The 55,355-nt window shown below is 73.4% G+C and carries 55 protein-coding genes (1 of these 55 only partly in view); 33 read left to right on the forward strand and 22 right to left on the reverse strand.

The genetic code is table 11. The annotated features are described in order from the left end of the window. Positions 1-171: 171 nt before the first annotated feature. Together ACF08F_RS02990 and ACF08F_RS02995 are read right to left on the reverse strand one after the other, a co-directional pair. Positions 172-1,863 (reverse strand): bifunctional 3'-5' exonuclease/DNA polymerase, encoded by a 1,692-nt coding sequence (locus tag ACF08F_RS02990; RefSeq protein ID WP_392296723.1) that lies wholly within the window; start codon positions 1,861-1,863, stop codon positions 172-174. A gap of 84 nt (positions 1,864-1,947) precedes the next feature. Next, positions 1,948-3,192: a LuxR C-terminal-related transcriptional regulator gene (locus tag ACF08F_RS02995; RefSeq protein ID WP_392296724.1), complete on the reverse strand. Its 1,245-nt coding sequence runs from the start codon at positions 3,190-3,192 to the stop codon at positions 1,948-1,950. A 164-nt stretch (positions 3,193-3,356) separates the two neighbouring features. On the opposite strand from ACF08F_RS02995, the gene ACF08F_RS03000 reads away from it, so the two are divergent. Further along, entirely contained in the window at positions 3,357-4,307 is a 951-nt protein-coding gene (locus ACF08F_RS03000) for an NADP-dependent oxidoreductase (protein ID WP_392296725.1), read from the forward strand. A gap of 81 nt (positions 4,308-4,388) precedes the next feature. Continuing rightward, entirely contained in the window at positions 4,389-4,961 is a 573-nt protein-coding gene (locus ACF08F_RS03005; RefSeq protein WP_392296726.1) for a GNAT family N-acetyltransferase, read from the forward strand. Between the two features lie 267 nt (positions 4,962-5,228). On the opposite strand, the gene ACF08F_RS03010 is transcribed toward ACF08F_RS03005, so the two are convergent. Both ACF08F_RS03010 and ACF08F_RS03015 read right to left on the reverse strand, forming a co-directional pair. Continuing rightward, positions 5,229-7,385 (reverse strand): FtsX-like permease family protein, encoded by a 2,157-nt coding sequence (locus ACF08F_RS03010; RefSeq protein WP_392296727.1) that lies wholly within the window; start codon positions 7,383-7,385, stop codon positions 5,229-5,231. Further along, on the reverse strand, positions 7,379-8,158 hold the full coding sequence (locus ACF08F_RS03015; RefSeq protein ID WP_392296728.1) for an ABC transporter ATP-binding protein: 780 nt from the start codon (positions 8,156-8,158) through the stop codon (positions 7,379-7,381). The genes ACF08F_RS03010 and ACF08F_RS03015 overlap by 7 nt, the downstream gene beginning before the upstream one ends. Before the next feature lie 115 nt (positions 8,159-8,273). Here ACF08F_RS03015 and ACF08F_RS03020 point away from each other — a divergent pair, with 115 nt between their 5' ends. From ACF08F_RS03020 to ACF08F_RS03040, 5 genes are all read left to right on the forward strand, one after another. Then, positions 8,274-9,431 carry a DUF2786 domain-containing protein gene (locus ACF08F_RS03020; protein ID WP_392296729.1) on the forward strand — a complete coding sequence of 386 codons (1,158 nt, stop codon included), beginning with the start codon at positions 8,274-8,276 and terminating at the stop codon, positions 9,429-9,431. 662 nt (positions 9,432-10,093) lie between these two features. Further along, positions 10,094-12,142 carry an FUSC family protein gene (locus ACF08F_RS03025; RefSeq protein WP_392296730.1) on the forward strand — a complete coding sequence of 683 codons (2,049 nt, stop codon included), beginning with the start codon at positions 10,094-10,096 and terminating at the stop codon, positions 12,140-12,142. Between the two features lie 119 nt (positions 12,143-12,261). Further along, complete coding sequence (locus ACF08F_RS03030) at positions 12,262-12,852, forward strand: hypothetical protein (protein WP_392296731.1); 591 nt, start codon at positions 12,262-12,264, stop codon at positions 12,850-12,852. 86 nt (positions 12,853-12,938) lie between these two features. Next, positions 12,939-13,553 (forward strand): SigE family RNA polymerase sigma factor, encoded by a 615-nt coding sequence (locus ACF08F_RS03035; RefSeq protein ID WP_392296732.1) that lies wholly within the window; start codon positions 12,939-12,941, stop codon positions 13,551-13,553. Next, positions 13,550-14,335 carry a hypothetical protein gene (locus ACF08F_RS03040; protein ID WP_392296733.1) on the forward strand — a complete coding sequence of 262 codons (786 nt, stop codon included), beginning with the start codon at positions 13,550-13,552 and terminating at the stop codon, positions 14,333-14,335. Before ACF08F_RS03035 ends, ACF08F_RS03040 begins: the two co-directional genes overlap by 4 nt. Positions 14,336-14,367: 32 nt before the next feature. Here ACF08F_RS03040 and rpsN read toward each other — a convergent pair whose 3' ends face one another. Beyond that, positions 14,368-14,673 carry a 30S ribosomal protein S14 gene (gene rpsN / locus ACF08F_RS03045; protein ID WP_392296734.1) on the reverse strand — a complete coding sequence of 102 codons (306 nt, stop codon included), beginning with the start codon at positions 14,671-14,673 and terminating at the stop codon, positions 14,368-14,370. Continuing rightward, positions 14,673-14,909: a 50S ribosomal protein L28 gene (gene rpmB, locus ACF08F_RS03050; protein ID WP_392296735.1), complete on the reverse strand. Its 237-nt coding sequence runs from the start codon at positions 14,907-14,909 to the stop codon at positions 14,673-14,675. Before rpmB ends, rpsN begins: the two co-directional genes overlap by 1 nt. An 85-nt stretch (positions 14,910-14,994) precedes the next feature. On the opposite strand from rpmB, the gene rpmG reads away from it, so the two are divergent. The 4 genes from rpmG (at position 14,995) to ACF08F_RS03070 (ending at position 17,007) form a co-directional block, all read left to right on the forward strand. After that, complete coding sequence (gene rpmG, locus ACF08F_RS03055; protein ID WP_003991959.1) at positions 14,995-15,159, forward strand: 50S ribosomal protein L33; 165 nt, start codon at positions 14,995-14,997, stop codon at positions 15,157-15,159. Positions 15,160-15,166: 7 nt separating this feature from the next. Next, positions 15,167-15,436: a type B 50S ribosomal protein L31 gene (locus tag ACF08F_RS03060; RefSeq protein WP_392296736.1), complete on the forward strand. Its 270-nt coding sequence runs from the start codon at positions 15,167-15,169 to the stop codon at positions 15,434-15,436. Further along, on the forward strand, positions 15,436-16,563 hold the full coding sequence (locus ACF08F_RS03065) for a CobW family GTP-binding protein (RefSeq protein ID WP_392296737.1): 1,128 nt from the start codon (positions 15,436-15,438) through the stop codon (positions 16,561-16,563). Before ACF08F_RS03060 ends, ACF08F_RS03065 begins: the two co-directional genes overlap by 1 nt. Before the next feature lie 231 nt (positions 16,564-16,794). Further along, positions 16,795-17,007: a DUF397 domain-containing protein gene (locus ACF08F_RS03070; RefSeq protein WP_030219358.1), complete on the forward strand. Its 213-nt coding sequence runs from the start codon at positions 16,795-16,797 to the stop codon at positions 17,005-17,007. A 97-nt stretch (positions 17,008-17,104) separates the two neighbouring features. Here ACF08F_RS03070 and ACF08F_RS03075 read toward each other — a convergent pair whose 3' ends face one another. Continuing rightward, positions 17,105-17,611: an ATP-binding protein gene (locus ACF08F_RS03075; protein WP_392296738.1), complete on the reverse strand. Its 507-nt coding sequence runs from the start codon at positions 17,609-17,611 to the stop codon at positions 17,105-17,107. Between the two features lie 341 nt (positions 17,612-17,952). Between ACF08F_RS03075 and ACF08F_RS03080 the strand changes: the two genes are divergently transcribed. The 7 genes from ACF08F_RS03080 (at position 17,953) to ACF08F_RS03110 (ending at position 24,915) form a co-directional block, all read left to right on the forward strand. After that, positions 17,953-18,825, forward strand: a complete 873-nt coding sequence (locus tag ACF08F_RS03080; protein WP_063619384.1) for a helix-turn-helix transcriptional regulator — start codon at positions 17,953-17,955, stop codon at positions 18,823-18,825. A gap of 63 nt (positions 18,826-18,888) precedes the next feature. Then, positions 18,889-20,346: an aldehyde dehydrogenase family protein gene (locus tag ACF08F_RS03085; protein WP_392296739.1), complete on the forward strand. Its 1,458-nt coding sequence runs from the start codon at positions 18,889-18,891 to the stop codon at positions 20,344-20,346. Positions 20,347-20,446: 100 nt separating this feature from the next. Continuing rightward, positions 20,447-21,013, forward strand: a complete 567-nt coding sequence (locus tag ACF08F_RS03090; RefSeq protein ID WP_392296740.1) for a DinB family protein — start codon at positions 20,447-20,449, stop codon at positions 21,011-21,013. Positions 21,014-21,058: 45 nt separating this feature from the next. After that, positions 21,059-21,706: a PadR family transcriptional regulator gene (locus tag ACF08F_RS03095; protein WP_392296741.1), complete on the forward strand. Its 648-nt coding sequence runs from the start codon at positions 21,059-21,061 to the stop codon at positions 21,704-21,706. 128 nt (positions 21,707-21,834) lie between these two features. Next, positions 21,835-22,809: an ATP-binding cassette domain-containing protein gene (locus ACF08F_RS03100; protein WP_392296742.1), complete on the forward strand. Its 975-nt coding sequence runs from the start codon at positions 21,835-21,837 to the stop codon at positions 22,807-22,809. Beyond that, complete coding sequence (locus tag ACF08F_RS03105; protein WP_392296743.1) at positions 22,806-23,570, forward strand: ABC transporter permease; 765 nt, start codon at positions 22,806-22,808, stop codon at positions 23,568-23,570. Before ACF08F_RS03100 ends, ACF08F_RS03105 begins: the two co-directional genes overlap by 4 nt. Before the next feature lie 262 nt (positions 23,571-23,832). Next, the gene (locus tag ACF08F_RS03110; protein ID WP_392296744.1) at positions 23,833-24,915 is read left to right on the forward strand and encodes a WD40/YVTN/BNR-like repeat-containing protein; all 1,083 of its coding nucleotides are present in this window, start codon (positions 23,833-23,835) and stop codon (positions 24,913-24,915) included. Positions 24,916-24,954: 39 nt separating this feature from the next. Here ACF08F_RS03110 and ACF08F_RS03115 read toward each other — a convergent pair whose 3' ends face one another. The 3 genes from ACF08F_RS03115 to ACF08F_RS03125 form a co-directional block, all read right to left on the reverse strand. Beyond that, positions 24,955-26,373 carry a glutamate decarboxylase gene (locus ACF08F_RS03115; RefSeq protein ID WP_392296745.1) on the reverse strand — a complete coding sequence of 473 codons (1,419 nt, stop codon included), beginning with the start codon at positions 26,371-26,373 and terminating at the stop codon, positions 24,955-24,957. A 66-nt stretch (positions 26,374-26,439) separates the two neighbouring features. After that, complete coding sequence (locus tag ACF08F_RS03120) at positions 26,440-27,732, reverse strand: ion channel protein (protein WP_392296746.1); 1,293 nt, start codon at positions 27,730-27,732, stop codon at positions 26,440-26,442. Between the two features lie 140 nt (positions 27,733-27,872). Then, the gene (locus ACF08F_RS03125) at positions 27,873-28,241 is read right to left on the reverse strand and encodes a YbjQ family protein (RefSeq protein ID WP_392296747.1); all 369 of its coding nucleotides are present in this window, start codon (positions 28,239-28,241) and stop codon (positions 27,873-27,875) included. A gap of 151 nt (positions 28,242-28,392) precedes the next feature. Here ACF08F_RS03125 and ACF08F_RS03130 point away from each other — a divergent pair, with 151 nt between their 5' ends. Further along, the gene (locus ACF08F_RS03130; RefSeq protein WP_392296748.1) at positions 28,393-29,130 is read left to right on the forward strand and encodes a DedA family protein; all 738 of its coding nucleotides are present in this window, start codon (positions 28,393-28,395) and stop codon (positions 29,128-29,130) included. A 132-nt stretch (positions 29,131-29,262) separates the two neighbouring features. Here ACF08F_RS03130 and ACF08F_RS03135 read toward each other — a convergent pair whose 3' ends face one another. Beyond that, the gene (locus tag ACF08F_RS03135) at positions 29,263-30,921 is read right to left on the reverse strand and encodes a threonine/serine exporter ThrE family protein (protein ID WP_392296749.1); all 1,659 of its coding nucleotides are present in this window, start codon (positions 30,919-30,921) and stop codon (positions 29,263-29,265) included. A 157-nt stretch (positions 30,922-31,078) separates the two neighbouring features. Then, a complete protein-coding gene (locus ACF08F_RS03140) occupies positions 31,079-31,570 on the reverse strand; it encodes an inorganic diphosphatase (protein ID WP_024758444.1) in 492 nt (163 codons plus the stop codon). Positions 31,571-31,672: 102 nt separating this feature from the next. On the opposite strand from ACF08F_RS03140, the gene dacB reads away from it, so the two are divergent. The 6 genes from dacB to folE all read left to right on the forward strand — a co-directional run bounded on the left by dacB (position 31,673) and on the right by folE (position 39,185). Next, a complete protein-coding gene (dacB, locus tag ACF08F_RS03145) occupies positions 31,673-33,271 on the forward strand; it encodes a D-alanyl-D-alanine carboxypeptidase/D-alanyl-D-alanine-endopeptidase (protein WP_392296750.1) in 1,599 nt (532 codons plus the stop codon). Positions 33,272-33,352: 81 nt separating this feature from the next. Further along, positions 33,353-34,492 carry a zinc-dependent metalloprotease gene (locus tag ACF08F_RS03150; RefSeq protein WP_392296751.1) on the forward strand — a complete coding sequence of 380 codons (1,140 nt, stop codon included), beginning with the start codon at positions 33,353-33,355 and terminating at the stop codon, positions 34,490-34,492. A gap of 207 nt (positions 34,493-34,699) precedes the next feature. Further along, the gene (gene tilS, locus ACF08F_RS03155; RefSeq protein WP_392296752.1) at positions 34,700-35,710 is read left to right on the forward strand and encodes a tRNA lysidine(34) synthetase TilS; all 1,011 of its coding nucleotides are present in this window, start codon (positions 34,700-34,702) and stop codon (positions 35,708-35,710) included. Positions 35,711-35,751: 41 nt separating this feature from the next. Continuing rightward, entirely contained in the window at positions 35,752-36,291 is a 540-nt protein-coding gene (hpt, locus tag ACF08F_RS03160) for a hypoxanthine phosphoribosyltransferase (protein WP_030219931.1), read from the forward strand. A 171-nt stretch (positions 36,292-36,462) separates the two neighbouring features. After that, complete coding sequence (gene ftsH, locus ACF08F_RS03165) at positions 36,463-38,481, forward strand: ATP-dependent zinc metalloprotease FtsH (protein ID WP_392296753.1); 2,019 nt, start codon at positions 36,463-36,465, stop codon at positions 38,479-38,481. Between the two features lie 98 nt (positions 38,482-38,579). After that, complete coding sequence (folE, locus tag ACF08F_RS03170) at positions 38,580-39,185, forward strand: GTP cyclohydrolase I FolE (RefSeq protein ID WP_055642772.1); 606 nt, start codon at positions 38,580-38,582, stop codon at positions 39,183-39,185. Positions 39,186-39,207: 22 nt separating this feature from the next. Here the strand turns inward: folE and ACF08F_RS03175 are convergent, their stop codons facing one another. The 6 genes from ACF08F_RS03175 to ACF08F_RS03200 all read right to left on the reverse strand — a co-directional run bounded on the left by ACF08F_RS03175 (position 39,208) and on the right by ACF08F_RS03200 (position 44,097). Next, entirely contained in the window at positions 39,208-39,693 is a 486-nt protein-coding gene (locus tag ACF08F_RS03175) for a DUF3180 domain-containing protein (protein ID WP_392296754.1), read from the reverse strand. Positions 39,694-39,741: 48 nt separating this feature from the next. After that, positions 39,742-40,341, reverse strand: a complete 600-nt coding sequence (folK, locus tag ACF08F_RS03180) for a 2-amino-4-hydroxy-6-hydroxymethyldihydropteridine diphosphokinase (RefSeq protein WP_392296755.1) — start codon at positions 40,339-40,341, stop codon at positions 39,742-39,744. Further along, the gene (folB, locus tag ACF08F_RS03185; protein ID WP_017240053.1) at positions 40,338-40,697 is read right to left on the reverse strand and encodes a dihydroneopterin aldolase; all 360 of its coding nucleotides are present in this window, start codon (positions 40,695-40,697) and stop codon (positions 40,338-40,340) included. Before folB ends, folK begins: the two co-directional genes overlap by 4 nt. Positions 40,698-40,818: 121 nt before the next feature. After that, a complete protein-coding gene (locus ACF08F_RS03190; RefSeq protein ID WP_392296756.1) occupies positions 40,819-41,325 on the reverse strand; it encodes a nuclear transport factor 2 family protein in 507 nt (168 codons plus the stop codon). After that, positions 41,322-42,182: a dihydropteroate synthase gene (gene folP / locus ACF08F_RS03195; RefSeq protein ID WP_392296757.1), complete on the reverse strand. Its 861-nt coding sequence runs from the start codon at positions 42,180-42,182 to the stop codon at positions 41,322-41,324. The genes ACF08F_RS03190 and folP overlap by 4 nt, the downstream gene beginning before the upstream one ends. A gap of 37 nt (positions 42,183-42,219) precedes the next feature. After that, entirely contained in the window at positions 42,220-44,097 is a 1,878-nt protein-coding gene (locus ACF08F_RS03200) for a phosphatidylglycerol lysyltransferase domain-containing protein (protein ID WP_392296758.1), read from the reverse strand. Between the two features lie 165 nt (positions 44,098-44,262). Here ACF08F_RS03200 and ACF08F_RS03205 point away from each other — a divergent pair, with 165 nt between their 5' ends. Further along, positions 44,263-45,375 (forward strand): alpha/beta hydrolase, encoded by a 1,113-nt coding sequence (locus ACF08F_RS03205; protein WP_392296759.1) that lies wholly within the window; start codon positions 44,263-44,265, stop codon positions 45,373-45,375. A gap of 120 nt (positions 45,376-45,495) precedes the next feature. Here the strand turns inward: ACF08F_RS03205 and ACF08F_RS03210 are convergent, their stop codons facing one another. Further along, positions 45,496-46,473 (reverse strand): ABC transporter ATP-binding protein, encoded by a 978-nt coding sequence (locus ACF08F_RS03210; RefSeq protein WP_392296760.1) that lies wholly within the window; start codon positions 46,471-46,473, stop codon positions 45,496-45,498. Positions 46,474-46,618: 145 nt separating this feature from the next. On the opposite strand from ACF08F_RS03210, the gene ACF08F_RS03215 reads away from it, so the two are divergent. The 5 genes from ACF08F_RS03215 to ACF08F_RS03235 all read left to right on the forward strand — a co-directional run bounded on the left by ACF08F_RS03215 (position 46,619) and on the right by ACF08F_RS03235 (position 50,886). Then, a complete protein-coding gene (locus tag ACF08F_RS03215; protein ID WP_382700927.1) occupies positions 46,619-47,305 on the forward strand; it encodes an ABC transporter permease in 687 nt (228 codons plus the stop codon). A 1-nt stretch (position 47,306) separates the two neighbouring features. After that, positions 47,307-47,996, forward strand: coding sequence for an ABC transporter permease (locus tag ACF08F_RS03220; protein ID WP_392296761.1), 690 nt, complete (start codon positions 47,307-47,309; stop codon positions 47,994-47,996). 25 nt (positions 47,997-48,021) lie between these two features. Next, positions 48,022-49,017, forward strand: coding sequence for an ABC transporter substrate-binding protein (locus ACF08F_RS03225; protein ID WP_392296762.1), 996 nt, complete (start codon positions 48,022-48,024; stop codon positions 49,015-49,017). 130 nt (positions 49,018-49,147) lie between these two features. After that, complete coding sequence (locus ACF08F_RS03230; RefSeq protein WP_392296763.1) at positions 49,148-50,386, forward strand: hypothetical protein; 1,239 nt, start codon at positions 49,148-49,150, stop codon at positions 50,384-50,386. Beyond that, positions 50,383-50,886: a GNAT family N-acetyltransferase gene (locus tag ACF08F_RS03235; RefSeq protein ID WP_392296764.1), complete on the forward strand. Its 504-nt coding sequence runs from the start codon at positions 50,383-50,385 to the stop codon at positions 50,884-50,886. The genes ACF08F_RS03230 and ACF08F_RS03235 overlap by 4 nt, the downstream gene beginning before the upstream one ends. A 43-nt stretch (positions 50,887-50,929) precedes the next feature. On the opposite strand, the gene ACF08F_RS03240 is transcribed toward ACF08F_RS03235, so the two are convergent. Together ACF08F_RS03240 and ACF08F_RS03245 are read right to left on the reverse strand one after the other, a co-directional pair. Then, on the reverse strand, positions 50,930-52,072 hold the full coding sequence (locus tag ACF08F_RS03240; RefSeq protein ID WP_392296765.1) for an NADH-quinone oxidoreductase subunit D: 1,143 nt from the start codon (positions 52,070-52,072) through the stop codon (positions 50,930-50,932). 40 nt (positions 52,073-52,112) lie between these two features. Continuing rightward, positions 52,113-53,168, reverse strand: a complete 1,056-nt coding sequence (locus ACF08F_RS03245) for an SAM-dependent methyltransferase (protein ID WP_392296766.1) — start codon at positions 53,166-53,168, stop codon at positions 52,113-52,115. Between the two features lie 97 nt (positions 53,169-53,265). Between ACF08F_RS03245 and ACF08F_RS03250 the strand changes: the two genes are divergently transcribed. Continuing rightward, on the forward strand, positions 53,266-54,468 hold the full coding sequence (locus ACF08F_RS03250) for a sensor histidine kinase (protein WP_392296767.1): 1,203 nt from the start codon (positions 53,266-53,268) through the stop codon (positions 54,466-54,468). Positions 54,469-54,485: 17 nt separating this feature from the next. Beyond that, positions 54,486-55,166: a response regulator gene (locus ACF08F_RS03255; RefSeq protein WP_392296768.1), complete on the forward strand. Its 681-nt coding sequence runs from the start codon at positions 54,486-54,488 to the stop codon at positions 55,164-55,166. A 46-nt stretch (positions 55,167-55,212) separates the two neighbouring features. On the opposite strand, the gene ACF08F_RS03260 is transcribed toward ACF08F_RS03255, so the two are convergent. Then, positions 55,213-55,355, reverse strand: partial view of a DUF5937 family protein gene (locus tag ACF08F_RS03260; RefSeq protein WP_392296809.1) — the end only. Its footprint extends 940 nt past the window's final position; the window shows 143 of its 1,083 coding nt (coding positions 941-1,083); its start codon lies off the right edge, out of view; it ends in the stop codon at positions 55,213-55,215.

The following is a 55,355-nucleotide window of genomic DNA, read 5'->3' on the forward strand; positions in this document are numbered from 1 at the left end:
CCCGCCGGGGGGGGGGGGGGGGGGGGGGTGGGGGGGGGGGGGGGGGGTGGGGTGGGGGGGGGGGGTTGGGGGGGGGGGGGGGGGGGGGGGCCGGGGGGGGGGGGGGGGGGGGGGGGGGGGGGGGGGGGGGGGGGGGGCCGCGGGGCCCCCCCCCCACCCCTCCCCGTACGTCTACTTGGCGTCCGCGTACCGCTCGACCGTCGCCGTCGTGAACGGGAACCGCACCGGTGTCTCCCCGAACGCGATCCGCCCCGCCTCGTCCCCGGCCGCCCTGATCGCGGCCGTGACCGCCTCCGCCTCCTCCGCCGGGCAGTGCACGATCACCTCGTCGTGCTGGAAGAAGACCAGCTCCGCCCGCATCCCCCCGAGGGCGCGCCGCAGCGCCGCCAGCATCAGCAGGGCCCAGTCGGCCGCACTGCCCTGCACGACGAAGTTACGGGTGAACCGGCCCCGCGCCCGGGCGTTCCCGGAGGCGTACCCCGGGACGAACTCCCCTTCCACGACCGCCGGCTCCCCGCCCTCCTGGGGCAGGCCGGCCTCGTCGTCCTCGCCCGCGCCGACCGCCCGCGGGCTCGTCCTGCCGAGCCAGGTCCGGACGAGCCGCCCCTCCTCGCCCGCCTTCGCCGCGTCGTCGACATAGGCCACCGCGCGCGGGAAGCGCCGCCGCAGCGCCGCCAGGTTCTTCAGGCCGTCGCCGCTGGTCTGGCCGTAGATCGCGCCGAGCAGCGCGAGCTTGGCGTGGTCGCGGTCGCCGGAGAAGGCCCGGTCCGACAGGCGTGTGTACAGGTCGTCGGGGTGCCCCGCGACCTCCATCAGGCCCGGGTCCCGGGAGATCGCGGCGAGGACCCGCGGCTCCATCTGGTCGGCGTCCGCGACGACGAGCCGCCAGCCCTCGTCGGCGACGACGGCCCGCCGGATCACCTTCGGGATCTGCAGCGCCCCGCCGCCGTTGGTCGTCCAGCGCCCGCTGACCGTGCCGCCCGGCAGGTACTCCGGCCGGAAACGGCCGTCCCGCACCCAGTCGGCCAGCCACGACCAGCCGTGCGCCGTCCAGATCCGGTAGAGCTTCTTGTACGCGATCAGCGGCCGCACCGCCGGGTGGTCGACCTCCTCCAGCTCCCACCGGCGAGTCGACTTCAGCCGGATGCCGGCCTGCTGGAAGGCCTTCACGACGTCGGCCGGCAGATCCGGGCGGACCCGGCGCCCGAAGGCCGCGGACACCTCGTCCGCGAGCTCCGCGAGCCGGCGCGGCTCGCCCCCGCCCGCGTACCGCTCGCCGAGCAGCTCGTGCAGCAGCTCCCGGTGCACGTCGGCCCGCCACGGCAGCCCGGCCCGGTGCATCTCGGCGGCGACCAGCATCCCCGCCGACTCGGCCGCCGTGAGCAGCCGCATCCGGCCCGGGTGCTCGGCCCGCCCGTGCCGGCGCAGCTGCTCCGCGTAGACCGCGAGGAGGCCGTCGAAGGGCACGGAGACGACCGGGCGCGGCTCGAAGAGCGAGTCCTGCGAACCGGGCTCGGCGCTGCGCTGCGGCGGGTCGGGCGGCACCGGCGCGTTCCGCAGACGCGCCCAGGCCGCCGCCGCCGAGCGGGGCTCCCCGAGCCGCCCCTCGTGCCCGAGGAGGAGCTGCTCGGCGTCCTCCACGTCGTAGCACCGCTCGACCCGGACGCCGGCGGCGAGCAGCCGCGGATACACCTCGGCCGTCGACCGCCACACCCAGCGGGCCACCTCGGGCCGGGCGCGCACGGCGGCCACCAGGTCCGGCTCGCGCACCACCTCCCCGGCGGGCAGCCCGTCCTGGCCGAGGGGCACGAGCAGCGCCCCGTCGCCCTCGGCCTCGGCGGCCAGCGCCCACCTCTCGCTCATGGGTGCGAGTCTGGCACCCGCCACTGACAGAGCCGGGTCACGACATCGGCCGGACGGGCTCCCGCACCGAGGGGCGCGAGCCCGTCACGCCGCCGCGTGGAAGAGCGCGGCGGCCTCGCCGCGCGAGCCGACGCCCAGCTTGTTCAGGATGTTCGCCACGTGGAACTTCACCGTCGACTCGCTGATGTGCAGCTCCTCCGCGATCCGCCGGTTCCGGTGGCCGAGCGCCAGGTGCCGCAGCACCTCCACCTCCCGCTCGCCGAGCCCGGTCAGCGGGTGGGCCGCCTCGGCCGGCGCCTCCGGGGTCGCCAGCGGGACCACCGCCGTGATCGTGGTGCCCCAGCCCGGCACCGCGTCCATGTCGAGCCGTCCGCCGAGCACGTCGAGCCGGTCCCGGACGCTGCCCGCGCCCAGGTCGCACGGGGCCAGGGCGCCCGCCCCGTCGTCCCGCACCGAGGCCCTCAGCTCGTGCTCGGTCAGCTGCCAGCCGACGTGGACCCGGCTGACGGAGTCCTGCTCCAGGACCACCAGGAGCAGCGCGCGGACGATCGCCCGCGCGCTGTGCGCCACGTCCGCGGCGAGCGAGCGGTCCGAGTCGGGCGCGCCCAGGTCGAGCCGGACCGTGCTGTGCCGCAGCATCGGCCGCAGCTCGCCGGCGAGCCGCTCGAAGGCGTCCCGCGCGGGCTCCTCCGCGAGCTCCCGGTCCCGCCGCTGCTCGGCCCGCATCTCGATCAGCGCCGTGGCGGCCAGGTCGGTCGCGGTCGCCCGGGCCGTCGTGTCGTCGAGGGCGCGGCTGCGCAGCACCCCGAGGACCCCGGAGAGCGCCGCCGCGTGGGCGGTCGACAGCTCCGCGATGACCCGGGCCCGGGTGTCGGCCGCCGCGCGCGAACGGGCCAGGGCCCCCGGCATCGCCTCCGTGGCGAACCGGTCGAAGTGGCTGGTCACCAGGTTCCACAGGGCCTGCGCCACGGCCAGCTCGGCGGCGCCCGCCGGGGCGGCGCCGTCCTCCCGTACGAGCACGAGGACCGCCCCGCGCAGGGTCGCGTCGCTCTTCACGGCGACGACCGCGCGCTCCCGGCCGCCGATCGTGGCGACGCCCTGCCAGGGGTTCCCGGGGACGCCCGCCATGAGCAGCGGTGCCAGTTCGGCGCCGGTCAGCAGCTCCGTACCGCCGAGGGCCTTGAAGGGGGAGTGCGCGCAGTGCGTCGAGAGTTCGGCGGCGTCCACGTGCGGGACCAGGGGCGCGAGGGCGGCCGAGACGCGGGGCAGGATCTCGCCGAGCGGCTGCCGGAGGATCTCGTACGCGGTGGTCAGGGTGAGCGCGTCCATGCGGTTCAGCGTACGGGGGGAGGGGCCGGGTCCGGCCCGTCTTTCGGACAGGTGGGACTGGCCGTTGGGAGGGCGGGGGGAGCGGGGCCCGGGCCGCAGGCTGGAGCACGTCGGAGAACGCAACGAGCACCGCAGGGTGTGAACAGGCAGCGCTGGAGGCTGAGATGGAAGCGATCGTGTACGAGGAGTTCGGCGGCCCCGAGGTGCTGCGCCACGCGACCGGCGTCGCCGTGCCGGAGCCCGGACCCGGCGAGGTCCGGGTCAGGGTGGCGGCCGTGGGCGTCAACCCGGTGGACTGGAAGCGGCGTTACGGCTGGGTCGAGGAGTTCTACCCGACGACCTTCCCCGCCGTGCCCGGCCTGGAGTTCGCCGGCACGGTCGACGCGATCGGCGAGGACGTCGAAGGCTCCGGCGAGGGCTTCTCCGGCCTGGCCGTCGGCGACGAGGTCCTCGGCTGGACGAAGACCGGCGCCTACGCCGAGTACGCCATCGCCGGCATCGTCGCGCCCAAGCCGGCCGGGCTCTCCTGGGAGGCCGCCGCGAGCCTGCCGGTGGCCGGCGAGACCGCCCAGCGGGTCCTGGACCTGATCGGCGTACGGGAGGGCGAGACGCTCTTCCTGCACGGCGCGGCCGGCGTCGTCGGCTCGGTGGCCGTCCAGCTCGCCGTCGCGGCCGGGATCACGGTCGTCGGCAGTGCCTCGGAGTCCAACCACGCCTACCTGCGGGAGCTCGGTGCGATCCCGGTGGCGTACGGGGACGGGCTCGCCGAGCGGGTCGGGGCCGCGGCGCCGGACGGCGTCGACGCGGTCTTCGACGCGGCCGGCCACGGTGTGCTGCCCGTCGCGATCGAGCTCCTCGGCGGGGAGGGGACCGCGGACAGGCGGCGGATCGCGACGATCGCGGCGACGGACGCGGCGGAGTACGGGATCACCTTCTCCGGCGTCGTCGGCGACCCCGACGCCGTGCGCGCCGCGCTCACGGCCCAGGCCCGGCAGGCGGTGGAGGGCACCCTCGCGGTCAGGATCGCCGAGACCCTCCCCCTCAAGGAGGCGGCCCGCGCGCAGGAGCTGAGCGAATCGGGCCACGTGCGGGGGAAGTTGGTCCTGCTTCCGTAGGGTCCACGGCCGCCGGAGGGTGAGAAGATCCACCTCTTGTGCGGCTGGGGCCGACGACCGTGACAGTGGAAGGCGACGACGATGTACGCGATGTCCCTGGGTGACGACGGCGCGGAGCTGCGCCCGCTCGAACCGTGGCAGGCCGACGAGTTCCTGGCGCACATGGACCGGGGACGGGAGTTCATCGGAGCCCGCAACGGCCTCCCCGACGTCGTGACCGACCTGGAGTCGAGCCGGGCCTTCCTCCGCGCGTACGCGGAGAAGGCGGCGGCCGACACGGGCCGGATCCACGGCATCTGGCTGGCCGACGGCACGCTCGTCGGCGCCGTGATCCTCCGGACGCTGGACACGAGGGCGGGCACGGCAGAGGCGGGCTGCTGGCTGGAGCCCGCGGGGGCCGGCAAGGGCCTGGTGACCCGGGCGGCGCGGGCGCTGATCGACTGGGCGATCGAGGTGCGGGGGATCCGCCGGGTGGAGTGGGTGGTCTCCTCCGGCAACGCACCGAGCATCGCCGTGGCCCGACGCCTCGGCATGACGCGGGACGGCGTCCTGCGGGAGAGCTACGCCTACCGGGGCGAGCTGCACGACCAGGAGGTCTGGTCGGTCCTCGCCCGGGAGTGGCGGGAGGCGAAGCCGGTCGACTCCGCCTCCTAGGGCGTGTTGCGAAAGTCCCGCCTGCCCGACGGCGCCTGGCACGCACGCTCGCCGCGTTGTCGGGATCACCCCGATACATCCAGTACCGGGGCGACCCTCCGCCTTGCGATCGCACGCACCAGACGCCGTCGGGCCCGCCCTTCGGGCGGCCGGCGCTACTTTCGCAACACGCCCTAGGGTCTGCCCGGAAAGGGCCTCCACGCCTGCGTGGAGGGGCGGTGACCCGGCTCCGACCCTTGTCACCGCCCCGTGTCCCACCATCGCCGCTCAGCGCGTGAGGCGCCACGCGGGGAGGGCCGACGCGGCGACCGCGACCGCCGCGCAGACCGCCGCCGCGGCACCGGCCGTGGCCCACGGCAGGACCAGGGCCACCGGGGCCGAGAGCGCGGCGAGGCCCGCGCCCAGGGTGCCGAGGACGGCCGCCGTCACCGCCAGACCGAGCAGCGCCCCGATCGCGGTGGCGAGCAGCGCCTCGCCCGTCACCACCCGCAGGATCTGGGCCCGGGTGGCTCCGGCCAGCCGGAGGGAGGCCAGCTCCCCGCCCCGTGCGGAGGTCGCCATGAGGAGCGTGTTGGCGAGCCCGATCACCGTGTAGACGAGGGCGATGCCGAGGACCAGGACCATGCCGAGCCGGGTCTGCGGGCTGCTCGCCGGATGCCCGGCCGCGGCCCACGCGTCGGCGCTCCTGACGGTCCCGCCGCTCGCCTCCAGGGCCCGCGCCGTGGCCTCGCCGCCGCCGCGCGCCTCGATCCGGTCGAGGAGGGCGCCGGGCGCGTTCGCGCGGGTGACGTAGGGGCCGTTGTCGCCGGTCCCGAGGGCGAGGACGGCCACGACCCGGAGCCGTACGGGACCGCTCCCGTCCGCGCGCCAGATCTCGACGGTCTCCCCGACCCGGCGCCGCTCGAACTCCTCGTTGACGACGATCGACCGGTCGTCGAGGTCCCGCGGGTCGCCCGCGACGACCGGCAGCCGGGCCAGCTCCGCGAACGCCGCCGGGTCGGCCACCGCCCGCGCCCCGTACTTGACGACGGCCTCGGCCCCGTCCCGTACGAAGAGGGAGGTCGACGCGGTGGGGGAGACGACGGCCCCGTCGGGGAGGGCGGCCGCCGCGACCGGCTCCAAGTCCTCGCCGCTCACCACGTACTGAGCGGTCGTCTGCTCCCGTGCCTCGACGCCACGCGCGCGCGTGACGCTCGCCGCCGAGCCGAACAGCGTCCCGGCGAGCGCGACGGTGACGAGGACGGGCGCGGCGACGGCGGCGGTACGGCGCACGGAGGCGGCGCTGTTCTCCCGTACGAGCGTCCCCACGGCCCCGCGCAGCCGCAGCAGCCGCGCCACGGGCCGCACCAGCAGCGGGGAGAGGAGGGCGACGCCGCCGACGAGGAGCATCGGGAGGGTGGTGTACGTCTTCCGCTTGAGCAGCTCCGACGGTTCGGTGGCGTACGTCCACACGAGCAGTCCGAGCCCCGCGAGGAGCAGCCCCGCGCCGAAGAGGGCCCGGCCCGCCGGCAGGACGTCGGTGTCGACGTCCGCCTCGCGCAGCGCGGCCGTGGGGTCGACCTTCCCGGCCCGGCGGGACGCGGCGACGGCCCCGGCGAGGGCGACGGTCAGGCCCGTCCAGAAGGCGAGGTGGAAGGGCCAGACGGCGTCGCCGACCGTGAACCACCCGGGCGCGAGCCCGCCGTCGACCAGGGCCCGGGCCAGCACCGGGGCACCGGCGGCGCCGAGCGCGCACCCGGCGGCGGAGGCGAGCACGCCGAGCGCCGTGGCCTCCGCGAGGAGCATCCGGCGGACCTGGCCGGGGGTGGCTCCGGCGGTGCGGAGCAGGCCGAACTCCCGGCGCCGCAGGGCGACCGCGAAGGCGAAGGTGGAGGCGACGACGAAGACGGAGACGAAGGCCGTGACGCCGCCGGTGGTGCCGAGGAGGGCGTTGAGGCCGACGAGGGCCCGGGCGTCCCGCTCGGGGTCGGGGTCGGGGTTCCGCCGGGCGTCGCCGGTGAGGACCTGGGCGCGGTCGCCGACCAGGGCCCGGACCTCGGCGGCGGGGGCGTCGAGCCCGACGGCGTCGGGGCCGCCGGACGGGGTGCGGCCGCCGTCGGTGGCGGGACCGCCGTGGACGGTGAGGGGCCAGCGGGCGCGGAGTTCGCGCAGGAGTTCTCTGTCCACAGGCTGTGGACGGTCGAGCCGCTGTGCCACGGGGACGGTGTCGGGCCCGCGCCGCACGTCGAGCGTCAGCCGGTCCTGGCCCTGGACGACGACGGGCGAGGAGGCGAACCGCTGGGGAGAACGCTCGGGCGCGTGGAAGGTGGCGGAGAGGCCGAGGCCCATGGTGGTGAGCAGCCCGACGCCGAGGGCGAGGGCGAGGAAACCGCCGAGGAAGGAGGCCCAGCGGGCCCGCAGCCCGCAGAGGACGACGGTCAGCACGCGAGGCTCCCGACGACGTCCCCGAAACCGGCCGGCGCACCCCCGGGTGCTTCGAGCCCCGCCATCCGGGCGGCGACCGACTCGACCGTCGGTGCGGTCAGCTCGCCCGCCAGGCGCCCGTCGACCAGGAACACCACGCGGTCCGCGCGGGCCGCGGCCACCGGGTCGTGGGTGACCATGACGAGCGTCTGGCCGTCCTCGTCCACGAGCCGGCGCAGCATGGCCAGCACCTCGCGGCTCGTCGTCGAGTCGAGCGCGCCCGTCGGCTCGTCGCCGAAGAGGACGGCGGGCCGCGTGATCAACGCCCGGGCGATGGCCACCCGCTGCTGCTGCCCGCCGGAGAGCTCCCCCGGCCGGTGCCGCTCCCGCCCGGCCAGCCCGACGCGTGCGAGGGCCTCCCTCACCTCCGTACGGGAGGGGCGGCGGCCGGCGAGACGGAGCGGCAGGGCGACGTTCTGCGCGGCCGTCAGGCTGGGCAGCAGGTTGAACGACTGGAAGACGAAGCCGATCCGGTCCCGCCGCAGCAGGGTCAGGCGCCGCTCGCTCAGCCCCTCCAGCGCGGTCCCGCCGACCTCCACGCTCCCGGCGGTGGGCCGGTCGAGCCCGGCCGCGCACCGGAGCAGCGTGGACTTGCCGGAGCCGGAGGGGCCCATGACGGCGGTGAAGGTCCCGGCGGCGAGGTCGAGGTCGACGCCGTCGAGGGCGCGGACCTCGCGGTGGTGGCGGGTGAGCCCCCGGAGCCGTACGGCCATGGCGGTGGGTGTCTTCGTCATGGCTCCAGCGAACCGTCTCCGCCGCCGCCGATCACGACCACTGCCGGGCGTCCGGAGGGTATGCCTGGCCCTACCTCCCGCGTGGGGCCCGCGGGGGCGGGGAGACAATCGGAGGATGGGACACGAGGACGGCGCGGGCGGCGCGGGCGGCAGCGGCACCGGCATCATCGACAAGGCCTTCGAGGCGCTGTACGCGAGCGACGACGTCTCGCTCGACACGGCGGCCTCGCTGCTCGCCGCCGCCGGCCGGGCCGCCGACGCGGAACTGTCCCGGCGCGGCGAGGAGTTCGTACGGACGCTGTGGGGGCGGGGCTGGCAGCCGGCGGACCTGGCGCGCACGGTCCGCCGCGAGCTCGCGGACGAGCACGTCCGGCTCCTCGCGGCGCTGGTCAGGACGGAGACGGCGGGGTACGAGCGCCTGCCGCACCGCTGGCAGGCCCAGCTGGACGAGCTGGACCCCGGCGCCGTCCGGCCGACGGACCGCTTCTCGTACGCGACGGCCGTCCTGGAGCTGTACCGGGTCCTGGTAAGGCTGCCGAGGCTCGACGCGGTCGGCCCGGTGCCGGGCGAGGCGCTACCGCCGGCCGCCGCCGGGGAGCCCCGCATGCTCACCCGGATCCGGGCGCTCCTCGCGAAGGCGGAGGCGACGGGTTACCCGGAGGAGGCGGAGGCGCTCACGGCGAAGGCCCAGGAGCTGATGGCGCGGCACAGCCTGGACGAGGCGACGCTCGCGGCGGGTGCGCCGTCGCCGGAGACGCCGGGGGCGATCCGGATCGGGGTGGAGCCGCCGTACGAGCAGGCGAAGGCGATCCTGCTGGACGCGGTGGCGACGGCCAACCACTGCCGGGCGGTGTGGAACGAGGCGTACGGCTTCTCGACGGTGGTCGGCTTCGAGGCGGACCTGGACCCGGTGGAGCTGCTGTACACCTCGCTGCTGGTCCAGGGGACGGCGGCGATGACACGGGCGGAGGCGGAGCAGCGGGCGGGCGGCCGCAAGCGTACGAAGTCGTTCCGGCAGTCGTTCCTCCTCGCCTACGCCAACCGCCTGGGCGCCCGCCTGTCGGCGACGTCCCGCCGGGTCGCCGCGGAGACCCCGACGCTCCTCCCGGCCCTGGCCTCCCGCGACCTAGCGGTCACGAACCGCACGGACGAACTCTTCCCGGAGACCAGGTCGACGAGGGTCCGGGCGGCCTGGGACGAGGACGGCTGGACCCACGGCGCCACAGCCGCCGAAAAAGCCACCCTCCACCCCAACCGCCCCCACCTCCCCTGACCCCGGAACACGCCCACCCCCGAAGCCGTCACCCACCCAGCCCACCCCGTGCCTCGCCCCCGCCCGGCGCCGCCCCCGCCCGGCGCTGACGCCGCCCACCCCGTGCCTCGCCCCCGCCCGGCGCTGACGCCGCCCACCCCGTGCCTCGCCCCCGCCCGGCGCTGACCCCGCCCACCCCGTGCCTCGCCCCGCCCGGCGCTGACGCCGCCCACCCCGTGCCTCGCCCCGCCCGGCGCCGACCCCGCCCACCCCGTTCCCCGACCCCGCCCGGCGCCGACCCCGCCCACCCCGTGCCCCGACCCCGCCCGGCGCCGGAGACACCGGGCCCCGCCCGGCGGGCCAACGCCGCCCCCCCCGTGCCCTGACCCCGCCCGGCGGGCCGACCCCGCCCCCCCGTGCCCTGACCCCGCCCGGTGCCCCCCGCTTGCCAGGGGCCCCGCCCTCGGGGGCGCCGGGCTCCGCCAGGGCCGGCTCCGCCGGGGCCCTGGACCATTCCCCGTACCTCCCCCGCCCCGCGGCGCGCAGCTGCCGCGCCCCCCTGGGGGCCCGGGGGACTTCGTCCCCCGGAGCAGCACGCCCCACCAGCCCCCGGCAGGGTTTCGGGAAGGGGCGGGGTGGGGGGAAATGCCCGTTTCGTAGGCGTTCGCGGATACGCTCACGCCATGAGTTGGCTCCGGGCCCTGAAGGAGACCGCCCGCTCCGGGCTCAGCGTCGAGCGCCCGCGGCTCGAACCCGCCATCGCCGCCCGAGGCGCCCTCGGACTCGCCCTCGTCGTCGGACTCTCCCTCGCCCTCTTCGGCCCCACCGTCGCCGCCTCCTCCGCCTTCGGCGCCTTCCAGGCGGCCATCGCCACCTTCCAGCGCTCCTGGCGCCCCCGCCCCACCCTCGCCCTCGCCTCCGGCGCCAGCCTCGCCGTCTCGACCTTCCTCGGCTACGTCACCGGCGCCGGCTCCCACCCGTTCCTCTTCCTCGGCCTGCTGGTCCTCTGGACGTTCCTCTCGGGGCTCGCCTGGGCCGCCGGCCCCACCGCCGGCATCATCGCCTCCTCCAACGTGGCGATCATGCTGGTGACGGTCACCCTCCCCACCTCCGTCGCCACCGCCGCCGGCCACGCCGCCATGATCTTCGCCGGCGGCGTCGTCCAGGCCGCCCTCGTCGTCCTCCTCCCGGTCCGCCGCTGGGGCGCCCAGCGCGACGCCCTCGCCGACGCGCTCGCCGCCGAGGCCGACTACGCCCGCCGCCTCCGCCACGACCCGGTCGCCTCCTTCGACCCCGTACCGCTCATGACGGCCCGCAGCGCCGCCGCCGTCACCCCCCGCCAGGCCCGCAGCCGCCCGGCGGAGCTGCACGGCGCGCGCGGCCTCGCCGAGCGGATCCGCCCGGTCCTCGCCTCGCTCGCGGACCCGGCCGTCGGCGTCCCGGAGGAGGGGCCGCAGCGGGACCGCGTGCGCGAGCTGCTCGCCGCCGCGGGCGCCGTCCTCGACGCCGCCGCGCACGCGATCCGGCACGGCGAGCCCGTCACGCTCCCGCCGCCCGCCGTCGCCGTCCTCCGCACCCCCGACACCGGCGCGATCCTCTCCGGCCCGCCCCACCGCGCCGCCCTCCGTCTCGCCGCGCTGCTCGGCGACGTCGTCGAGACGGCGGAGCCCCGTACCGAGACGAGCACGGGGGAGCCCCGCAGCCGCCCGACCATGGTCGGGCTCGGGCCGATCGTCCTCGCGAAGATGCGCGCCGAGCTGCGCCCGGACTCCCCGATCCTGCGGCACGCCGTCCGCGTCTCGGCGGTCACGGCCGCGGGCTACCTCCTCGGCACCGCGCTCCCCTTCGGCCACGGCTACTGGGCGCCGATGGCCTCCGTCATGGTGATGCGGCCGGACTTCACGCAGACGTACGCCCGCTCCGTGGCCCGTCTCGGCGGCACGCTCGTCGGCGTGGGGCTCGCGACGGCGGTCGTCCAGGCGGCCCATCCGGGCGTGTACGGGTCCGCCGCCCTCGCCGTCCTGTGCGCCTTCGGCATGTACCTGCTGATGCGCACGGGGTACGCCGTCGCCCAGGCCTGCGTCGCCGCGTACGTCGTCTTCCTCCTCGGCATGGACGGCGCCGGCCTCACCCAGACGGTCCGGGAGCGCGTGCTGCTCACCCTCCTCGGCGGGCTGCTCGCCATGCTCGGCTACGCCGTCTACCCGGCCTGGGAGACGCCCCGGCTGCGCGGTCGCCTCGCGGACTGGCTGTCGGCGTCCGGCCGGTACGCCGCCGCCGTCGCCGCCCGGTACGCCGAACCCGCCGGCCAGTCCTGCCCCGACGTCCGCGAGGCCCTCCTCGCCGCCCGGGCCGCCCGCGTGGCCTGGCAGGAGGCGGTGGACCGGGCGACCCACGAGCCGGTGCGCCACCGGGGTCTTTCGCACGCGACGGCGGAGGAGGCCGGGTACGCCGTGGCGGAGTTCGGCCGGGCGGCCATGCTCCTGGAGGCGCACCTGCCGGACCGCGGCGCCGCGCCGCTGCCCGCCGCCGCGGCCCTCGCGGAGGCCCTGCGCAGGTCGACGGAGCGGGGCGCGAAGGACGTGCGCGAGCGCAAGGAGCCGCGCTGGGACGACCTCCGGGAGACCGTCGCCGCCTGGTCGGCGGACCCGCCGGACCACTTCCTCCTCGAAAAGGGCGCCCGGCTGCAACTCGAAGCCCTGGACGGGCTCACCGAGGCACTGACTCCCTGAATCCCTGAATCCCTTCCCCCGGTTGCCCTGACGGATCCCGGCCCGATTTCCGTATCCGTGTCATCCGGGTCGGCCCCGAACGGAGTTGGAAGGAGTGAGGACCCAGAAGGAGCCAACGGATGATGAAGAAGAAGTACCTGTCGGCCGTGGTCGCCGTGACGGCCGCGGCGACCCTCGCGGCCCCGGCGTCGGCGACGGCGGAGACGAAGTCCACCGCGACGACCGTCACGACCGCCACCGCTCTCGCCCCGGCCCAGGAGGCGAGGACGACCCCCTCCCGGGCCGCCGTCGAGAACACCCCCGTCCGCACCGTCCGCCCGGGGGAGCGCGTCGACGCCGGGCAGGGCTGGACGGTGTGGCTGACGCGGAAGGGCAAGCACTGGTCCGGGCCGGACGGTTACGAGAACTTCCGCAGCGTCGTCGACGGCAACATCGACCGCACGCAGCCGGGCGTCAGTCACCAGAGCGAGGGCGGCGAGAACGGCGTCTTCCACTCCGGCCTCTACTACGGGACCCGAGACGCGGGACGCGTCGAACTGACCGGCTCCGACGGCCGCAAGACCCTCGCCACCCTCGTCGCGCTGCCGGGCCGCCCCGACTGGGGCGTCTGGTACGTCCACACCGCGCCGACCCAGGGCGGCAGCCCGGCCGTCGCGCTGTACGACCGCTCCGGCAAGCTGCTGGCCGACCTGCCGGCCTGGGACTTCTGACCGGCCGCACCCATGAACGCGGCGGGGCCCGGCACGGGGCTGGCCCCGCCGCTCTCCACCACCGAACGATCGCGAGGTCCGACACCGTGCCGCACGAGCCCGCCGCCGAGGCCGCCGAAGACGCCGCCGAAGACGTCGCCGAGGCCGCCGGGGACGGCGCCGACGACGGCGCCGACGACGACGGCTTCGCCGCCTTCGCCGTCACCGCCTGGCCCCGGCTGGTACGCACGGCCCAGCTGCTCACCGGCGACTTCCACGAGGCGGAGGACCTGGTCCAGACGACGCTCGCCAAGGTGTACGGGCGCTGGCGGCGCGTCCCCCGGAGCGAGATCGACCTCTACGTGCGCCGGGCGCTCGTGAACAACAACCTCAGCCGCATCCGCCGCAAGCGGGTCGCGCTGCTCCTCACGCCCGTGCTCCCCGAGTCGCTGCGGCACACGTACGCGGGACACGCCGAGGCCGTGGAGCAGCGCACCGCGCTCCAGGAGGCGTTAGCGGACCTGACGGCCCGCCAGCGCGCGGTGATGGTGCTCCGCTACTGGGAGGACCTGACCGAGCAGGAGATCGCGAGCGTGCTCAACTGCTCGATCGGCACGGTCAAGACGCACGCCAGACGCGGCCTGGCGGCGCTGCGCGCCCACCCCCGGCTCGTCGCCGCCCCCGTCCCGTACGCCCTTGCCCCGCCCGGAGCCCGCCGATGACCACCCCCGAAACCACCCCCGATCCGGCGAGCGTCGCCGAGGCCGCTCCCGGCCCGGCGACGCCGGCCGAGGCCGAGCGGATCCGTGAGGCGTTCGCGCGTGAGGCTCTCGGCGTCACGCCGAGCCCGGTGCCGCTGGCGGCCGTGCGGAGCGCCGGGCGGGCGTTCCGGCGACGCCGCGCCGTGACCCTGTCGGCGCTGTCGGTCCTCGGCGCGGTGACGGTCGTGGCGGGGGTGGCGGCCGGTGTGGCGGCCACGCGCTCGTCCCCGTCGGCCGCCGCCCCGGTGGCCGCGCCGCCGGCCACCGTCAGCCCCCGGGTCCCGTCGCCCACGTCCTCGCCGAGGCCCAGCTCCACGCCGGTGCGGACGCCGACGCCGGTGCGGGTCGTGGCCTCCGGCGAGCGCGTCGACGCGGGGAAGGGCTGGAAGGTCTGGCTGACGGCCGAGGGCAAGCACTGGGTGGGGCCGGACGGGCTGGAGAACAGCCGCAGCGTCACCGACGGCAACGTCGACACGGCCGAGCCCGGCGTGAGCCACCAGAGCTCGTCGTCCCCGGCGGGCGGCTTCCACTCGGGGCTGTACTACGGGACCCGCGCGGTGGGCAGGGTCGAGCTCACGGGCTCCAAGGGCGACGCGATCGCCGCGACCCTGCTCGAACTGCCGGGCCGGCCCGGCTGGGGCGTCTGGTACGCGCACACGGGGCCGACGGGCAACGACGCCTCCGTCGCCCTGTACGACCGCGCGGGCAAGCTCCTCTCGAAGCTCCCCGGCTGGCCCGGCTGACCGAGCCGACCGAGTGGCCCGGTCGGCCGCCGTCACCAGGAGGCCTTCCGCACCCCCGGCAGGAACCCCGCGTGGGCCTGGGCCCGTACCCGTACCCGGGACAGTCCGAACTTCCGCAGGTGCCCCCGGGGCCGGCCGTCCACCGCGTCCCGGTTCCGGACCCGGGACGCGCCGGCGTCCCGGGGCTGGCGGGCGAGTTCCCGTACCGCCGCCGCGCGGTCGGCGGCCGGGGTGGCGGGGCGGCGGACGAGCTCCTTCAGCTCGGCCCGCCGGACGGCGTACCGCGCGACGAGCTCCTTCCGCCGTTCGTTGCGTGCGATCACGGCGCGTCCGGCCATCAGACCTTCTCCCCGCGCGCCCGGATGCGGGCCACGGCGGCCTCGACGCCGATCACGTCGACGGTCTTGACCGCGCGGGCGCTGAGCGTGAGCCGGACGTACCGGCCCTCGCCGGCCAGCCAGTACCGCTTGCGCTGGATGTTGGGGTCGAAGCGCCGCGGGGTGCGCCGGTGGGAGTGCGAGATCCGGTTGCCGAATCCGGGCCGGGCGCCGGTCAGCTGGCAGTGGGCGGACAAGGGTGACCTACCTCTCCGTGGGCTCTCCGTGGTCTCCCCGAGGAGACATTGGAAATGGGAACCGTTTTCATTTACTCTACACACCATGGCCCGCAACGAACTCCGTCCCGTCATCAAGCTCCGGTCCACCGCAGGCACCGGATTCACCTACGTCACCCGCAAGAACCGCCGCAACGACCCCGACCGCCTCACCCTGCGCAAGTTCGACCCGGTCGCCGGCCGGCACGTCGACTTCCGAGAGGAGCGCTGAACCACCCATGAAGCCCGGAATCCACCCCCCGTACGAGCCCGTCGTCTTCCGTGACAAGGCGGGCGGCTTCGCCTTCCTCACCCGCTCCACGCTCACCAGCGACAAGAGCGTCGAGTGGGAGGACGGGCGCACCTACCCCGTCGTGGACGTCGAGATCTCCTCGGCGAGCCACCCCTTCTACACGGGCACCGCGCGCGTGCTGGACACCGCCGGCCGTGTGGAGCGCTTCGAGAAGCGGTACGGAGCGCGTCCCGACGCCGCCGGGGCAGCTCGCTGATGTTCTCCGTCGCCCTCGTCGGAGGCCTGCACTCCGACGCCCGCCGCGCTGCCGTGGACCGGCTCCTGGCCGACGTCCCCGGCAGCGTGGCGCTCCACCACGACCTCGCGACGGCCCCGGAGACCGGGACCGTCGCCCGGACCGTCCGGGACGCCACGGGCGTCCTGTCCGCGGGGGAGACCCCGCTGGTGAACGACTGCGCCTGCTGCGCCCTGCGCGAGGACCTCGTCCCCGAGCTGGAGCGGCTGCGCGCCTCCGGCCTCACCCGGCTCGCCGTCGTCGAGCTCTGGGACTCCGTCGAGCCGCGGGCGATGGCCGAGGTCGTCGCCGCCGCCGGGTTCCGTATCGGCGCCGTCGTCACCGCCGTCGACCCGGCGCTCCTCCTGCCGTACCTCGGCAACGGCGACGACCTCGCCGACGTCGGGCTCGCCGCGGCCTCCACCGACCGGCGCACCGTCGCCGACACCTGGGCGCGCCAGCTGGAGTACGCGCCCGTCCTCGCCGTCGCCGAGAGTCCCGGGACCGACTCCGAGGACCGGGCGCTGCTCGACCAGCTGCACCCCACCGCCCGCCGGATCGCCGTCGGGGGAGGCGGGCTCGCCGAGGCCGTCTTCGCCGGGTTCGACGTGGAGGCCGCGGCCGCCGCCCAGCACCCGGCCTGCGCGCTGCTGCCGCAGGAGGCGGACGCCCACGGCGTCGCCACCTACGTCTGGCGCCACCACCGGCCCTTCCACCCCGAGCGGCTCTACGCCGCGCTGGAGGGCCTGACCTGCGCCGCGGCCCGCAGCCGTGGCCGCTTCTACCTGGCCGACCGGCCCGACACCCTGCTCGCGTGGGAGGCGGCGGGCGGAGCGCTCAGCGTCGAGAGCGCCGGCCCCTGGCTGGCCTCGCTGCCCGACGCGGCCTGGGAGCTGGTCCCGCCGGTGCGGCGGGCCGCCGCGGCCCTCGACTGGCACCCGGAGCACGGCGACCGCTGCCAGCACCTGGTCTTCACCTCGCCCGGCCTGGACCGCGACGGTCTGGCCGAGCTCCTCGGCTCCTGTGTGCTCACGGACGCCGAGTACGCCGGGGGGCGCGACTCCTGGCGGGGGTGCGGCTCCGCGTTCGACGCGTTCCTGGAGGTCTGACGAGCCCGTGTCCGACCGGAGGGCGGGCGGGGCCGTAGGGTGAACCGGAGGGCGCTTCCGCCGTACTCGCGGGTAGAACGCTGAGTCGCGTAGCCGCTACGCCACCCCCCGTGCACGTGCATCTGCTCATGCATGGGCATATGAACACAGCTATGATCCGAGGAAGTTGACACCTGCACCAAGCAACTCGGGGAGCTACCAGTGCATCATGCGCATCGCGCGTACAACGGCATGGCGGCCACAGAGCTGCGAGGCGTCGTGTGGCAGAAGAGCAGGCACAGCAACTCCCAGGGATCCTGCGTGGAGTTCGCCAAACTGCCGGGGGGAAACGTTGCCGTACGCAATTCGCGCCACCCCGACGGGCCCGCACTCGTCTACACGCCGGCGGAGATAGAGGCGCTCCTGCTCGGCGTCAAGGACGGGGAGTTCGACCACCTGGTGTGAGCCGAGGGCGTGGAACGCGCCACGGGGGCATGAGGGCAGTACATGGGGAAGGGCCCCGGCGGTATCCGCCGGGGCCCTTCCCCATGCTGTACGAGAACTACTGCTGCTGTTCCGGGCCGACCCGGAACAGCGCCCACACGACCTTGCCCCGGAGCGTCCCGGCGAGCGGGTGCCAGCCCCAGCTGTCGCTGAACGCCTCGACCAGGAACAGGCCGCGCCCCGACTCCGCGGCGAAGTCCTCCTCGCCGCAGCGTGCCTCCGGGCTCTCCCCGCTCGGGTCGCGCACGGCGCACACGAGGCGCGAGGCCCAGCGCATGAGGTGCAGCCGCACCGGCGGGTTCTGGCCGTCTTCCTGGGGCGCGTCCGACGGCACCGCGTGCCGCAGCGCGTTGGTGACGAGCTCGGAGACGACCAGGGCCACATCGTCGAAGCGGTCGGTCATGTCCCAGCGGTCGAGCGTCGCGCTGGTGAACTTCCGAGCCCCGCGCACGGCTTCGTACCGGGCGGGCAGGGCGCAGGAGGCGGAGGTGGAGACGGCGCCGGGATCGATCGGCGGAAGGCCCTGCCGTAACGGCTCGAGCACGGTCGATCCATTCGTCCCCATGCGAGGCACTCCCGGGAATCGCGACTGTGGTGCGACAACACGACAACACGAACGAGTACGCGGCTGCGCGGGGTCCATGGTTCCGAATGCGCCCACTGGATGCAAGGGCAGATGCACGTGCACGCGCCGGACCTGTCCTTCCCTGTGGCGAATCTGTGCATATCTTCTGCGGGTTGCCGGGGGAATCGGCGCCCCTACGCCCCCTCGTGCGCCCCCGTTCATCGAGCAGGTGCCCGGAAGTCGCCCTCTTTCCGTAATCGAATGTGTACGCGCTGAAGCGTTTGGTGGCAGAATCCGGGGCTCGACGGGGGCTCGACACCGTAAAGGGGAGGCTGAGAGCCGTGACCGCAGGCGAATCCGGTGGAGCGAGCGGGAGTGTGGTCCGGCGCATCCTGCTGGGCTCCCAGCTGAGGAGGTTGCGCGAGTCGCGCGGGATCACCCGCGAGGCGGCCGGCTACTCGATCCGCGCGTCCGAATCCAAGATCAGCCGCATGGAGTTGGGACGGGTGAGCTTCAAGGCCAGGGACATAGAGGATCTGCTCACTCTCTACGGCGTCGGCGACGAGACCGAGCGCGGCGCGCTCCTCGGGCTCGCCCGCGAGGCCAACGTCACCGGCTGGTGGCACAGTTACGGCGACGTCCTGCCCGGCTGGTTCCCCACCTACATCGGCCTGGAGGGCGCGGCGTCCCTCATCCGCGTCTACGAAGTCCAGTTCGTGCACGGCCTGTTGCAGACCGAGGCGTACGCCCAGGCGGTCGTCACCCGCGGCATGCCCGAGGCACCGAGTGCCGAGATCGACCGCCGTGTCGCCCTGCGCCTGGAGCGCCAGAAGGTCCTCGTCTCCGAGCGGGCCCCGCAGTTCCACGCCGTCCTCGACGAGGCGGCGCTGCGCCGCCCCTACGGCGACCGCGCCGTCATGCGGGGGCAGTTGAAGCATCTGATCGAGATCTCCGAGCACCCCGGGGTCACCCTCCAGGTCATGCCCTTCAGCTTCGGCGGCCACGCCGGAGAGAGCGGCGCCTTCACGATGCTGAGCTTCCCCGAGTCCGACCTCTCCGACATCGTCTACCTGGAGCAGCTGACCAGCGCCCTCTACGTCGACAAGCGCGAGGAGGTCGCCCAGTACCAGCGCGTGATGGAGCGCCTCCAGAAGGACAGTCCGGATCCGGCCGAAAGCCGGGACCTTCTCCGTGGCCTTCTTCAACTCTCGTGACACATCAGTACGATGACGCCACATCAGTCTGATCACGGGTAGCGGTTAGAGGGGTCCTCCACCATGTCGCACTTCACCGACCTGGCCCACCAGTACATCGACGGCGAGTGGAAGCCGGGCAGCGGCTCGTGGGACATCATCGACTTCAACCCGTACACCGGGGAGAAGCTCGCGTCGATCACCGTGGCCACCGCCGACGAGGTCGACCAGGCCTACCGGGCCGCCGAGCGCGCACAGGCCGAGTGGGCCGCGACCAACCCGTACACGCGCCGGCTCGTCTTCGAGCGGGCGCTGCGGATAGTCGAGGACCGCGAGGCGGAGATCGCCGAGACGATCGTCGCCGAGCTCGGCGGCACCCGCCTCAAGGCCGGCTTCGAGCTGCACCTCGCCAAGGAGTTCCTGCGCGAGGCCGTGCAGCTGGCGCTGCGTCCCGAGGGCCGCATCCTGCCGTCCCCGGTCGACGGCAAGGAGAACCGCGTCTACCGCCTCCCGGTCGGTGTCGTCGGCGTCATCTCCCCGTTCAACTTCCCCTTCCTGCTCTCCATCAAGTCCGTGGCGCCCGCGCTCGCCCTCGGCAACGCGGTCGTCCTCAAGCCGCACCAGAACACCCCGATCTGCGGCGGCACCCTCGTCGCCAAGGTCCTGGAGGAGGCCGGTCTCCCGGCCGGTCTGCTGAACGTCGTCGTCACCGACATCGCCGAGATCGGCGACGCGCTCCTCACCCACCCCGTTCCGAAGGTCATCTCCTTCACCGGCTCGGACCGGGTCGGCCGGCACGTCGCCACGGTCTGCGCGCAGAACTTCAAGCACGCCGTCCTCGAACTCGGCGGCAACAGCGCCCTGATCGTCCTGGACGACGCCGACGTCGACTACGCCGTCGACGCGGCCGTCTTCAGCCGCTTCGTGCACCAGGGCCAGGTCTGCATGGCCGCCAACCGCATCCTGGTGGACCGCACGCTGGAGGAGGAGTTCACCGAGAAGTTCGTGGCGAAGGTGAAGACCCTGCGCGTCGGCGATCCCGCGGACCCCGCCACCCACATCGGCCCGCTGATCAACTCCCAGCAGGCGGAGGCCGTCTCCTCGCTCGTCGACCAGACGGTCGCGGCCGGTGCGACCGCGCTGCTGCACGGCTCGGCCGAGGGGAACGTGGTCTCCCCGTCCGTCCTGGCCGGCATCCCGGCGGACTCGCCCGTGCTGACCCAGGAGATCTTCGGCCCGGTCGCTCTCATCGTCCCCTTCGACGGCGAGGAGGAGGCCGTGCGGATCGCCAACGACACCCCGTACGGGCTCAGCGGCGCCGTCCACACCGGGGACGTCGAGCGGGGCGTACGGGTCGCCCAGCGCATCCACACCGGCATGATCCACATCAACGACGGCACCGTGCACGACGAGCCGATCGTGCCCTTCGGCGGCGAGAAGCGCTCGGGCATCGGGCGGCTCAACGGCGACGCGATGGTGGACGCCTTCACCACCCAGAAGTGGATCTCCATCCAGCACGGCCGGAGCCGCTTCCCCTTCTGACCGGATCGAGGACCGTAGCTGTCCGCAAGGGTCCGTAGCGTGAGTGGTGTCGGAAACGCTCACCAACGCTCACCAACGCTCACCACGGAAGGCGGACATCATGGTCGCTCTCGTTCCCATCGAGGCCCACGGCGACGAGCGCGGCGCGCTCCTCAACTTCATCGAGGCCCAGCGCGCCGCGATCCGCCGCTCCCTCCTCGGCCTCACCGAGGAGCAGGCGGCGAGCCGCCCCAGCGCCAGCGGGCTGAGCCTGTCCGGCCTGCTCAAGCATGTCGCGGAGGTGGAGCTGAACTGGCTCCGCCTCGCACAGCAACGGCCTGGGGGCACCCCCAGGCGCAGCTCTGGGGGAGAGAAGGAGCGGACCCAGGAGACCTGGGGAGACGGCTTCGTGCTCGTCGGGGACGAGACGGTCCCGGAGATCGTGGAGTTCTGGGCGGGCGTGGCCAAGGAGACCGAGGACTTCGCCCGCTCGGTGCCGAGCCTGGACGACACCTTCCCGCTGCCGGAGGCGCCCTGGTTCCCGAAGGACGGCCGGGTGTCGGTGCGCTGGATGCTGCTCCACCTCGTGCAGGAGGCGGGGCGGCACGCGGGGCACGCGGACGTCATCCGCGAGTCCCTGGACGGCAAGGTCTCCTTCGCGCTGATCGCGGAGGAGCAGGGGCGGTGATCCCCGCGCGCGTACCCTGGTCAGAATTGACCAGGAGGTACGGCGATGTCGGCGATCCGGCTGCTCGTCCTGGGTGCGGTGAAGATGCACGGCCGCGCCCACGGCTACCAGGTGCGCAACGACCTGGAGTTCTGGGGCGCGCACGAATGGTCCAACGCCAAGCCCGGCTCGATCTACCACGCGCTCAAGCAGATGGCGAAGCAGGGACTGCTGCACGCCCACGAGATCGCACCGAGCGCGGTCGGCGGGCCGCCGCGCGTCGAGTACGAGCTGACGCAGCAGGGCGCCGAGGAGTACTTCGCGCTGCTCCGCGAGTCCCTGACCACGTACGACCAGAAGATGGACGTCCTGTCGGCGGCCATCGGCTTCATCGTGGACCTCCCGAGGGAGGAGGCGGCCGAGCTGCTGCGGCGGCGGGTGCGGGCGCTCGACGAGTGGCGGGCCGCGGTCACCGATTACTACACGCCGGAGGGTGGCCCGGGGCAGCTCGGGCACATCGGCGAGATCATGCACATGTGGATCCACTCGGCGGACGCGGGCAAGGAGTGGACGCTCGGCCTGATCGAGCGGATCGAGGGCGGGGCGTACGTGTTCGCGGGGGAGGGCGAGCCCTTCGTGGGCGTGCTCGCCGAGGGCGAGGAGAACCCGTTCGCGACGGGTCCGGGCCCCGCCGGCCCGGAAGCCGTCGACTGAATCACTCCGACTCTCCATCGCCACATCCCTTCGCTAATCAAGCTTGACTAGGCGCCCGTGAGGGCATACCTTCCACCGTCGGCGGCAAGTGGTCAAATTTGATTACGGCTTTTTCGGGAGGAATCGAAATGGACAGGGAAGCGATCCTCGTGGAGGGCGCACGGAAGCGGTACGGCGAGAAGGACGCCCTCGCCGGCCTCGACCTGACGGTCGGCCGCGGCACCGTCCACGGCCTGCTGGGCCCCAACGGCGCGGGAAAGACCACGACCGTACGGATCCTGGCCACGCTCCTGCGCCACGACGAGGGCCTGGTGCGGGTCGCGGGCCACGACGTGCGGACCGAGGCGCGGGAGGTGCGCCGGCGCATCGGGCTGCTCGGGCAGCACGCCGCCCTCGACGAGGAGCTGGGCGGCCGGCAGAACCTGGAGATGTTCGGCAGGCTCCACCACCTGGGCGCGCGGGGCGCCGGGGCACGGGCGGACGAGCTCCTGGAGCGCTTCGGCCTCGACGACACCGGCCGCAAGCCCGTCAAGCAGTACAGCGGCGGCATGCGACGCCGGCTCGACCTGGCCGCCTCGCTGATCGTCGAACCCGAGGTGCTCTTCCTGGACGAGCCGACGACCGGGCTCGACCCGCGCGGCCGGGGCGAGGTGTGGGAATCGGTGCGCTCCCTGGTCGGCGGGGGCACGACGGTCCTGCTCACGACGCAGTACCTGGAGGAGGCCGACCGGCTCGCCGACCGGATCTCGGTCGTCGACCGCGGGCGGGTCGTCGCCGACGGCACGGCCGACGAGCTCAAGGCACGGGTCGGTGCCGACCGCATCGACGTGGTCGTACGGGACGCGGCACGGCTCGACGAGGCGGCCGGGCTGCTGCCGGCGGCGCGGGCGGAGGTGACCGTGGACGCCGACCGGCGGCTGCTCAGCGCGCCGGTGGCGGACCGGATGGCCTCGCTCACCGAGACCGTCCGGGTGCTCGGGGAGGCGGGGATCGAGGCGGAGGACATCGCGCTGCGGAGGCCGACGCTGGACGAGGCCTTCCTGCGGCTGACGGACGGGGAGACCGGGCGGGACGCCCTGTTCGAGACGGAGGCCGTGGCATGAGCGCCGCGTACGTGGTGAGCGACTGCTGGACGATGACCCGCCGCGAGCTGGCCCACTGGGCGCGGCAGCCCGTGCAGGTCCTGGTCGGGCTCGTGTTCCCGGTGATGATGCTGCTGATGTTCGGCTATCTCGTCGGCGGCGGACGGACCGTCGACGGCGACTACGTCGACTACCTGGTGCCCGGGATGCTCACGCTGACCATGGTCTTCGGGCTCGAAGGCACCATGACGGCGGTGACGCAGGACCTCAACAAGGGCGTGATCGACCGGTTCCGGGCGATGCCGATGACCGACGGGGCCGTCCTGGTCGGTCGGGCCGCCGCCGACATGCTCCAGTCGACCGCCGGACTGCTCGTGATGGTGAGCGTGGGGTACGCGATCGGCTGGCGGGCGAACGGCGGGGCCGGGAGCTTCCTGGGGGCGCTGGGGCTGCTGCTCCTGCTGCGTTTCGCGATGCTGTGGATCGGGATCTTCCTCGCCCTGGTCGCGGGCCGGGCGGAGCTGGTGCAGGCGGTGCAGATCCTGGTCTGGCCCGTCGGCTTCCTCTCCAACGCCTTCGCCTCGCCGGAGTCGATGCCGGGCTGGCTCGGCACGGTCGTGGAGTGGAACCCGATGTCGGCGACCGCGACGGCGGCGCGCGAGCTCTTCGGCAATCCGGGCGGCGAACCGGGGCACGTCATGGCGGCGGTGGTGTGGCCGCTGGTGCTGCTCGCGGTCTTCTTCCCGCTGGCGGTGCGGAGGTTCGGGCGGCTCGGGAAGTAGTCGCGCGGAGGTGGGAACCCGAAGGCGGTGAGCGGTGTATTGAAAGCAGTGGTTCACCGCGAACCGCCCGAGGGGCAAGGGGGATCGAGCGATGCGCAGGCCCGTGGGAGCGGCCGGCGCCGTCGTGGCGCTGGTGTTGGTGGTGTTGACGGGGTGTACGGCCCCGGGCGGATCGGGAGGTCCGGGAGGTCCGGGCGGTGGTCAGGGAAGTCCGGGCGGCGGTCCGGGTGGCTCGGGGGCGTCCTCCCCGGGCCCGGCGGGGGTGTTCGGGGCGGCGCCCCGGCTGCCCTCGTCGCCGGGGCTGCCCGGCTGGCCGTACGGCCTGGGGTTCGCGCGGGACGGCAGCGGGTTCGTCCTGCTCTCCGAGTGCGACGGCGACCGGGGGACGCCGGAGGGAGGGTCCTGCCGGCAGCACGTGGCGGTGCGGGACGCGGGGGCGAAGGAGTGGGTGCTGCGGCCGTCGCCGCTGCCCGAGACACCGGCGACGGCGGGGGTCTCGGCGAATCTGCTGGTCCTCGGGCCGGGCCGGGCGCTGGTCGAGGACGGCGGGGCCGGGCCGGAGTCCAGGACCTGGTTCACGAGGGACGGGGGCAGGAGCTGGCGGGCGGGCGACCGGCGGGCGGTCGGCACGACCCCGGAGATACCGGCCGGAGCGGTGCTGACCACCGACTGCCCGCCGCCGGCCGGGACCTCGCCGGACGACTGCGAGCGGACGCGGGTCGTCGTGGTCTCCCCGCAGGACGGGCGGCGCAGGGCGCTGGCCCGGGCGCCGCTGCTCGGGGCGCACCCGCGGCCGGCGGAGCAGCCGGAGCCCGACGGGTCCTGGTGGATCTCGGGGACGGATCCGCTCTCGGGGCGGGCGGCGGTCGCCGTCTCCCGGGACGCGGGCCGGAGCTGGTCGGTGAGCCGGCTGCCGAGCCCCGCCACGGGGCCCGGGTGGTTCACGGCGGTGGCGGTCGGCCAGGACGCGGTGTACGCCGCGGAGATGGGCGAACTGACGGGCGGTGAGCCCGTCAAGAACCCGATGCGGGCCCTGCACCGCTCCGTGGACGGCGGCCGGACGTGGCAGCGGATGTGGACGACGGGGCCGGAGCGGGAGCCCCGGACGCTGCTGGGGCTGCCGGTCCCCGGCCCCGGTGGCCGGGTGGAGCTCGGCGGGGAGATGTCGGGGTACGGGAGCCGGGACGGCGGGCGTACCTTCGCCCGGCTCGACGACGGTGCGCACTTCACCCGCCACACCCCGCTGGGACTGCTGCGGGAGTCGGCCCCCTGTCAGTACGCGCTGACGGCGGACGGGGTGCGGTGGTCGGAGTTCCGGCTGGCCTGCGAGGGCGAGGGGTCCTGAGGGTGAGGAGCCCTGAGGGGGCGGGGTTTCGTGGCCGGGTCAGTGGTGGAAGGAGGTGGCCGCGCCCTTGTCGTGGGTGAACGGGCCGGACTGGCGCCGCAGTTCGGGCAGCAACCGGCCCAGGTCCTCGATGAGCAGCTCCGCGAGGTCGGCCGAGAAGCCGTTGCGGCAGACCACGCGCAGGACGGACAGGTCCTCGCGGTTGGCGGGGAAGGTGTAGGCGGGGACCAGCCAGCCCTGTTCGCGCAGCCGCCGGGAGACGTCGAAGACGTCGAAGGAGGTGACGTCGGGCGCGGTGGTGAAGGCGAAGACGGGCAGCTGGTTGCCGCGGGTGAGGAGCCGGAAGTCGCCCATGGCCTCGACGCGTTCGGCGAGGCCCCGGGCGACGTCCCGGGAGGTCTGCTGCACCGCCCGGTAGCCCTCCCGGCCGAGCCTCAGGAAGGTGTAGTACTGCGCGACGACCTGGGCGCCCGGCCGGGAGAAGTTGAGGGCGAAGGTGGGCATGTCGCCGCCCAGGTAGTTGACCCGGAAGACGAGTTCCTCGGGGAGTTCGGCGGGCGAGCGCCACAGCGCCCAGCCGACGCCCGGGTAGACCAGTCCGTACTTGTGACCGGAGGTGTTGATCGAGGAGACGCGGGGGAGACGGAAGTCCCAGACGACGTCCTCGTCGAGGAAGGGGGCGACCATGGCGCCTGAGGCGCCGTCGACGTGGACGGGGATGTCGAGGCCGGTGCGTTCCTGGAGGGCGTCCAGGGCGGCGCAGATCTCGGCGACCGGCTCGTAGGAGCCGTCGAAGGTGGAGCCGAGGACGGCGACGACGCCGATGGTGTTCTCGTCGCAGAGCGCGGCGGCGGTCTCGGCATCGAGGTGGAAGCGGTCGCCCTCCATGGGGACCAGCCGGGGCTCGACCTCCCAGAACTCGCAGAACTTCTCCCAGCAGACCTGGACGTTGACGCCCATCACCAGGTTGGGGCGGGCGCTCGCCGGGTAGCGGTCGGCGTTCCGCTTCGCCCAGCGGCGCTTGAGGGCCAGGCCGGCGAGCATGCAGGCCTCGCTGGAGCCGGTGGTGGAGCAGCCGACGGCCGCGCCCGGGTCCGGGGCGTTCCACAGGTGGGCGAGCATGGCGACGCAGCGGCGCTCCAGTTCGGCGGTGCGCGGGTACTCGTCCTTGTCGATCATGTTCTTGTCGCGGCACTCGCTCATCAGGACACCGGCCTGGGGCTCCATCCAGGTGGTGACGAAGGTGGCGAGGTTGAGCCGGGAGTTGCCGTCGAGCATCAGCTCGTCGTGGACGAGCTGGTAGGCGCTCATCGGGGGCAGCGGCCCGTCGGGCATGTGGTGGCGCGGTGGGGCCTCGGCCATTCCGCCGATCGGGTCGGCCTCCCCGTAGAAGGGGTTGAGGGCGAGCCGGCGCTCGTGCTCGTGCGAGGAGGCGTCGGGACCCTTGTGCAGCGGCATGGGGGACTCCTTCTGTCCGGTGGGGGCACGCGTGGGTGGGGTGCGGGGGCCTGGGGGTTCAGTGGTTCAGTGCAGGGACTTGCCCTCGTGGTCGAGTTCGAGCTGGGGGCGGCCGGTGACGATCAGCCAGGCCGGGAGGGAGGCGACGCAGAGGAGGGCGATGACCGGTGGGGAAGAGGCGAGGGCGGCGCCGACGAAGAGGCTGATCCAGCCCTGCCGGGTGGTGGCGAGCAGGACGCCGAGTACGGCGCAGGAGACCGCGACGGCGGGTTGGACCTCGGGGACCAGCGCCTGGGCGAGCAGCCCGAAGGCGGAGCCGATGAAGACGGCGGGGAAGATGCGGCCGCCCCGGAAGCCGCAGGAGGCGGCGACGAGGAGGGCGACGAGTTTGACGACGGCGAGCTTGGCGAGTTCGCCGGAGGACCAGCTGCCGACGTCGGCGGCGAGCTCCTTGGTCTCGGACAGCCCCTTGAAGAGGGTCAGCTCCCCGCCGAGGGCGCCCAGGAGGCCGAGCAGCAGCCCGCCCAGCGGCAGCATCACCATGGGGTGCCGCAGCCGCCGGAAGGCCGCGTGGACGTAGGGGAAGAGGTAGCAGGCGGCGAGGCCGAAGAGCGCGCCGGCGGGGGCGATGACCAGGGCGGCCAGGAGGTCGGTCCAGCCGGGGTCGGTCAGCGGCGGCAGCCCGATCGCGAAGCTGGGCTCGGCGAGCAGCTCGGTGGTCAGCGCCCCGGCTCCGGCGGCGACGAGCGGGGCGAAGATGCGGTCCCAGAGGGAGCCGCGGCCCGGCTGCTGCGAGGCCAGGGCCTCGGAGAGGACGAGGGCGGCGGCCACCGGCGTGCCGAAGAGGGCGCCGATGGTGGCGGACGAGGCCAGGACGACCCAGGCCGCCCCCGGAAGCGCGGGCGCGAGCCTGTGGCCGATCCAGTAGGTGAGGGCGATGTTGGCGGCGATGATCGGGTTCTCGGGGCCGAGGCTGACACCGCCGGCCAGCCCGAGCGCGCTCGCGAGCAGCAGGCCGGGCACCACGGCCGGGGCGAGCGGCGCGCCCCCGAGGCCCTCGGAGGCCGGGTCGGGTCCGGCGTGTCCCGGCACCTTCCACACGACGAGGCCCACGGCGATGCCGGTCGCCGTGAGCATGGTGATGATCCAGAGGGAGGAGTACCGGCCGATGCCGAGCGCGTCCGGCAGGTCGCCCCAGAGCACGTCCTGGAACTCCTCGGAGACGTACTCGATCCCCAGGAACATGAGGCTCGCCACCACACCGACCACGAGCGCGGGCAGGATCTGGGGCAGCAGCACGTGAAGCTGCGTCTCCGCGGGGGAGGGTGACGGCGCGGGCGGAGAATGATCAGAGGCCACCGGCCCACCATAAGTGAGCAAATGCCGCACAACATCCCGAAATCGGGGCGAGGCGGATCCGTACGAACGTGCTGCCCGGGCCCACGGACGGCCGTGGACCCGGGCAGCACCCGGCCTCGTACTCCCGTCGCGTACGGGAGTCAGACGCGTGGGGCGATCACCACGGCCGTCCCGTAGGCGCACACTTCCGTGCCCACGTCGGCCGCCTCCGTCACGTCGAAGCGGAACATCAGCACGGCGTTCGCGCCGCGCGCCTTCGCCTGCTCCACCAGGCGTTCCATCGCCTGGTTCCGGGTCTGCACCAGGGTCTTCGTCAGACCCTTCAGCTCACCGCCGATCATCGACTTCAGCCCCGCGCCGATCTGGCTGCCCAGATGGCGCGAGCGCACGGTGAGCCCGAAGACCTCACCGATGACCTGTCTGATCTCGAAGCCCGGCACGTCGTTCGTCGTCACGACCAGCACGTCCGGCTGCGGACCCTGGCCGCCTCCGTACTCCTCGATGCCCATCGGCATACACCTCCTGGCCCCCCACCCTCGGGCCCGGTGCCCCGCTCCGCATCCCGTGGGGGCCGGGTGGAACCGGGCGGGTCCCGTCGGCGTTGATAGCTTGGGGCCAGCCGTCCCCCACGCCCCCACCGACCGCAGGAGCCCGGAACCCGTGAACACGCTTGCCCTCGGACCGAGCTGGCTGGACCCGGACTATCTGATTCAGACCTTTGGTCCGATCGGTGTCCTGGCCATCGTCTTCGCCGAGTCCGGACTCCTCATCGGGTTCTTCCTGCCCGGTGACTCGCTCCTCTTCACCACCGGCCTGCTGATCACCACCGGCAAGCTCGACATGCCGCTGTGGCTGATGTGCACGCTGATCGTGGCCGCGGCCGTCATCGGCGACCAGGTCGGATACCTCTTCGGGCGCAAGGTCGGACCGGCCCTCTTCAAGCGCCCGGACTCGAAGCTCTTCAAGCAGGAGAACGTCGAGAAGGCGCACGAGTTCTTCGAGAAGCACGGCCCGAAGTCGCTGATCCTGGCCCGCTTCGTCCCCATCGTCCGGACGTTCACGCCGATCATCGCCGGTGTCAGCCGGATGAACTACCGCCTGTTCATCACGTTCAACATCATCGGCGGCGTGCTCTGGGGCGCGGGCGTGACCATCCTCGGCGCCTCCCTCGGCAAGATCGACTTCGTGCACCAGCACATCGAGGCGATCCTCGTCGGCATCGTGCTGCTCTCCGTGATCCCGATCGTGATCGAGTACCTCAAGGCCCGCTCCCAGTCGAAGAAGGCCAAGGCCGCGGCCGAGCACGGCGACCACGGCGACCACGGGACCCACGGCGGGCACGACGCCCCCGGCACCCCGAACCCCCCGGGCTCCCGCGGCCGCCACGCCAAGCGCTGACCCCCGCGCACAGCCCCCGAGTCCGTCCCGAGGCCCCCTCGGGACGGACTCGGTCTTTCCAGGGCGTGTTGCGAAAGTCCCGCCTGCCCGACGGGTCCCTTCGGGCGGCCGGCGCTACTTTCGCAACACGCTTTAGAAGCCCCTGGTGCGCTTCGCGGCCCTGCGGGCCGCCGCCGCGCCGGGAGCCTGCATGAAGAGGCGCGCCAGCTCGCTTCCCAGGTTCACCCCGATCGCGATCGCCAGGGCCAGGGCCGCCGCCTTCGCCAGCGAGGCGAAGCCCTGGTCCAGGTTGTTCTGGGCGATCGCGAGCACCCCGAAGTACGTCGCCGAACCGGGCAGCAGCGGACCGATCGCCGCCGTCACGTACGGCAGCGACGAGGTGTGGTGGTACCGGGCGATCAGCTGCCCGAAGAGCCCCACCAGACCGGCCGCCACGGCCGTCGCCATGACCGTCGAGCCTTCCGCCGTCACCGCGATCGACGCGTAGATCACCCACGCCACCCCGCCGTTCAGCGTCGCGAAGAGCACCGTCGACCGCGACTGCTGCAGCAGGATCGCGAAGGTCGCGCACAGCACCATCGACGCCAGGATCTGCGTCACCGGCCGCTCCACCGCCCGCAGCGCCCCCTCGGGGTTCAGCTGAGCGTCGAACTGCACGGCGACGTACAGCACGGACAGCACGCCCACCACGATCGCGACGAAGAAGTACGCGACCTCCAGGAGCCGGGCCGAGGCCGTGATGTAGAAACCGGTCAGACCGTCCTGCACGGCCGCCACCAGGGCCCGCCCCGGAATCAGCGCGAACAGGCCACCGGTGATCACCGCCGAGGGGCGCAGGTCCGCGTGGAGCAGCGTCAGGAGCACCCCCATCGCCGCCGGCGGCATCGCCGCCATCAGGAACTGGTAGAACTCCGGCAGCCCGCGGCCCGCGCACAGCCAGGCCAGCCGGTCGCCGAGCACCGCGCCCAGCGCCGCCACGAAGAAGACCGTCGGACCGCCGCCGAGCAGCACCGAGGCCGCGCCCGCCAGCACCCCCGCCGCCGCGGTGAGGACCCACCCCGGATACGGGTGCCGGTTGCGACGGATCTCCGCGAGCCTGCGGTACGCCTCCTCGGGCGTCACCTCGTGCGCCTGCGCGTTGATGTCCGCGAGCAGCGTGTACACCGCCGCGAGCCGCGTGTAGTCCGTGCCCCGCCGCCGCACCGTCCGGTTCGCCGTGACCGGGTCGTCCACGAGCGAGGGCTGGTACGTGACGGAGAGCAGGGTGAAGGTGACCGTCGGCTCGACGCGGTCCAGACCGTACGAGCGGCAGATCGCGAACATGGCCGCCTCGACGTCCTCCGCGCCCTCCCCGCCCGCGAGCAGCAGCTCGCCGATGCGCAGGGTCAGGTCGAGGACGCGCGGCACCGAAGGACCGGACTCGTCCTCCTTCGTGGGCGCCTCCGGCACCGGTCGCTCGTGCACCGGCAGCCGCAGCATGGTCCGCATCCGGTCCTGCCAGGGCGCGTCCTGCGAGAGCCGCACCAGGGGCACCCCGTACGCCGGGGTGAACACCGGCGGCGAGGTCTTCGCCGAGTAGGTGGCGGGTGTCGCGAAGGCCGAACCCTCCTGCTCCGGCGGCGGCTCCGGGGCCAGTCCGGGCGGCAGGGAGAACTCGGAGGTCGGATGCTCCTCCTCGGGAGGTGCGGGCTGCTCCACCCCGGCCGGCGGGACGAACGCGCTCCGTGCCTCGTCCGACTGAGGCTTCCGGTCCTCCGGAGCCTCCTCGGGGCCCTCCGGCTCCGCCACCACTCTCTCCGCCTCATCCCCAGGGAATCGTGGATTCCAGTATGAAGGTCCGAAGGTACGACGGTGCGACGGACGTGCGAAAGGCGGCACACCCGGAGGGGTGCACCGCCTGTCGCACGATCAGAAGATCAGCCCGTCGGGGCCGTCGGGGCGAGGGGGCTCAGTGGCCGCCCTGCTCCTTGGCGCGCGCGTAGGACTTCTCGATCTCTTCCTCGGCCTCGGCGCGACCGACCCAGTCGGCGCCCTCGACCGACTTGCCCGGCTCCAGGTCCTTGTAGACCTCGAAGAAGTGCTGGATCTCCAGGCGGTCGAACTCCGCCACGTGGTGGATGTCCCGCAGGTGCTCCATGCGCGGGTCGGTGGCCGGGACGCACAGCAGCTTGTCGTCGCCGCCCGCCTCGTCCGTCATGCGGAACATGCCGATGGCGCGGCACTTGATCAGGCAGCCCGGGAACGTCGGCTCGTCGAGGATGACGAGCGCGTCCAGCGGGTCGCCGTCCTCACCGAGGGTGTTCTCGACGTAGCCGTAGTCGGTCGGGTAGGCCGTCGACGTGAAGAGGCGACGGTCCAGACGGATGCGACCGGTCTCGTGGTCGACCTCGTACTTGTTCCGCGATCCCTTGGGGATCTCGATGAGAACGTCGAACTCCACGGGTGGCTCCTCCTGAATCAACACAAGTGAATGCTCGCGACGGCGCGCGGTGATTAAGTGTCCCTCACGGACGACCGTGATCGCGAAAGGGGCTGGTCAGCAATGCCCGAGCCGAGGCTGTGGCAGCTCACGGCGGGCTCCGCCGCCCTCGGACTGGCCCTGGCCGCCGTAGCGGTGACCGCGGCGGGCCCGTGGGACTCGGGTCAGCGTACGGCCGAGCGGGCCCGCGCCGCCGCCCCCGCGGCGGGTGGCGCACATCACGCCCCGCCCGCGGCCACCGCCGCACCCCGCCGGCCCGTCCCCCACCGCCCCGCACCCGCCCCCAGCGCCGCCGGCGTCCTGCCCGCGCTCCACGCCCCCGCCGCCGCCACCGGAGGCCCCGCGACCCGCCCGGCGGACCTCGCCGCCACCCTCGTACCCCTCCTCGCCGACCCCGGCCTCGGCCCGCTCCGCACGGCCTCCGTCGTCGACACCGCCACCGGCACCCAGCTGTACGGCGAGGGCGCCGGCACCCCCATGACGCCCGCCTCCACCGTCAAGATCGCCACCGTCGCCGCCGCGCTCTCCGCCCTCGGCCCCGACCACCGCATCCCCACCACCGTCACCGCCTCCGCCGACGGCCGCACCGTCACCCTCACGGGCGGCGGCGACCCCACCCTCGACCCGGCCCGCCTGAAGCGCCTCGCCGACGACACCGCCCGCGCCCTCAGGACCCGCGGCCACGCCTCCGTACGGCTCGCCTACGACACGAGCCTCTACGAGGGCCCCGAGATCCACCCCATCGGACCCAACGAGAACCTCGCCCCCGTCACCGCCCTCATGACCCGCGAAGGACGCCGCGACGCGAGCACCTCCGGCCGCGCGCCCCGCACCGACGACCCGGCCGGTGACACCGCCGACGCCTTCGCCGCCCTCCTCGCCGACGCCGGCGTCAAGGTCACCGGAACACCGGTGAAGGCCCCCGGCCGCCCCGCCGAAGCCAAGGCCCTGGCCGACGCCGAGCCCGTGCCCAAGACGAAGACCGACCCCAAGGCCAAGACCGACCCCAAGGCGAAGGCGACCACCCCCGGCGCGGCCGCCACCCCCGGCGCGGCCGCCACCCCCGGCGCGGCCGCCACCCCCGGCGCCTCCGCCCCGCAGGCCGCCGCCCCCCTTGCCCGTACGTACTCCGCCCCCCTCGCCGACCTCGCCGAGCGCACCCTCACCCTCAGCGACAACGACCTCGCCGAGGCGCTCGCCCGGCAGACCGCGCTCGCCCACGACCGCCCCGCCAGCTTCGAAGGAGCCGGTCAGGCCGTACGGGACGAACTCGCCGGACTCGACCTCCCGCTCGCCGGCGCCCGCTTCGCCGACGGCAGCGGACTCGACCGCCGCGACCGCGTCTCCGCCACCCTCCTCACCGCCCTCCTCACCCGCGCGGCCGACCCCGCGCACCCCACCCTCCGCCCCGTCCTCACCGGCCTGCCCGTCAGCGGCTTCACCGGCACCCTCGCCACCCGCTTCGACACCGCGCCCGCCACCGCCGGCGCCGGACTCGTCCGCGCCAAGACCGGCACCCTCACGGGTGTCAACACCCTCGCCGGCACCGTCGTCACCGCCGACGGACGACTCCTCGCCTTCGCTTTCCTCGCCGGCCGCACCTCCTCCCCGTACGAGGCCCAGCCCGCCCTCGACCGACTCTCCGCCGCCCTCGCCCGCTAGACACGCTCCTCGCGCCCGCACTCGACGTCCGACCCGCACCGAACCTGCACCGATCGGGCGTCGAGACCGTACGGTTGACACATGACGAGCATCGGTGGCGCAGGCACATCCGGGATGGTCGACTGGAACCTCGCGGTCGCGACCGCGACCCGCCTCGTGAGGCCCGGACCCGAAGTCGGCCGCGACGAGGCCCGCGAGGTCGTCGCCGAACTCCGCAAGCACGCCAAAGCCTCCGAACGGCACGTCCGGGCCTACACCCGGATGCTCCCCGAAGGCGCCGACGTCCACGACACGCCCGTCCTCGTCGTCGACCGCACCGGCTGGATCAAGGCCAACGTCGCCGGCTTCCGCGAACTCCTCACCCCGCTCCTCGGCAAGATGCAGGAACGCCGCTCGACCACCCCCGGAAACGCCGTCCTCGGCGCCGTCGGCGGCAAGGTCACCGGCGTCGAGCTCGGCATGCTCCTGTCCTTCCTCGCCTCCCGCATCCTCGGCCAGTACGAGACCTTCGCCCCCGCCACCCGCGAACTCCCCGCCGGCGAGAACGGCGGCGGACGACTCCTCCTCGTCGCGCCCAACATCGTCCACGTCGAACGCGAACTTGACGTCTCGCCCCACGACTTCCGGCTCTGGGTCTGCCTCCACGAGGAGACCCACCGCACCCAGTTCACCGCCGTCCCCTGGCTCCGCGACCACCTCCAGGGCGAGATCCAGTCCTTCCTCGCCGCCACCGAGGTCGACCCCGGCACCTTCGTCGAACGCCTCCGCGAAGCCGCCCAGTCCCTCGCCGGCGGCCGCCCCGAAGGGGAAGCGGGCGAACCCGCCCCCTCCCTCGTCGAGATCGTCCAGACCCCCGAACAGCGCGAGATCCTCGGCCGCCTCACCGCCGTCATGTCCCTGCTCGAAGGCCACGCCGACTACGTCATGGACGGCGTCGGCCCCGAGGTCGTCCCCTCCGTCGCCGAGATCCGCGAGAAGTTCCAGCAGCGCCGCGCCCGCGGCGCGTCCCGCCTCGACCTCGCCCTGCGCAAGCTCCTCGGCCTCGACGCCAAACTCCGCCAGTACCGCGACGGCGAGCGCTTCGTCCGCGCCGTCGTCGACCAGGTCGGCATGGACGGCTTCAACCGCGTGTGGACCTCCCCCAACACACTCCCCACCAAGTCCGAGATCGCCGCCCCCGCCGACTGGATCGCGAGGGTGCACCGTAAGGCAGACTCCTGAGACAGGTGCGCCGGACGGCGCAGTGACACGGGAGAACAACCCGCCAATCACCCATCCGAGGGACCCTGGGCATGGGGTGAGGCGTGCAATGCTCGGGTAACGGCCGGGTTTCTGTCACCATCGACGCACTCTGAGTGACCGAACCCCCCTTTCCGACCGTTAAGACTCCGACCGAGGCACCCCACCCCATCACGAAGGGCACCGGACATGGGTCCCCATCCTGCGGTCGCGGCGATACGCCTGGCGGTCCGCCGCGTACTCCACGACGTCCTCACCGACCACACCACCGACCCCGCCGGCACGGCCGAGCCGCTCGTCCTCGTCGCCTGCTCCGGAGGCGCCGACTCCATGGCGCTCGCCTCCGCGCTCGCCTTCGAGACCCGCAAGCTCCCCGTGCGCGCCGGCGGCATCACCGTCGACCACGGCCTCCAGGACGGCTCCGACACCCGGGCCGACGAGGTCGCCGGACGCATGACCGCACTCGGCCTCACCCCCGTCGAGGCCGTCACCGTCACCGTCGGCCGCGAAGGCGGACCCGAGGCCGCCGCCCGCGACGCGCGCTACGCGGCCCTCGACGCCGCCGCCGAGCGCCACGGCGCCGCCGCGATCCTGCTCGGCCACACCCGCGACGACCAGGCGGAGACCGTCCTCCTCGGCCTCGCCCGCGGCTCCGGAATCCGCTCCCTCTCCGGCATGGCCGCCGTCTCCGGCGCCGCCGGCCGCTACCGCCGGCCCTTCCTCCAGCTCGACCGCCAGACCGTCCGCAAGGCCTGCATCGCGCAGGAGCTCGCCGTCTGGGACGACCCCCACAACAGCGACCCCGCCTACACCCGCTCCCGCCTCCGCCACGAAGGCCTCCCCGCCCTCGAGAAGGCCCTCGGCAAGGGCGTCGTCGAAGCCCTCGCCCGGACGGCCCAGCTCTCCCGGGACGACGCCGACGCCCTCGACACCTGGGCCGCCGACGCCGAGACCGCCGTACGCGACGAGGAGGGCGCCCTCGAGTGCGCCAAGCTCTTCGGCCTGCCCCCCGCCGTACGCCGCCGTGTCCTGCGCCGCGCCGTCATCGCCGAGGGCGCCCCCGCCGGCTCCCTCTTCGCCCGCCACATCGAGGAAGTCGACCGGCTCATCACCGGCTGGCGCGGTCAGGGCGCCATCAACCTGCCCGGTCGCGTCGAAGCCCGCCGCCAGGGTGGCAGACTTGTCATCCGGCAAGGCTGACGCACGCTGCAACGAAAGTGACCCGGGTGAACGAGAAGGACATGGGCACCGACCTCCAGTCGGTGCTCATCACCAAGGAAGAGATCGACGCCAAGCTGGCAGAGCTGGCCGCGAAGATCGACGCGGAATACGCGGGCAAGGACCTGCTCATCGTCGGTGTCCTCAAGGGCGCGGTGATGGTGATGGCGGACCTGGCTCGCGCCCTGTCCACCCCCGTCACCATGGACTGGATGGCCGTCTCCTCCTACGGCGCCGGCACCCAGTCCTCCGGGGTCGTCCGGATCCTCAAGGACCTCGACACCGACATCAAGGGCAAGCACGTCCTGATCGTCGAGGACATCATCGACTCCGGCCTGACCCTGTCCTGGCTGCTGTCGAACCTCGGCTCCCGTGAGCCCGCCTCCCTGGAGGTCTGCACCCTCCTGCGGAAGCCCGAGGCCGCCAAGGTCGCCATCGACGTCAAGTGGATCGGCTTCGACATCCCCAACGAGTTCGTCGTCGGCTACGGCCTGGACTACGCGGAGAAGTACCGCAACCTCCCGTTCGTCGGCACGCTCGCCCCGCACGTCTACGGCGGCTGAACACCCGGCCGGACGGGGAACCCGCACCGCCTTCCCCCCGTTGAACCATGGGAAGGCGGTCGCGGGCGACGATGCTGAGGTACCGTCCGAAGAACAGCTTTTTCACACAGCAGCTCTCACAGCAGCATTTTCCTACGGGCAGGAGGGACGGGGCGTTCTCGCTCCGTATGGATGGACGTGAAGCGATACTTCCGTGGGCCGGTCATGTGGATCGTGCTGGCCGTCCTCGCCGTGGTCGTGCTGATGCAGGTCGTCGGCTCGTCCGAGGGCTACAAGACGGTGGACACCGGCAAGGTCGTCCAGGCGATCGACAAGAACCAGGTCAAGCAGGCAAAGGTCACCACCGGTGACGAGCAGATCATCAAGATCGAGCTCGTCGACGGTCAGAAGATCGACAACAGCAGCAAGGTCCAGGCCAGCTACATCGGCTCCCAGGGCGTCGACGTCGCGGACAAGCTGCAGGAGAAGTTCGAGGCCGGGCAGATCGAGAAGGGCTACACCGTCTCCCCGACGAAGCAGTCGCCCTTCGTCTCGATCCTGCTCTCGCTCCTCCCCTTCGTCCTCATCGTGGTCGTCTTCCTCTTCCTGATGAACCAGATGCAGGGCGGCGGCTCCCGCGTCATGCAGTTCGGCAAGTCCAAGGCGAAGCTCATCACCAAGGACACGCCGAAGACCACCTTCGCCGACGTCGCAGGCTCGGACGAGGCCGTCGAGGAACTCCACGAGATCAAGGAGTTCCTCCAGGAGCCCGCGAAGTTCCAGGCCGTCGGCGCCAAGATCCCGAAGGGCGTCCTGCTCTACGGCCCGCCCGGAACCGGCAAGACGCTCCTCGCGCGCGCCGTCGCCGGCGAGGCCGGGGTGCCGTTCTACTCGATCTCCGGCTCCGACTTCGTCGAGATGTTCGTCGGTGTCGGCGCCTCCCGCGTCCGCGACCTCTTCGAGCAGGCCAAGGCCAACGCGCCCGCCATCGTCTTCGTCGACGAGATCGACGCCGTCGGACGCCACCGCGGCGCCGGCCTCGGCGGCGGTCACGACGAGCGCGAGCAGACCCTCAACCAGCTGCTCGTCGAGATGGACGGCTTCGACGTCAAGGGCGGCGTCATCCTGATCGCCGCCACGAACCGTCCCGACATCCTCGACCCCGCCCTCCTGCGCCCCGGCCGCTTCGACCGGCAGATCGCCGTCGACCGCCCGGACATGCAGGGCCGTCTGGAGATCCTCAAGGTCCACCAGAAGGGCAAGCCGGTCGCGCCGGACGTCGACCTCGGCGCCGTCGCCCGCCGCACCCCCGGCTTCACCGGTGCGGACCTCTCCAACGTCCTCAACGAGGCGGCGCTCCTCACCGCCCGCAGCGACCAGAAGCTGATCGACAACAAGGCTCTGGACGAGGCGATCGACCGAGTGGTCGCGGGCCCGCAGAAGCGGACCCGGATCATGTCGGACAAGGAGAAGAAGATCACCGCGTACCACGAGGGCGGTCACGCCCTGGTCGCGGCGGCCTCGCCGAACTCCGACCCGGTCCACAAGATCACCATCCTGTCCCGCGGCCGTGCCCTGGGCTACACGATGGTGCTCCCGGAAGAGGACAAGTACTCGACCACGCGCAACGAGATGCTCGACCAGCTGGCCTACATGCTGGGCGGGCGCGCGGCCGAGGAGCTCGTCTTCCACGACCCGACCACGGGCGCGGCGAACGACATCGAGAAGGCCACCGCCACGGCCCGCGCGATGGTCACGCAGTACGGCATGACCGAGCGTCTCGGCGCCATCAAGTTCGGCGGCGACAACACCGAGCCGTTCCTCGGCCGCGAGATGGCGCACCAGCGCGACTACTCGGAAGAGGTCGCGGCGCTGGTCGACGAAGAGGTCAAGAAGCTCATCGAGACCGCGCACAACGAGGCCTGGGAGATCCTGGTCGAGAACCGCGACATCCTCGACAACCTGGTCCTCGCGCTGCTGGAGAAGGAGACGCTGGGCAAGGAGGAGATCGCCGAGATCTTCGCCCCCATCGTCAAGCGCCCGGCCCGCCCGGCCTGGACCGGCTCCTCCCGCCGTACGCCCTCCACGCGCCCGCCGGTCCTCTCCCCCAAGGAGCTGGCCCTGACGAACAGCGCGAACGGCACGGCCACCCCCGCGGTCGACACCACGAAGGGCATCGACATCGCCCCGGTGGACACCCCGGAGGACTGACCGTCCCGACCCGGAATGGCTGCCGCGCCCCCACAGGTTTTAGCCTGTGGGGGCGCGGCATTTCGCGCACGACAGTTCAGACGGAACGAGGCACAGAGATGACCGACCCGGTGACGCTGGACGGCGAGGGCACGATCGGCGAGTTCGACGAGAAGCGCGCCGAGAACGCCGTACGAGAGCTCCTCATCGCGGTCGGCGAGGACCCGGACCGCGAGGGCCTGCGGGAGACGCCCGCGCGCGTGGCGCGGGCGTACCAGGAGATATTCGCGGGTCTGCGGCAGCAGCCCGAGGACGTCCTGACCACCACGTTCGACCTCGGTCACGACGAGATGGTGCTGGTCAAGGACATTGAGGTGTACTCGACATGTGAGCACCACCTCGTCCCGTTCCGCGGAGTGGCCCACGTGGGGTACATCCCGTCCACGTCCGGCAAGATCACCGGCCTGTCGAAGCTGGCCCGGCTGGTCGACGTCTACGCCCGCCGCCCCCAGGTGCAGGAACGACTCACCACTCAGGTGGCGGACTCGCTCATGGAGATCCTGGAGCCGCGCGGCGTGATCGTGGTCTTCGAGTGCGAGCACATGTGCATGTCGATGCGCGGCATCCGCAAGCCGGGCGCGAAGACCATCACCTCGGCCGTCCGCGGCCAGCTGCGCGATCCTGCGACCCGCGCCGAGGCGATGAGCCTCATCATGGCGCGCTGACGCACCACGGAGACGGACGGCCTCAGGCCCGGGCCTTGCCCGGGCCTTCGCCGTTTTCGTCGTCCGGGAGTTTGCAGACGCGCTCCAGGAAGAGGGCCGCCGCGATGACGCCGATGCCCGCCACGACCGCGAGGGCCGCGTAGAGCGCCTGGTCGCGGCGGGCCGGGACGTCGAGGGAGCCGAGGAGGAAGACGCCCGTGCCGCCGTACATGCCGGCGACGAGGGCGGCCACCAGGGCGCTCGCCTGCCCGAAGACCACCGCGCGGGCCGCCATCAGGGGCTCGACGCCCTTGGCGCCGGGGCGGCGCTCGCGCTGGGCCTTGAGGCGGGCGCGGATCGAGAGGGCGGTCGCGGTGAGGACGACCGCGATCACGGCGAGGACGATCGGCGCGGCGACCGGCACGCTGGGGAGGGTGCCGACGGAGTCCCAGAGGCGGGCGGCGCCCCAGGAGAGGATGCCCGCCACGAGGAACAGTCCGGTGAGCACCTTCAGCCGCAGTTGTTTCACCGGGTGTCCTTCATGTGGTCGCGGGGCGGTCTGCCACGAGCCTAACGACTACTCGGGCAGACGGAGTTCCAGGTCGACACGGGGAGTGACGCCCTCGCTGCCGAGGGCGGCGAGCAGCTCGGCGACGGCGCCGCGGCCGGGGAGCTGGGCGGCGGGGTCCACGTCGTGCCAGGGGGCGAGGACGAAGGCGCGCTCGTGGGCACGGGGGTGCGGGAGCGTGAGGACGGGGTCCTCGGAGATCACGTCGGCGTACGTGACGATGTCGACGTCGATGGTGCGGGCGCCCCAGCGCTCCTCGCGGACGCGGTGGAAGGCCTCCTCGACGGCGTGGGCCCGCTCCAGGAGGGAGGAGGGCGGCAGCGTCGTCTTCACGAGGAGCACGGCGTTGAGGTACGAGGGCTGGGTGCCCGGCTCGACGCCCCAGGGGGCCGTCTCGTAGACGGGGGAGACGGCTTTGACCCGGAGGCCGGGGGTGTCGCCGAGCGCGTCGACGGCGCCCTGGAGGGTCTCCAGGCGGTTGCCGAGGTTGGCGCCGAGGGCGAGGACGGCCCAGCGGGGGTTGGACAGGGTCGTGTCGGCCGCGTCGACGGTGGCGACGACGGAGGCCGGTACGGGCTGGACGGTGGGGTCGCTCTGTGTCGGCTTCATCGTCGGCTCCGGGTGATCGTGATGGTCACGTCGTCGAAGGGCACGGTGATGGGGGCGTCCGGCTTGTGGACGACGACTTCCACCTCTTGTACCCCGGCGTGGCTGAGGCATTGCTGGGCGATGCGCTCGGCAAGGGTCTCGATGAGGTCGACGGGCTCGCCCTGGACGACGTCGACGACCTCCTCGGCGACGATGCCGTAGTGCACCGTCTTCGCCAGGTCGTCGTCGGCGGCCGCCGGGCGCGTGTCCAGACCGAGGACCAGGTCCACGATGAAGGTCTGGCCCTCCTCGCGCTCCTTGGGGAAGACGCCGTGGTGGCCTCGGGCCTTGAGGCCGCGCAGCGCGACACGATCCACGCGAATCACTCCTGCTGTCGTAGTTCGGGTGGCCACGCAGCCGGGTGCGGACGGCCGGGTGTCCACTTCGAATCTACCCGCGAGGACCGACAGCGCTTGCCTTCGGGGGGCCGAGGGTGGCTCAGGCCGGGGATTCCGTGCCGTTCACGCCGGGGCCTTCGGTGTCCGTGTCCTCGGTCTCCGTAAGGACGGGAGAGGCGTGGTGGGACCAGATCCTCCAGCCGTCGGGTGTGTCGCGGAACACGTTGGTCGCGACGACGAGCTGTCCGACGAGGGGGCCGAGCTCGGCCCCGTCCTCGGCCGGTGCGCCGCTGAGGATGTTCTCGGTGCAGGTGACGACGGCGGTCCCGCCGGACAGGGAGATCCTGAGGTCGGTGAGGAAGAACTGGATGTACTCCGTGTTGGCCATGATCAGGGCGTACGAGCGGAGCACCTCGCCACGGCCGGTGAGGACGGGCCAGCCGGGGTGGACGCAGCTGATGGGGGTGGCCCCGTCGTCGAGCCAGAGGGCGGAGACGGCTTCGAAGTCGCCGGTCTCCATCGCCTCGTAGAAGGCCGTGTTGGCGGCTTCGACGGCCGCCTCGTCGTCGGCGCGGCCCGTGGCTCCCCTGTCGTCGGGCCGGCTCACGCGGCTCCCTCGACGGCCCGGGCGACGCGCACGGCGTCGGCGGTGGCCCTGACCTCGTGGACGCGGACCGCCCAGGCGCCCTCGTGGGCGGCGATGGCGGAGACGGCGGCGGTGGCGGCGTCCCGCTCGCGGGCGGGGGGCGGGGTGGCGCCGTCGCGGGTGAGGACGTGGCCGAGGAAGCGCTTGCGGGAGGCGGCGACGAGGAGGGGCCGGCCGAGGGCGCGGAGCTCGGGGAGGTGGGCGACGAGGGCCAGGTCGTGGGGGGCGAGCTTGGCGAAGCCGAGGCCGGGGTCGACGACGATGCGCTCGGGGGCGATGCCGCCGGCGACGACGGCGTCCAGGCGGGTGCGGAGCTCGGTGACGACCTCGGAGACGACGTCGTCGTACACGGCGAGGTCGTTCATGCCCTGGCTGAAGCCGCGCCAGTGCATGACGACGAAGGGGACCTCGGCGGCGGCGACGGCGGGGACCATGCCGGGGTCGGCGAGTCCGCCGCTGACGTCGTTGACGAGGACGGCTCCGGCCTCGACGGCGCGGGCGGCGACGGCGGCGCGCATGGTGTCGACGGAGACGGTGACGCCTTCGGCGGCGAGTCCGCGGACGACGGGGACGACGCGGCGGAGTTCTTCCTCCTCGTCGACGCGGCTGGCGCCGGGCCGGGTGGACTCGCCGCCGACGTCGACGAGGTCGGCGCCCTGGGCGACGAGGTCGAGGCCGTGTTTGACGGCGGCCGTGGTGTCGAACCAGCGGCCGCCGTCGGAGAAGGAGTCGGGGGTCACGTTGACCACGCCCATGACCGCGCAGCGGTCCCACTCCGGCAGCCCCTGGGCAGTGCCCCGGTCGATCGTCTTCCTCATGTCTCCAGCCTAGGGCCCATGGGCTGCGGGGGTGGGGTCAGGCGGCCTGGACCTCGCGTTCGGCGGAGGGCGCGGAGGCGGGTGCCGGGGTGAGCGCGGGCACGATGTGGGCGCAGGGGCGCGGGGTGCGGGCGGGGCGGCGGTGCGGGAAGAGGCGGGGCAGGGAGACGGTGACGAAGCCCTCGGCGCGCATCGCGGCGAGGCCGATGCGGGGCAGGTCGCGGCTCTTGCGGTAGACGACGAAGCGGGGTTCCCAGCGGGGCCGGAACTTGGCGTTGAACTTGTAGAGCGACTCGATCTGGAACCAGCGGGAGAGGAAGACGAGGAGTCCGCGCCAGACGCGCAGGACGGGTCCGGCGCCGATCTTCTCGCCGCGCGCGAGGGCGGAGCGGAACATCGCGAAGTTGAGGGAGACCCGCTCGATGCCGAGGGCGGGGGAGGCCTGGAGGGCGGCGACGATGAGGAGTTCGTTCATGCCGGGGTCGGCGGAGCGGTCGCGGCGCATGAGTTCCAGCGACATGCCGTCGGGGCCCCAGGGCACGAAGTGGATGATCGCCTTCAGGTCCCCGTAGGGGGATCCGGGACGGTCCGGGTCCTCGGGGTCGTCCTTGTGGGCGGTCGCTATGACGGCGTCTCCGTCGCCGGGGGCGCCGATGCGGCCGAGGGCCATGGAGAAGCCGCGCTCGGTGTCGGTGCCGCGCCAGTCGGCGGCGGCGCGGCGGACCCTTTCCAGCTCCTCGTCGTCGAGGTCGCGGACGCGGCGGACCTGGGTGGTGTAGCCGTTGCGTTCGATGCGCTTGACCATCTGGCGGACGTTGCGCATGGCCCGGCCGGAGAGGGAGAAGTCGGCGACGTCGACGATGGCCTCGTCGCCGAGTTCGAGGGCGTCGAGGCCGGTCTCGCGGGTCCAGACCTGGCCGCCCGTCTCGGAGCAGCCCATGACGGCGGGGGTCCAGGAGTGGGCCTTGGCCTCGTCCATGAAGCGTTCGATGGCGCCGGGCCAGGCCTCGACGTCGCCGATGGGGTCGCCGCTGGCGAGCATCACGCCGGAGACGACGCGGTAGCAGACGGCGGCCTTGCCGCTGGGGGAGAAGACGACGCCCTTGTCGTGGCGGAGGGCGAAGTGGCCGAGGGAGTCGCGGCCGCCGTGCTGGTCGAGCAGGGTCCGCAGCCGGGTCTCGTCGTCGTCGGTGAGGCGGGCGGCGGGGTGCTCGGGGCGGAAGGCGAAGTAGATGGTGGTGAGGGCGGTGAGCATGCCGAGGGCGCCGAGGGAGTAGCCGACGGTCCAGTCGACGCCGCCGGTGTAGGCGACGGGGCCTTCGACGCCGAGGAGCCCGTACAGGACGTGTTCGAGGCGGTCGGTGAGGCTGGGGTCGCCGACGATCCGGCGGGGGTGGGCGCTGACGATGACGAGGCCGAGGGCGATGGATCCGGCGCCCATGACGACGAAGTTGGCGAGTGCCCGCCAGCGGCTGCGCGGGTCGGGGAGGGCGGCGAACTCGGCGCGGTGGCGCAGCAGGAGCGCGAGGAGCGCGAGGGAGAAGAGGGTGCCGATGACGGAGTGGCGCCAGACGAACTGGGCGGAGGCGCCGACGGGGAGGAGTACGACGGCGGCGCGCCAGGCCCGTCGCTTGTGGCGCTTGAGGCCGTGGGCGAGGAGCAGGAGGAGGACGCCGGCGCTGAGCGACAGGGCGGCGGAGAGGTGGCCGAGGGTGCCGGGGAGGACTTCGGCGACCGCGTGCATGCGGCTGGCGCGGAAGCGGGGGAAGACTCCGGCGGCGATGTCGATGAGGCCGCCGAGGGTGCAGGCGGTGCCGACGAGGGCGGGGACCTTCTCGGGGCGGGGGCCGCGCAGAATCCGGCGTACCCGAACCGGAACCAATCGCGATTTGTCCCCATCTACCGTGACAGACATGGCTTCCCGTACTTCCCGTGGTCCTGCAAGGGGTCTCTGACTCCGGCCGGGCCCTGCGGCGCGTTCGGCGGGCCGTACCGGCTGGTGCGCTCTCTAGGACGGAGTCGCGTGGAGCCGGGTTCATCGGTTCACAGGAAATTCTTGGAAAGAAGGCTCGGTCGTCTCATGGGGCTCATCAGCAACAAAGTCCTCGTGCTGGCCGTCGTGCTGGCCGTGGCGTTGTTCCTCGTCACGGTCTGGCTCTGGCCGCGGCTCGCGCGGCGCGGTTGGCGTGCGGTCCTGGGGCGGGTGGGGCTGTTGCTCGTGACCCAGGTGGCACTGTTCGCGGCGGTGGGTCTCGCGGCGAACCGTTCCTTCCTCTTCTACGGCTCCTGGGCCGACCTGTTCGGGCAGCAGCAGGACATGGGTGTGGTCGTCGACCACTCGGCCGCCGCGAAGGACGTGCGGGTGGTGGAGACGAAGGGGCTGAACGTGCCGGGCGGCTCGCGGCCCGAGGTCGGCGGACAGATACAGAAGGTCGTCATAGCGGGCGACCGGTCGGGCATCACCTCGCCGGCCTACGTCTACCTGCCGCCGGAGTACTTCCAGAAGAAGTACGCGAAGAGCACGTTCCCGGCCTCGGTGGTGCTCACCGGCTACCCGGGCACGGCGGAGAACCTGATCAAAGGGCTGAAGTACCCGAGGACGGCGTACACCCAGGCGAAGGCCGGGAAGATGCAGCCGATGATCCTTGTGATGCTCCGTCCGACGGTGGCGCCGCCGCGGGACACCGAGTGCGTGGACATCCCGGGCGGCCCGCAGACGGAGACCTTCTTCGCCGAGGACCTGCCGAAGGCGGTCTCGGAGACGTATCGGGTGGGGACGAAGGCCCGGAACTGGGGCTTCATGGGGAACTCGACCGGTGGGTACTGCGCGCTGAAGATCGCGCTGCACCACCCGGACCGGTACGCGGCCGGGGCGGGGTTCTCGGCGTACTACAAGGCGGCCGAGGACGTGACGACGGGCGACCTCTTCCACGGCGACGACAAGCTGCGCAAGCGGGGGAACCTGCTGTGGAGCCTGGACCACCTGCCGCAGGGGAAGTCCTCGTTCCTGGTGACGACGTCGAAGCAGGGCGAGGGCAACCTGAAGGGGACGCTCGACTTCATCAAGAAGGTGAGGAGCCCGGCGCGGGTCTCGTCGATCACGCTGGAGAGCGGCGGCCACAACTTCAACACGTGGAACCGGGAGATCCCGCCGGGGATGGTCTGGATGGCCGGGCGGCTCAGCGCGACCTGACGCCGGTGCCGGCATTCGGGCCGACGTGGCCGCCGGTGTTCGGACCGGTGTCGCCGCCGACGCCCGGCCCGCTTCCGGCGTCCGGCCCGCTTCCGGCGTCCGGCCCGCCGCCGGCGCCTCTCACGGCCGGTCCGCCGTGGCCCTGCGGAGGGCGCGGTGGACTCCCTCCGGGGTGAGGACGCCGACGGGGCGGCCGGCGGCGTCGGTCACCGTGAGGCGGCCGGCGTCGTGCTGGAGGAGCAGGGCGAGGGCGTCCTTGAGGGAGGATCCGAGGGGAACGGGGGCGGGGGCGCCGTCCTCGTCGGCCGGCGTCCCTTCGGGGACGGGGGCGAGGTCGGCCTCGGTGACGGGCGTGACGGCCAGCCGCTTGAGCCCGCGGTCGCTGCCGACGAAGTCCGCGACGTACGGGGTGGCGGGGGAGCCGAGCACGGTGGCCGGGGTGTCGAACTGCTCGATGCGGCCCTGCCCGTAGACGGCCATGCGGTCGCCCATCCGGACGGCCTCCTCGATGTCGTGGGTGACGAGGAGGACGGTCTTGCGGACGGTGGCCTGGAGCGCGAGGAACTCGTTCTGGAGGCGCTCGCGGACGACGGGGTCGACGGCGCCGAAGGGCTCGTCCATGAGGAGGACGGGCGGGTCGGCGGCGAGCGCGCGGGCGACGCCGACGCGCTGGCGCTGTCCGCCGGAGAGCTGCGCGGGGTAGCGGGGGCCGTACGTGGCCGGGTCGAGGCCCACGAGGTCGAGGAGTTCGGCGGCACGCGCGCGTGCGGCGGCCTTCTTCCAGCCCAGCAGGGCGGGGACGGTCGCGGTGTTGTCGAGGACCGTGCGGTGCGGGAAGAGTCCGACCTGCTGGATGACGTAGCCGATCTTGCGGCGCAGGGCGACCGGGTCGACCCCGGCGATGTCGCGGCCGTCGACGAGAACGCGGCCGGAGGTCGGTTCGACGAGCCGGTTCACCATCATCATCGTGGTCGTCTTGCCGCAGCCGGACGGCCCGACCAGGGTGACGAGTTCGCCCTCGGCCACCTCGAAGGAGAGGTCGTCGACGGCCGTGGTGCCGTCCGCGTACCGCTTGGTCACGTGCTCGAACCGGATCATGGTTCCCCATTCTGGCCCCTGGCCACCGGGGGTGTGTGAAGGGCGTGTTGCCGCATTGTGGCGGATCCCGGTGATTGTCGGTGCCGGGGGTTAGGGTCGTCAGACATACGTTCGGAGCGAGCGGACGACCCGGGGGGAGGGGCGGATGAGCACGCCGAACTGTCTGGTCACCAACGACTGGATATGCGGGGAGTACCTGCGCACGCGCAGCGAGGAGCTGACGGACGCGACCCTCCAGCATGTGGGAATCACGGTCGTGTCCGTGCTCCTCGCGCTCCTCGTCGCGGTGCCGCTGGCGCTGCTCGTGCGGGCGCGGCCCAGGTTCGCGGGCCCGGTCCTCGGGCTGACGACCCTGCTCTACACGGTGCCTTCGCTCGCGATGTTCTCGCTGCTCCTGCCCGTCTTCGGGCTCTCCGCCGCGCTCGTCGTGACCGGCCTCGTGCTGTACGCGCTGACGATCCTCGTGCGGAACACCCTGGCCGGGCTCGACGCCGTCCCGGCCGAGACCCGCGAGGCCGCCCGGGGCATGGGGTACGGCTCGTGGCGGCTGCTCTGGCAGGTCGAACTCCCGCTGGCGCTGCCGGTGCTGATGGCCGGGATACGGATGGCCACGGTCTCCACGATCGCGCTGACGACGGTCGGTTCGGTCGTCGGCCGCGGCGGGCTCGGCAACCTCATCGAGGACGCGCTGCCGACCTTCTTCAAGGCGCAGGTGCTCGCCGCCTCCGTGCTGTGCGTACTGCTCGCCGTCACCGCCGACCTGCTGCTCCTGGGGCTCCAGCGGCTCCTCACGCCGTGGGCCCGGATACGGACCGCGCCGGGGGGTGCGTGAGATGGAGATCGTGACGGGCGCCTGGGCCTGGCTCACCACCGGGGCGCACTGGACCGGCGAGGAGGGCATCGGGCAGCGGCTCGCCGAGCACGTGTACGTGAGCGGGGCGGCCCTGCTGATCGCCGCGGCCCTCGCGCTGCCGCTCGGGCTGTGGCTCGGCCATCTCGGCCGGGGCGGGGCGCTCGCGGTGAACGTGTCCAACGTCGGCCGCGCGGTCCCCGTCTTCGCGGTCCTCGCGCTGTTCATGGTCTCGCCCCTGCGGAACGCCGGGTACGTGCCGACGGTCGTCGCCCTCGTGCTGTTCGCGATACCGCCGCTCCTCACCAACGCGTACGTGGGGGTGCGTGAGGTGGACCGGGCCGCGGTGCGGGCGGCGCGGGGCATGGGGATGACCGGTGGGCAGGTCTTCCTGCGCGTCGAACTTCCGCTGGCACGGCCGGTGGTGATGACCGGGGTGCGCTCGGCGGCGGTGCAGGTCATCGCCACGGCGACGGTCGCGGCGATGGTCGGCCAGGGCGGCCTGGGCCGGATCATCACGGCCGGCTTCGCCCTCTACGACACGGCGCAGGTGGTCGCGGGCGCCGTCCTCGTGGCCCTGCTCGCCCTCCTGGTGGAAGCGGTGCTCGCGGGAGCGGACCGGCTCCTGCGCCGGGGTACGGGCGGCCGGCACCTCGACGGTCGAACGACCTGACGAACTTCTGAAGTCGACGACGGAGATGGGTGGTCTTGTGAACAGGGTCTCGCGTATCGCGGGTGCGGTGCTGGGGACGACGGCGCTGGCCGTCGCGCTCGCCGCGTGCGGCGGTGACAGCCTGGAGGCGGGCAGGAAGAAGGACTCCGGCGGCTCCGGCGGCGCGTCCGCGGAGAAGGGCTCGCTGGTCGTGGGCGCCGCGGCCTTCACCGAGTCGAAGGTGCTGGCCGAGCTGTACGCCCAGTCGCTGCGGGCCGCCGGATACTCCGTATCGGTCACCACCGTGAAGAACCGCGAGCTGTACGAGCCCTCCCTGGAGAGCGGCGAGATCGACGTCGTACCGGAATACGCGGCGACGATCGCGGAATTCCTCAACGCGAAGGTGAACGGCCCGAAGGCGCCCGAGGACAAGCCGGTCGCTTCCGGTGACGCGGACGCGACGGTCGAGGCGCTGCGGAAGCTCGCCGAACCGCGCGGGCTGAAGGTGCTCGCGGTCGGCGGGGCGGTCGATCAGAACGCCTTCGCGGTGACCAAGGAATTCGCCGAGAAGAACAAGCTGACGACCCTTTCCGATCTGGGCCGCGCGAAGATCAAGGTGAAGATCGCGGCCGGTGACGAATGCGCGGTGCGGCCGTTCTGCGCGCCCGGTCTGAAGAAGACGTACGGGATCGACGTGGCCGGCATCGACCCCAAGGGGGTCGGGACCCCGCAGGCCAAGCAGGCCGTCAAGGACGGGGTGGACCAGCTGGTCCTGACGACCACCACGGACGCCACGATCGACAGCTTCGGGCTCGTCTTCCTGGAGGACGACAAGAAGCTGCAGAACGCGGACAACGTCCTGCCCGTGGTCAACGCCAAGGACGCCGGCGCACCCGAGATAGCGGCCGCTCTCGACAAGATCACCAAGGTTCTGACGACAGCGGATCTCGCCGAACTCAACCGCAAGGTGGATGCCGAGCGGGCGAAGCCGGAAGACGTCGCCAAGGACTATCTGACGGCGAAGGGGCTGCTCAACAAGTAGGTCCCGGGCGGGGGGAGTCGGCCCGAAACGGAACCGGAAGGCTTCGGCACCACTTCTTCTGGCGAGAAGTGGCCAAGAGATTGCCGGGCCGACACCCCACATGACGCCTACGCACGGTAAATTTCAGGCCATGCCACGTGGACGCCACCGCCATTCCCCGCCTCTGCACAAGCTGCTGCCGCCCTCCGCGGTCGCAGGCGCCGCGGTCGTGTGCGCCGCGGTCGTCTGGCTGCCCGGAGACCTCCTGGTCGTGCGCCTGCTCGCGGTCGCCGCCGCGGCCGCCGCCGTCACCGGTGCCGTCCTCATGCGCAGTTGGGACCGGAGCGCCGGCGCCCGCGTCGCCGAGCTGGACCGCGCCCGCACCGCCGACCAGTGGAAGTCCGAGGAGCGGGTCGCCGAGCTGGAGTCCGACCTGGAGGAGGCCCGCGGCCTGCGGACCCGGCTCGACGCCAAGCTCCGCGCCAAGCGCGTCGAACTCGCCGCGCTGCGCGGCGAGCACGCCGACCTCCTCCGCCGGTACGCCACCGCGGAGACCGAGCGCGCCAGCGCCCTGGAGGGCCGCCGCGTCCTCGCCCTGGAGGCGACCACCACCGCCGAGGCGGCCGACGCGGAGGCGAAGGCCCTGCCCGCCGCCGGTTCCACGCCCACCCCGGAGGCGTACCGCCGCGCCGCGCAGGCCCTCAAGGACCTCCCGCGCAACGCCGCGGCCCAGCAGGCCCGGCGCACCGCCGAGGCGGCCCGCGCGCGGGACCTCGCCGAGCGGGCCGACGAGACGGAGGAGCCGCGGGGGAAGCACGCGGCGGCCGCCGGGACCGAGCAGCACAGCCGTACGGCCGCTCCGGCCCTCGGGCCCGCCCCCGAACCGGCGGCCCTGCCCGCCGCGCCCTCGACGACGGACCCGGCGACGAACCCCGCGACGGCCTCCGAGACGGGCGGCCCCGAGACCGGGAACGCCGCCGATGCGGTGAAGGCCGACGAGGCCGTGCAGACCGCCGAGACCCCCGCCACCGCGCCCAGGCCCGTCCCGCCCACCGGGATCGCGCGCGTGCCCGCCGTCCAGGTGGCCGCGGCGATCGTCCCGGCCCGCCGGCAGACCCCGCGCCCCGAGGGCGGATTCGACTTCTTCGGTACGCAGAAGGTGGCGGCGGCCATCGAGGCCGTGCAGAACACCGACCTCGCCGACGTCGTCGGCGAGGAGGTCCTCGGAGAGGCCCTGGCCGCCGAGACGCCGTTCCTCGTCCCGCTCGCCCCCCTCGCGCCGCCGGCACCGACGGCGCCCCGGGTGATCGGCGAGGTCATCGACCTGACCGCGCACGACGAGACCGAGCAGCTCGACGTGGCCGAACTGCGCGGCGCCGTCAACTCGTGACGTACCGCCTCGCCCCGCTGGCGGCGGCCGAGGCGGTCCGCCGCCGCGACGAACTGATCGCCCTGTGCGCCCAGGCCTTCGGCGGGCCGCCCTGGCACGAGCCCCCGCTCGGCGCCGTACGGACGGTGGACCGGCTGCTCGGCAACGCCGCGCGGAAGCCCGACTTCCGGGCAGTGGGCGCGTACGACGCGGAGGCCGCGGACGGCGGCGAGGACGCCCTGCTCGGCTTCACGGCCGGCTGGACCGACACCGCCCTGTCCGGTGACGGGCCCACGTTCGAACTCGTCGAGCTGGTCGTCGCGCCCGGCAGCCAGGGCAGGGGCATCGGCCGCGCCCTCCACGACCGGCTCCTCGCGGCCGGGTCACCCGGACCGGCGCTGCTCATGACCCTGGACGTACCGGAGCTGACGGACCGGTACACGCGCTGGGGCTGGCAGGTCGTGGACCGCCTGCGCCCCGGCAAGGAAGAGCGCGACTACGTCGTGATGCGCCGAACCTGACCTGACCTGACCTGACCTGACCTGGCAGGCAGGCGGGGCCGGCCTACTTGTCGATGTCGCCGACGACGAAGAACAGCGAGCCCAGGATCGCGACCATGTCGGCGACCAGCGTCCCCGGCAGCAGCTCGACCAGCGCCTGGATGTTGTTGAAGGACGCCGAGCGGAGCTTCAGCCGGTACGGCGTCTTCTCGCCCTTGGAGACCAGGTAGTAGCCGTTGACGCCGAGCGGGTTCTCGGTCCAGGCGTACGTGTGCCCCTCCGGCGCCTTCAGGACCTTCGGCAGCCGCTGGTTGATCGGCCCCCGCGGCAGCTCGGCGATCCGGTCCAGGCAGGCGTCCGCCAGGTCCAGGGCGTTGTGCGTCTGGTCGAGCAGGCACTCGAAGCGCGCCAGGCAGTCGCCCTCCTCGCGCACGGCGACCCGCAGCGTGTCCTGGAGCTCCCCGTAGGCGAGGTACGGCTCGTCGCGGCGCAGGTCGAAGTCGACGCCCGAGGCGCGGGCGATCGGCCCCGACACCCCGTACGCGTGGACCGCGGCCTGCGACAGGACGCCGACCCCGCGCGTACGGCCCCGGAAGATCTCGTTGCCGAGGACCAGCCGGTCGTACACGTCCATCCGCGAGCGGACGTCCGCGACGGCCTGCCGCGCCCGGCCCGTCCAGCCGGCGGGCAGGTCCTCCTTGAGACCGCCGACCCGGTTGAACATGTAGTGCATCCGGCCGCCGGAGACCTCCTCCATCACGGCCTGGAGCTCCTCGCGCTCCCGGAAGGCGTGGAAGACGGGGGTGATCCCGCCCAGTTCGAGGGGGTACGAGCCGAGGAACATGAGGTGGTTGAGGACCCGGTTCAGCTCGGCGAGGAGCGTACGGGTCCACACCGCGCGCTCGGGGACCTCCATGCCCAGCATCCGCTCGACGGCCATGACGACGCCGAGCTCGTTGGAGAAGGCGGACAGCCAGTCGTGACGGTTGGCCAGCATGATGATCTGCCGGTAGTCGCGCGCCTCGAAGAGCTTCTCGGCCCCGCGGTGCATGTAGCCGATCACCGGCTCGGCCTTCTGGACGACCTCGCCGTCGAGCACGAGCCGCAGGCGGAGCACGCCATGGGTCGAGGGATGCTGCGGGCCGATGTTCAGCACCATGTCGGTGCTCTCCGCCGCGCCGCCGATTCCGACCGTCGTCTCCGTCATGCGGGACAGTATCCCCTGCCCCGCGTCCCCGGCCCACGGGTCACCCGGCGGCGGACCGCACCCGCTGGACCAGCCAGTGGAAATCGCCCAGTCCGCCGCGGGCGGTCAGCTCGGCCGCCTCACCGGCGGAGGAGAGCGCGCGGAGGTAACCGGCGGGATCGGCCGAGGCCATGGAGAGCGGCGGCCGCCCCCCGGACACCCCGAGCCGGTGCAGCGCGTCCCGCTGCGAAAGCAGCTCGACGCCGCCGGCGGCGCCCGTCTGCGTGCCGCCACCCGCGCCCCGCGCATCGGTGCCGCCACCCGCGCCCCCCGCCGCCGCGCACGCGTCCACGGCCACGTGGGCCGTCACGTCGCAGCCGCCGTCCGGCACCGGCGGCACCTCGCGGCCCGCCCGGAAGCCGGTCAGGGTGCCGAAGGGCGGCCGGGAGTCCCGTACGTGCCCGTAGTCGACGGCCACCGCGCGCCCCGCCGCGAGCGAGCCCACCGCCGCCGCCCACGCCTCGTCCCGGGGCCGCCCGATCTCGGCCCGCGCACCGGGCTCCCACAGCGGCCACCAGCGGGCCAGCCACTCCGCGTCCGGGCCCGCGACGGGCGCGCCCAGCCGCTCCGTACCGTCGGCGCGGACCTCCACGTACCGGGCGACGCCCGCCGCGTCGGCCTCGGCCACGTCCACCGGCACGTTGTCGAGCCACTCGTTCGCGAAGAGGAGCCCGCGGACGCTCCCCGGCTCCGGCAGCCGGTCGGTCCAGACGATCCGCCCGTCGAGCCCCGCCGGCCGGGCGGCGCGCTCCACCGCGTACGCCCGGACCCTCAGGTCCGTCGCCGCGGTCGCCGCCAGCACCGCCGTCAGCAGCTCACCCCGGCCCGCGCCCACGTCCACGAGATCGACCTCGGCCGTCCCCAGCTCCTCCGCGACCTCGCCGAGCAGCCGGGCCACGGCCCCCGCGAAGAGCGCGGAGGCGTGCACCGACGTACGGAAGTGCCCCGCGGGCCCCTCGGGCCGCAGATAGAAGCCTCCCGGGCCGTACAGCGCCCGCTCCGTGGCCTCGCGCCACCCCTGCCACTGACACGTCTCACCCGTCACGTCATCCGTCACGGGCCCCAGTCTCCACCTCGGGGAGTACGGGCCCCTCGTCAAGGATCGGCCCAACGGTTGATCCCTGCACCTATCCGACTTCCCTACTCTGGGTGACGTGCAGCGCCTCTACGACTTCATCCGCAGACACCCGACGGGCGTCGACACCTTCTGGGCCGTCGTCCTCCTCGGGATCTCCCTGCTGTGGGTGGGGACGGCCTCCGTGACGGTCGGCCACCCCCTCGCTTTCGGGGGCGTCGCCGTGCTCCTCTCCCTGGCCGTGGCCCTGCGCCGGCGCGCCCCGGAGAAGATGCTGCTGCTGACGGTCGCCCTCGGCCTCGTCCAGCTCGCCCTCGGCCTGGAACCGTTCATCGCCGACTTCGCCATGCTCGTGATCGTCTACACGGTCGCGGCGCACGACGGACCCCGCTGGGCCTCCCGCCTGGCCCTCGCCGGCGGACTGAGCGCGGCCACGCTCTCGGCGCTGAGATGGCCCATGGACGGCATCGAGTCCGTCGCGGCCACGATCTTCTTCACCGTCATCATGACCGTGCCGTTCGCGCTCGCCTGGGTCCTCGGCGACTCGCTCCGCACCCGCCGCGCCTACTTCGCGCAGCTGGAGGAGCGTGCCTTCCGCCTGGAGCAGGAGCGCGAGGCCCAGGCGAAGGTCGCGGTCGCCGCCGAGCGGGCCCGGATCGCCCGCGAGCTGCACGACGTCGTCGCGCACAACGTGTCGGTGATGGTCGTCCAGGCCGACGGCGCCGCCTACGTCATGGACTCGTCCCCCGAGACCGCCAAGCAGGCCCTGGAGACCATCTCCACCACGGGCCGGCAGGCCCTCGCCGAGATGCGCCGTCTGCTCGGCATCCTGCGCACCGGCGAGCACCAGGAGGCCGGCGAGTACGTGCCCCAGCCCGACGTGCGGCAGATCGAGGACCTCGTCGAGCAGGTCCGGGGCGCCGGCCTCACCGTCGACTTCGCGATCGAGGGGAGCCCGCGCCCGCTGCCCAGCGGCGTCGAGCTCACCGCGTACCGGATCGTGCAGGAGGCGCTCACGAACACACGCAAGCACGGCGGTCCCGACGTCGGCGCCAGCGTCCGCCTCGTCTACTTCGACGACGGCCTCGGGCTGCTCGTCGAGGACGACGGCCGCGGCGCGCCGCAGGAGATGTACGAGGACGGCGGCGCCGACGGGCGCGGCCATGGTCTGATCGGGATGCGCGAGCGGGTCGGCATGGTCGGCGGCACGCTGGACGCGGGGCCGCGCCCCGGCGGTGGTTTCCGGATCAGCGCCCTGCTCCCTCTCAAGCCCGCTCACTAGAAGAGGATCTTCCTGACATGTCCATCCGCGTGATGCTCGTCGACGACCAGGTGCTGCTGCGTACCGGATTCCGCATGGTGCTCGCCGCCCAGCCGGACATGGACGTCGTGGCGGAGGCGGGCGACGGGGTCGAGGCCCTTGAGGTGCTGCGCTCCACGGCGGTCGACGTCGTTCTGATGGACGTGCGCATGCCGAAGCTGGACGGGGTGGAGACGACCCGGCGGATCTGCTCGCAGCCGGGCGCGCCGAAGGTGCTGATCCTGACCACCTTCGACCTCGACGAGTACGCGTTCTCGGGGCTGAAGGCGGGCGCGAGCGGCTTCATGCTGAAGGACGTGCCGCCGGCGGAGCTGCTGGGCGCGATCCGTTCGGTGCACAGCGGCGACGCGGTGGTGGCGCCCTCGACGACCCGTCGGCTCCTCGACCGCTTCTCGCCGATGCTGCCGTCGACGGGCACGGAGACGCGGGCCGTCGACAGCGCGCTCGGGCGGCTCACGGACCGGGAGCGCGAGGTGATGATGCTGGTCGCGCAGGGCTTGTCGAACGGCGAGATCGCGGCCCGGCTCGTCCTCTCGGAGGCGACGGTCAAGACCCACGTGGGCCGCATCCTGACCAAGCTGGGGCTGCGCGACCGGGTCCAGGTCGTGGTCCTCGCGTACGAGTCGGGCCTGGTCCGCGCGGGCGGCGGGGCGGCCTGAGCGGGTCCCGTCGGGGCCGGCCCGGCGGATCGGGCGGGGACACCTCCTAGCGCAGCACGCTCTCCAGGAAGTCGCTGCCGAGCCGGGCGACGACGGACACGTCGAGCTGGTGGAGGACGTACCGGCCGCGGCGCTGGGTGGTGATCAGCCCGGCCTTCTTCATGACGGCGAGGTGCCGGGAGACCTCCG

The sequence above is a fragment of the Streptomyces sp. NPDC015130 genome (assembly GCF_043080005.1).
GTDB lineage: Bacteria > Actinomycetota > Actinomycetes > Streptomycetales > Streptomycetaceae > Streptomyces.

Excerpts from the sequence above, each read along its gene's own strand:
- ACF08F_RS02990 (WP_392296723.1), bottom strand. The coding sequence starts at position 1,863 with ATGAGCGAGAGGTGGGCGCTGGCCGCCGAGGCCGAGGGCGACGGGGCG.
- ACF08F_RS02995 (WP_392296724.1), bottom strand. The coding sequence starts at position 3,192 with ATGGACGCGCTCACCCTGACCACCGCGTACGAGATCCTCCGGCAGCCG.
- ACF08F_RS03000 (WP_392296725.1), top strand. The coding sequence starts at position 3,357 with ATGGAAGCGATCGTGTACGAGGAGTTCGGCGGCCCCGAGGTGCTGCGC.
- ACF08F_RS03005 (WP_392296726.1), top strand. The coding sequence starts at position 4,389 with ATGTACGCGATGTCCCTGGGTGACGACGGCGCGGAGCTGCGCCCGCTC.
- ACF08F_RS03015 (WP_392296728.1), bottom strand. The coding sequence starts at position 8,158 with ATGACGAAGACACCCACCGCCATGGCCGTACGGCTCCGGGGGCTCACC.
- ACF08F_RS03020 (WP_392296729.1), top strand. The coding sequence starts at position 8,274 with ATGGGACACGAGGACGGCGCGGGCGGCGCGGGCGGCAGCGGCACCGGC.
- ACF08F_RS03025 (WP_392296730.1), top strand. The coding sequence starts at position 10,094 with ATGAGTTGGCTCCGGGCCCTGAAGGAGACCGCCCGCTCCGGGCTCAGC.
- ACF08F_RS03030 (WP_392296731.1), top strand. The coding sequence starts at position 12,262 with ATGATGAAGAAGAAGTACCTGTCGGCCGTGGTCGCCGTGACGGCCGCG.
- ACF08F_RS03040 (WP_392296733.1), top strand. The coding sequence starts at position 13,550 with ATGACCACCCCCGAAACCACCCCCGATCCGGCGAGCGTCGCCGAGGCC.
- rpsN (WP_392296734.1), bottom strand. The coding sequence starts at position 14,673 with ATGGCCGGACGCGCCGTGATCGCACGCAACGAACGGCGGAAGGAGCTC.
- rpmG (WP_003991959.1), top strand. The coding sequence starts at position 14,995 with ATGGCCCGCAACGAACTCCGTCCCGTCATCAAGCTCCGGTCCACCGCA.
- ACF08F_RS03060 (WP_392296736.1), top strand. The coding sequence starts at position 15,167 with ATGAAGCCCGGAATCCACCCCCCGTACGAGCCCGTCGTCTTCCGTGAC.
- ACF08F_RS03065 (WP_392296737.1), top strand. The coding sequence starts at position 15,436 with ATGTTCTCCGTCGCCCTCGTCGGAGGCCTGCACTCCGACGCCCGCCGC.
- ACF08F_RS03070 (WP_030219358.1), top strand. The coding sequence starts at position 16,795 with ATGGCGGCCACAGAGCTGCGAGGCGTCGTGTGGCAGAAGAGCAGGCAC.
- ACF08F_RS03075 (WP_392296738.1), bottom strand. The coding sequence starts at position 17,611 with ATGGGGACGAATGGATCGACCGTGCTCGAGCCGTTACGGCAGGGCCTT.
- ACF08F_RS03085 (WP_392296739.1), top strand. The coding sequence starts at position 18,889 with ATGTCGCACTTCACCGACCTGGCCCACCAGTACATCGACGGCGAGTGG.
- ACF08F_RS03090 (WP_392296740.1), top strand. The coding sequence starts at position 20,447 with ATGGTCGCTCTCGTTCCCATCGAGGCCCACGGCGACGAGCGCGGCGCG.
- ACF08F_RS03095 (WP_392296741.1), top strand. The coding sequence starts at position 21,059 with ATGTCGGCGATCCGGCTGCTCGTCCTGGGTGCGGTGAAGATGCACGGC.
- ACF08F_RS03100 (WP_392296742.1), top strand. The coding sequence starts at position 21,835 with ATGGACAGGGAAGCGATCCTCGTGGAGGGCGCACGGAAGCGGTACGGC.
- ACF08F_RS03105 (WP_392296743.1), top strand. The coding sequence starts at position 22,806 with ATGAGCGCCGCGTACGTGGTGAGCGACTGCTGGACGATGACCCGCCGC.
- ACF08F_RS03115 (WP_392296745.1), bottom strand. The coding sequence starts at position 26,373 with ATGCCGCTGCACAAGGGTCCCGACGCCTCCTCGCACGAGCACGAGCGC.
- ACF08F_RS03125 (WP_392296747.1), bottom strand. The coding sequence starts at position 28,241 with ATGGGCATCGAGGAGTACGGAGGCGGCCAGGGTCCGCAGCCGGACGTG.
- dacB (WP_392296750.1), top strand. The coding sequence starts at position 31,673 with ATGCCCGAGCCGAGGCTGTGGCAGCTCACGGCGGGCTCCGCCGCCCTC.
- ACF08F_RS03150 (WP_392296751.1), top strand. The coding sequence starts at position 33,353 with ATGACGAGCATCGGTGGCGCAGGCACATCCGGGATGGTCGACTGGAAC.
- tilS (WP_392296752.1), top strand. The coding sequence starts at position 34,700 with ATGGGTCCCCATCCTGCGGTCGCGGCGATACGCCTGGCGGTCCGCCGC.
- hpt (WP_030219931.1), top strand. The coding sequence starts at position 35,752 with ATGGGCACCGACCTCCAGTCGGTGCTCATCACCAAGGAAGAGATCGAC.
- ftsH (WP_392296753.1), top strand. The coding sequence starts at position 36,463 with ATGGACGTGAAGCGATACTTCCGTGGGCCGGTCATGTGGATCGTGCTG.
- folE (WP_055642772.1), top strand. The coding sequence starts at position 38,580 with ATGACCGACCCGGTGACGCTGGACGGCGAGGGCACGATCGGCGAGTTC.
- folK (WP_392296755.1), bottom strand. The coding sequence starts at position 40,341 with ATGAAGCCGACACAGAGCGACCCCACCGTCCAGCCCGTACCGGCCTCC.
- folP (WP_392296757.1), bottom strand. The coding sequence starts at position 42,182 with ATGAGGAAGACGATCGACCGGGGCACTGCCCAGGGGCTGCCGGAGTGG.
- ACF08F_RS03200 (WP_392296758.1), bottom strand. The coding sequence starts at position 44,097 with ATGTCTGTCACGGTAGATGGGGACAAATCGCGATTGGTTCCGGTTCGG.
- ACF08F_RS03205 (WP_392296759.1), top strand. The coding sequence starts at position 44,263 with ATGGGGCTCATCAGCAACAAAGTCCTCGTGCTGGCCGTCGTGCTGGCC.
- ACF08F_RS03210 (WP_392296760.1), bottom strand. The coding sequence starts at position 46,473 with ATGATCCGGTTCGAGCACGTGACCAAGCGGTACGCGGACGGCACCACG.
- ACF08F_RS03215 (WP_382700927.1), top strand. The coding sequence starts at position 46,619 with ATGAGCACGCCGAACTGTCTGGTCACCAACGACTGGATATGCGGGGAG.
- ACF08F_RS03220 (WP_392296761.1), top strand. The coding sequence starts at position 47,307 with ATGGAGATCGTGACGGGCGCCTGGGCCTGGCTCACCACCGGGGCGCAC.
- ACF08F_RS03225 (WP_392296762.1), top strand. The coding sequence starts at position 48,022 with ATGGGTGGTCTTGTGAACAGGGTCTCGCGTATCGCGGGTGCGGTGCTG.
- ACF08F_RS03230 (WP_392296763.1), top strand. The coding sequence starts at position 49,148 with ATGCCACGTGGACGCCACCGCCATTCCCCGCCTCTGCACAAGCTGCTG.
- ACF08F_RS03240 (WP_392296765.1), bottom strand. The coding sequence starts at position 52,072 with ATGACGGAGACGACGGTCGGAATCGGCGGCGCGGCGGAGAGCACCGAC.
- ACF08F_RS03255 (WP_392296768.1), top strand. The coding sequence starts at position 54,486 with ATGTCCATCCGCGTGATGCTCGTCGACGACCAGGTGCTGCTGCGTACC.